Annotated in this window: 58 protein-coding genes (1 of these 58 cut by a window edge); 35 read left to right on the top strand and 23 right to left on the bottom strand. The window is 70.6% G+C overall.

Annotated features, from left to right (window positions below):
- Positions 1-611, bottom strand: partial view of a DUF1206 domain-containing protein gene (locus ACYVO6_RS38330; RefSeq protein ID WP_461069614.1) — the 5' portion only. 226 nt of this gene lie to the left of the window's left edge; the window shows 611 of its 837 coding nt (coding positions 1-611); the start codon lies at positions 609-611; the stop codon falls past the left edge of the window.
- A 179-nt stretch (positions 612-790) separates the two neighbouring features.
- Here ACYVO6_RS38330 and ACYVO6_RS38325 point away from each other — a divergent pair, with 179 nt between their 5' ends.
- The 5 genes from ACYVO6_RS38325 to ACYVO6_RS38305 all read left to right on the top strand — a co-directional run bounded on the left by ACYVO6_RS38325 (position 791) and on the right by ACYVO6_RS38305 (position 9,252).
- Positions 791-2,467, top strand: a complete 1,677-nt coding sequence (locus ACYVO6_RS38325; protein WP_461069612.1) for an NAD(P)/FAD-dependent oxidoreductase — start codon at positions 791-793, stop codon at positions 2,465-2,467.
- The gene (locus ACYVO6_RS38320; protein ID WP_461069610.1) at positions 2,464-3,963 is read left to right on the top strand and encodes an ATP-binding protein; all 1,500 of its coding nucleotides are present in this window, start codon (positions 2,464-2,466) and stop codon (positions 3,961-3,963) included. The genes ACYVO6_RS38325 and ACYVO6_RS38320 overlap by 4 nt, the downstream gene beginning before the upstream one ends.
- Positions 3,960-4,310: a UBP-type zinc finger domain-containing protein gene (locus tag ACYVO6_RS38315; protein WP_461069608.1), complete on the top strand. Its 351-nt coding sequence runs from the start codon at positions 3,960-3,962 to the stop codon at positions 4,308-4,310. The genes ACYVO6_RS38320 and ACYVO6_RS38315 overlap by 4 nt, the downstream gene beginning before the upstream one ends.
- 67 nt (positions 4,311-4,377) lie before the next feature.
- Entirely contained in the window at positions 4,378-6,222 is a 1,845-nt protein-coding gene (locus ACYVO6_RS38310; RefSeq protein WP_461069606.1) for a glycoside hydrolase family 15 protein, read from the top strand.
- A gap of 48 nt (positions 6,223-6,270) precedes the next feature.
- Positions 6,271-9,252, top strand: coding sequence for a helix-turn-helix transcriptional regulator (locus tag ACYVO6_RS38305; RefSeq protein ID WP_461069604.1), 2,982 nt, complete (start codon positions 6,271-6,273; stop codon positions 9,250-9,252).
- Positions 9,253-9,284: 32 nt separating this feature from the next.
- Here the strand turns inward: ACYVO6_RS38305 and ACYVO6_RS38300 are convergent, their stop codons facing one another.
- Complete coding sequence (locus ACYVO6_RS38300) at positions 9,285-9,887, bottom strand: DUF6624 domain-containing protein (protein ID WP_461069602.1); 603 nt, start codon at positions 9,885-9,887, stop codon at positions 9,285-9,287.
- Positions 9,884-10,468 carry an ATP-binding protein gene (locus tag ACYVO6_RS38295; RefSeq protein WP_461069600.1) on the bottom strand — a complete coding sequence of 195 codons (585 nt, stop codon included), beginning with the start codon at positions 10,466-10,468 and terminating at the stop codon, positions 9,884-9,886. The genes ACYVO6_RS38300 and ACYVO6_RS38295 overlap by 4 nt, the downstream gene beginning before the upstream one ends.
- A gap of 298 nt (positions 10,469-10,766) precedes the next feature.
- Between ACYVO6_RS38295 and ACYVO6_RS38290 the strand changes: the two genes are divergently transcribed.
- The 4 genes from ACYVO6_RS38290 to ACYVO6_RS38275 all read left to right on the top strand — a co-directional run bounded on the left by ACYVO6_RS38290 (position 10,767) and on the right by ACYVO6_RS38275 (position 13,345).
- Positions 10,767-11,594 carry a helix-turn-helix domain-containing protein gene (locus ACYVO6_RS38290; RefSeq protein ID WP_461069845.1) on the top strand — a complete coding sequence of 276 codons (828 nt, stop codon included), beginning with the start codon at positions 10,767-10,769 and terminating at the stop codon, positions 11,592-11,594.
- Positions 11,591-11,836 (top strand): DUF397 domain-containing protein, encoded by a 246-nt coding sequence (locus ACYVO6_RS38285; protein WP_461069598.1) that lies wholly within the window; start codon positions 11,591-11,593, stop codon positions 11,834-11,836. Before ACYVO6_RS38290 ends, ACYVO6_RS38285 begins: the two co-directional genes overlap by 4 nt.
- Positions 11,837-11,985: 149 nt before the next feature.
- On the top strand, positions 11,986-12,501 hold the full coding sequence (locus tag ACYVO6_RS38280; protein WP_461069596.1) for a hypothetical protein: 516 nt from the start codon (positions 11,986-11,988) through the stop codon (positions 12,499-12,501).
- A gap of 34 nt (positions 12,502-12,535) precedes the next feature.
- The gene (locus ACYVO6_RS38275) at positions 12,536-13,345 is read left to right on the top strand and encodes an SAM-dependent methyltransferase (protein WP_461069594.1); all 810 of its coding nucleotides are present in this window, start codon (positions 12,536-12,538) and stop codon (positions 13,343-13,345) included.
- A gap of 131 nt (positions 13,346-13,476) precedes the next feature.
- Here the strand turns inward: ACYVO6_RS38275 and ACYVO6_RS38270 are convergent, their stop codons facing one another.
- From ACYVO6_RS38270 to ACYVO6_RS38260, 3 genes are all read right to left on the bottom strand, one after another.
- Complete coding sequence (locus ACYVO6_RS38270; RefSeq protein WP_461069592.1) at positions 13,477-14,259, bottom strand: pectate lyase; 783 nt, start codon at positions 14,257-14,259, stop codon at positions 13,477-13,479.
- A gap of 97 nt (positions 14,260-14,356) precedes the next feature.
- Complete coding sequence (locus ACYVO6_RS38265) at positions 14,357-15,337, bottom strand: pectate lyase family protein (protein ID WP_461069590.1); 981 nt, start codon at positions 15,335-15,337, stop codon at positions 14,357-14,359.
- A gap of 278 nt (positions 15,338-15,615) precedes the next feature.
- A complete protein-coding gene (locus ACYVO6_RS38260) occupies positions 15,616-16,380 on the bottom strand; it encodes a peptidoglycan-binding domain-containing protein (protein ID WP_461069588.1) in 765 nt (254 codons plus the stop codon).
- 189 nt (positions 16,381-16,569) lie between these two features.
- On the opposite strand from ACYVO6_RS38260, the gene ACYVO6_RS38255 reads away from it, so the two are divergent.
- Positions 16,570-17,574: a zinc-binding alcohol dehydrogenase family protein gene (locus tag ACYVO6_RS38255; protein WP_461069843.1), complete on the top strand. Its 1,005-nt coding sequence runs from the start codon at positions 16,570-16,572 to the stop codon at positions 17,572-17,574.
- A gap of 23 nt (positions 17,575-17,597) precedes the next feature.
- On the opposite strand, the gene ACYVO6_RS38250 is transcribed toward ACYVO6_RS38255, so the two are convergent.
- Positions 17,598-18,032, bottom strand: a complete 435-nt coding sequence (locus tag ACYVO6_RS38250) for a VOC family protein (RefSeq protein ID WP_461069586.1) — start codon at positions 18,030-18,032, stop codon at positions 17,598-17,600.
- Positions 18,033-18,081: 49 nt separating this feature from the next.
- Positions 18,082-18,474 (bottom strand): PPOX class F420-dependent oxidoreductase, encoded by a 393-nt coding sequence (locus tag ACYVO6_RS38245; RefSeq protein ID WP_461069584.1) that lies wholly within the window; start codon positions 18,472-18,474, stop codon positions 18,082-18,084.
- Positions 18,475-18,684: 210 nt separating this feature from the next.
- Here ACYVO6_RS38245 and ACYVO6_RS38240 point away from each other — a divergent pair, with 210 nt between their 5' ends.
- Entirely contained in the window at positions 18,685-20,040 is a 1,356-nt protein-coding gene (locus tag ACYVO6_RS38240; RefSeq protein ID WP_461069582.1) for an MBL fold metallo-hydrolase, read from the top strand.
- 178 nt (positions 20,041-20,218) lie between these two features.
- Positions 20,219-20,971: a sulfite exporter TauE/SafE family protein gene (locus ACYVO6_RS38235; RefSeq protein WP_461069580.1), complete on the top strand. Its 753-nt coding sequence runs from the start codon at positions 20,219-20,221 to the stop codon at positions 20,969-20,971.
- An 81-nt stretch (positions 20,972-21,052) separates the two neighbouring features.
- Here the strand turns inward: ACYVO6_RS38235 and ACYVO6_RS38230 are convergent, their stop codons facing one another.
- The gene (locus ACYVO6_RS38230) at positions 21,053-21,334 is read right to left on the bottom strand and encodes a metal-sensitive transcriptional regulator (protein WP_461069578.1); all 282 of its coding nucleotides are present in this window, start codon (positions 21,332-21,334) and stop codon (positions 21,053-21,055) included.
- Positions 21,335-21,422: 88 nt separating this feature from the next.
- Here ACYVO6_RS38230 and ACYVO6_RS38225 point away from each other — a divergent pair, with 88 nt between their 5' ends.
- Positions 21,423-21,989 carry a rhodanese-like domain-containing protein gene (locus ACYVO6_RS38225; RefSeq protein ID WP_461069576.1) on the top strand — a complete coding sequence of 189 codons (567 nt, stop codon included), beginning with the start codon at positions 21,423-21,425 and terminating at the stop codon, positions 21,987-21,989.
- A gap of 115 nt (positions 21,990-22,104) precedes the next feature.
- Here the strand turns inward: ACYVO6_RS38225 and ACYVO6_RS38220 are convergent, their stop codons facing one another.
- The 3 genes from ACYVO6_RS38220 to ACYVO6_RS38210 form a co-directional block, all read right to left on the bottom strand.
- On the bottom strand, positions 22,105-22,299 hold the full coding sequence (locus ACYVO6_RS38220; RefSeq protein ID WP_461069574.1) for a 50S ribosomal protein L11 methyltransferase: 195 nt from the start codon (positions 22,297-22,299) through the stop codon (positions 22,105-22,107).
- 35 nt (positions 22,300-22,334) lie between these two features.
- Entirely contained in the window at positions 22,335-23,006 is a 672-nt protein-coding gene (locus ACYVO6_RS38215; protein WP_461069841.1) for a dienelactone hydrolase family protein, read from the bottom strand.
- Positions 23,007-23,140: 134 nt separating this feature from the next.
- Positions 23,141-24,262 (bottom strand): baeRF2 domain-containing protein, encoded by a 1,122-nt coding sequence (locus ACYVO6_RS38210; RefSeq protein ID WP_461069572.1) that lies wholly within the window; start codon positions 24,260-24,262, stop codon positions 23,141-23,143.
- Between the two features lie 174 nt (positions 24,263-24,436).
- Here ACYVO6_RS38210 and ACYVO6_RS38205 point away from each other — a divergent pair, with 174 nt between their 5' ends.
- Complete coding sequence (locus ACYVO6_RS38205; protein ID WP_461069570.1) at positions 24,437-27,559, top strand: FAD-binding and (Fe-S)-binding domain-containing protein; 3,123 nt, start codon at positions 24,437-24,439, stop codon at positions 27,557-27,559.
- A gap of 451 nt (positions 27,560-28,010) precedes the next feature.
- Here ACYVO6_RS38205 and ACYVO6_RS38200 read toward each other — a convergent pair whose 3' ends face one another.
- Entirely contained in the window at positions 28,011-28,640 is a 630-nt protein-coding gene (locus ACYVO6_RS38200) for an NADPH-dependent F420 reductase (RefSeq protein ID WP_461069568.1), read from the bottom strand.
- Positions 28,641-28,837: 197 nt separating this feature from the next.
- On the bottom strand, positions 28,838-30,499 hold the full coding sequence (locus ACYVO6_RS38195) for an IS200/IS605 family accessory protein TnpB-related protein (protein WP_461069566.1): 1,662 nt from the start codon (positions 30,497-30,499) through the stop codon (positions 28,838-28,840).
- A gap of 261 nt (positions 30,500-30,760) precedes the next feature.
- On the opposite strand from ACYVO6_RS38195, the gene ACYVO6_RS38190 reads away from it, so the two are divergent.
- Both ACYVO6_RS38190 and ACYVO6_RS38185 read left to right on the top strand, forming a co-directional pair.
- Positions 30,761-31,486, top strand: a complete 726-nt coding sequence (locus tag ACYVO6_RS38190; protein WP_461069564.1) for a DUF4142 domain-containing protein — start codon at positions 30,761-30,763, stop codon at positions 31,484-31,486.
- Positions 31,487-31,564: 78 nt separating this feature from the next.
- On the top strand, positions 31,565-32,317 hold the full coding sequence (locus tag ACYVO6_RS38185) for a YqjF family protein (protein WP_461069562.1): 753 nt from the start codon (positions 31,565-31,567) through the stop codon (positions 32,315-32,317).
- Between the two features lie 3 nt (positions 32,318-32,320).
- Here ACYVO6_RS38185 and ACYVO6_RS38180 read toward each other — a convergent pair whose 3' ends face one another.
- Positions 32,321-33,331, bottom strand: a complete 1,011-nt coding sequence (locus ACYVO6_RS38180; RefSeq protein ID WP_461069560.1) for an alpha/beta fold hydrolase — start codon at positions 33,329-33,331, stop codon at positions 32,321-32,323.
- Between the two features lie 268 nt (positions 33,332-33,599).
- On the opposite strand from ACYVO6_RS38180, the gene ACYVO6_RS38175 reads away from it, so the two are divergent.
- The 3 genes from ACYVO6_RS38175 to ACYVO6_RS38165 all read left to right on the top strand — a co-directional run bounded on the left by ACYVO6_RS38175 (position 33,600) and on the right by ACYVO6_RS38165 (position 37,132).
- On the top strand, positions 33,600-35,018 hold the full coding sequence (locus ACYVO6_RS38175; RefSeq protein WP_461069558.1) for a S1 family peptidase: 1,419 nt from the start codon (positions 33,600-33,602) through the stop codon (positions 35,016-35,018).
- A gap of 35 nt (positions 35,019-35,053) precedes the next feature.
- A complete protein-coding gene (locus tag ACYVO6_RS38170) occupies positions 35,054-36,238 on the top strand; it encodes a damage-control phosphatase ARMT1 family protein (protein ID WP_461069556.1) in 1,185 nt (394 codons plus the stop codon).
- Positions 36,239-36,367: 129 nt separating this feature from the next.
- A complete protein-coding gene (locus ACYVO6_RS38165; RefSeq protein WP_461069554.1) occupies positions 36,368-37,132 on the top strand; it encodes an ankyrin repeat domain-containing protein in 765 nt (254 codons plus the stop codon).
- Positions 37,133-37,144: 12 nt separating this feature from the next.
- On the opposite strand, the gene ACYVO6_RS38160 is transcribed toward ACYVO6_RS38165, so the two are convergent.
- A complete protein-coding gene (locus tag ACYVO6_RS38160; RefSeq protein ID WP_461069552.1) occupies positions 37,145-38,320 on the bottom strand; it encodes a helix-turn-helix domain-containing protein in 1,176 nt (391 codons plus the stop codon).
- Between the two features lie 153 nt (positions 38,321-38,473).
- On the opposite strand from ACYVO6_RS38160, the gene ACYVO6_RS38155 reads away from it, so the two are divergent.
- Positions 38,474-39,628, top strand: coding sequence for a helix-turn-helix domain-containing protein (locus ACYVO6_RS38155; RefSeq protein ID WP_461069550.1), 1,155 nt, complete (start codon positions 38,474-38,476; stop codon positions 39,626-39,628).
- A gap of 70 nt (positions 39,629-39,698) precedes the next feature.
- The gene (locus ACYVO6_RS38150) at positions 39,699-40,580 is read left to right on the top strand and encodes a poly(ethylene terephthalate) hydrolase family protein (RefSeq protein ID WP_461069548.1); all 882 of its coding nucleotides are present in this window, start codon (positions 39,699-39,701) and stop codon (positions 40,578-40,580) included.
- 4 nt (positions 40,581-40,584) lie between these two features.
- Here the strand turns inward: ACYVO6_RS38150 and ACYVO6_RS38145 are convergent, their stop codons facing one another.
- Positions 40,585-41,568, bottom strand: coding sequence for an endonuclease/exonuclease/phosphatase family protein (locus tag ACYVO6_RS38145; protein ID WP_461069546.1), 984 nt, complete (start codon positions 41,566-41,568; stop codon positions 40,585-40,587).
- A gap of 235 nt (positions 41,569-41,803) precedes the next feature.
- On the opposite strand from ACYVO6_RS38145, the gene ACYVO6_RS38140 reads away from it, so the two are divergent.
- On the top strand, positions 41,804-42,262 hold the full coding sequence (locus tag ACYVO6_RS38140; protein ID WP_461069544.1) for a hypothetical protein: 459 nt from the start codon (positions 41,804-41,806) through the stop codon (positions 42,260-42,262).
- Between the two features lie 52 nt (positions 42,263-42,314).
- On the opposite strand, the gene ACYVO6_RS38135 is transcribed toward ACYVO6_RS38140, so the two are convergent.
- Together ACYVO6_RS38135 and ACYVO6_RS38130 are read right to left on the bottom strand one after the other, a co-directional pair.
- Positions 42,315-42,509 carry an antitoxin gene (locus tag ACYVO6_RS38135; RefSeq protein ID WP_461069542.1) on the bottom strand — a complete coding sequence of 65 codons (195 nt, stop codon included), beginning with the start codon at positions 42,507-42,509 and terminating at the stop codon, positions 42,315-42,317.
- Positions 42,510-42,612: 103 nt separating this feature from the next.
- The gene (locus ACYVO6_RS38130) at positions 42,613-43,290 is read right to left on the bottom strand and encodes a ribonuclease H family protein (protein WP_461069540.1); all 678 of its coding nucleotides are present in this window, start codon (positions 43,288-43,290) and stop codon (positions 42,613-42,615) included.
- A gap of 278 nt (positions 43,291-43,568) precedes the next feature.
- Here ACYVO6_RS38130 and ACYVO6_RS38125 point away from each other — a divergent pair, with 278 nt between their 5' ends.
- From ACYVO6_RS38125 to ACYVO6_RS38100, 6 genes are all read left to right on the top strand, one after another.
- Positions 43,569-44,492, top strand: coding sequence for a MurR/RpiR family transcriptional regulator (locus ACYVO6_RS38125; protein WP_461069538.1), 924 nt, complete (start codon positions 43,569-43,571; stop codon positions 44,490-44,492).
- Positions 44,493-44,651: 159 nt separating this feature from the next.
- Positions 44,652-45,035, top strand: a complete 384-nt coding sequence (locus tag ACYVO6_RS38120) for a hypothetical protein (protein WP_461069839.1) — start codon at positions 44,652-44,654, stop codon at positions 45,033-45,035.
- A 116-nt stretch (positions 45,036-45,151) separates the two neighbouring features.
- Complete coding sequence (locus ACYVO6_RS38115; RefSeq protein WP_461069837.1) at positions 45,152-45,826, top strand: TetR family transcriptional regulator; 675 nt, start codon at positions 45,152-45,154, stop codon at positions 45,824-45,826.
- Between the two features lie 124 nt (positions 45,827-45,950).
- On the top strand, positions 45,951-46,358 hold the full coding sequence (locus ACYVO6_RS38110; RefSeq protein ID WP_461069536.1) for a Zn-ribbon domain-containing OB-fold protein: 408 nt from the start codon (positions 45,951-45,953) through the stop codon (positions 46,356-46,358).
- Positions 46,359-46,437: 79 nt separating this feature from the next.
- Positions 46,438-46,947: a mycothiol transferase gene (locus tag ACYVO6_RS38105; RefSeq protein WP_461069534.1), complete on the top strand. Its 510-nt coding sequence runs from the start codon at positions 46,438-46,440 to the stop codon at positions 46,945-46,947.
- Between the two features lie 102 nt (positions 46,948-47,049).
- A complete protein-coding gene (locus ACYVO6_RS38100) occupies positions 47,050-47,478 on the top strand; it encodes a DUF2267 domain-containing protein (RefSeq protein ID WP_461069532.1) in 429 nt (142 codons plus the stop codon).
- Here the strand turns inward: ACYVO6_RS38100 and ACYVO6_RS38095 are convergent.
- Positions 47,465-47,809 carry an STAS domain-containing protein gene (locus tag ACYVO6_RS38095; protein WP_461069530.1) on the bottom strand — a complete coding sequence of 115 codons (345 nt, stop codon included), beginning with the start codon at positions 47,807-47,809 and terminating at the stop codon, positions 47,465-47,467. The two genes, ACYVO6_RS38100 and ACYVO6_RS38095, sit on opposite strands and share 14 nt — an antisense overlap.
- A gap of 246 nt (positions 47,810-48,055) precedes the next feature.
- Between ACYVO6_RS38095 and ACYVO6_RS38090 the strand changes: the two genes are divergently transcribed.
- From ACYVO6_RS38090 to ACYVO6_RS38080, 3 genes are all read left to right on the top strand, one after another.
- Positions 48,056-48,700 (top strand): phosphoribosyltransferase, encoded by a 645-nt coding sequence (locus ACYVO6_RS38090; protein ID WP_461069528.1) that lies wholly within the window; start codon positions 48,056-48,058, stop codon positions 48,698-48,700.
- Entirely contained in the window at positions 48,697-49,623 is a 927-nt protein-coding gene (locus ACYVO6_RS38085; RefSeq protein WP_461069526.1) for a polysaccharide pyruvyl transferase family protein, read from the top strand. The genes ACYVO6_RS38090 and ACYVO6_RS38085 overlap by 4 nt, the downstream gene beginning before the upstream one ends.
- 64 nt (positions 49,624-49,687) lie before the next feature.
- A complete protein-coding gene (locus tag ACYVO6_RS38080) occupies positions 49,688-49,996 on the top strand; it encodes a DUF3040 domain-containing protein (RefSeq protein ID WP_461069524.1) in 309 nt (102 codons plus the stop codon).
- Between the two features lie 40 nt (positions 49,997-50,036).
- Here the strand turns inward: ACYVO6_RS38080 and ACYVO6_RS38075 are convergent, their stop codons facing one another.
- On the bottom strand, positions 50,037-50,489 hold the full coding sequence (locus ACYVO6_RS38075) for a YbhB/YbcL family Raf kinase inhibitor-like protein (protein WP_461069522.1): 453 nt from the start codon (positions 50,487-50,489) through the stop codon (positions 50,037-50,039).
- Between the two features lie 212 nt (positions 50,490-50,701).
- On the opposite strand from ACYVO6_RS38075, the gene ACYVO6_RS38070 reads away from it, so the two are divergent.
- From ACYVO6_RS38070 to ACYVO6_RS38055, 4 genes are all read left to right on the top strand, one after another.
- The gene (locus tag ACYVO6_RS38070) at positions 50,702-52,042 is read left to right on the top strand and encodes a hypothetical protein (protein ID WP_461069520.1); all 1,341 of its coding nucleotides are present in this window, start codon (positions 50,702-50,704) and stop codon (positions 52,040-52,042) included.
- A 37-nt stretch (positions 52,043-52,079) separates the two neighbouring features.
- A complete protein-coding gene (locus ACYVO6_RS38065; protein ID WP_461069518.1) occupies positions 52,080-52,865 on the top strand; it encodes an alpha/beta fold hydrolase in 786 nt (261 codons plus the stop codon).
- A 234-nt stretch (positions 52,866-53,099) separates the two neighbouring features.
- Positions 53,100-53,504 carry a DUF2267 domain-containing protein gene (locus ACYVO6_RS38060; RefSeq protein ID WP_461069516.1) on the top strand — a complete coding sequence of 135 codons (405 nt, stop codon included), beginning with the start codon at positions 53,100-53,102 and terminating at the stop codon, positions 53,502-53,504.
- 201 nt (positions 53,505-53,705) lie between these two features.
- Positions 53,706-53,906, top strand: coding sequence for a hypothetical protein (locus ACYVO6_RS38055; RefSeq protein WP_461069514.1), 201 nt, complete (start codon positions 53,706-53,708; stop codon positions 53,904-53,906).
- 76 nt (positions 53,907-53,982) lie between these two features.
- On the opposite strand, the gene ACYVO6_RS38050 is transcribed toward ACYVO6_RS38055, so the two are convergent.
- A complete protein-coding gene (locus ACYVO6_RS38050; protein WP_461069512.1) occupies positions 53,983-54,300 on the bottom strand; it encodes a DUF2795 domain-containing protein in 318 nt (105 codons plus the stop codon).
- A gap of 114 nt (positions 54,301-54,414) precedes the next feature.
- Entirely contained in the window at positions 54,415-55,311 is an 897-nt protein-coding gene (locus ACYVO6_RS38045; protein WP_461069510.1) for a glycosyltransferase family 2 protein, read from the bottom strand.
- Positions 55,312-55,426 lie beyond the last annotated feature (115 nt).

Below are 55,426 nucleotides of genomic sequence, written 5' to 3'. Positions count from 1 at the left end.
GCCACGTCGACCAACCGGCGCGTCCTCCACGGCATTCGCGCAAGCCTCAGGTGTTTGTGGTAGCTGCGGAGCACGGCCCGGCCGGCCATCCACAAACCCGCACACACGACCGTGCCACCGGCCACACCCATGAACCACTGCCCACCGGGCATGTCCAGGACCTTCGCCGTCACGTCCCGTGACCGTCCGTCGCTCGATCCGCCCCCGCTCCCGCGAGCGCCGGCGGCGAAGGAGAGAGCGGAGTAGGCGACGAATCCGTAGAACACGGCGCGTGCGGCCGACGACAGCCGCTTCTTCCAGGTACGGCCGTCCGGGCCCGCCGCGCCGAAGAGCGCTTCGGACAGCCGCCAGAGCGCCATGCCGACAAGGCCGACGCCCAGGGCCCAGAGCAGGACGGCCCCGAAGGGCTTCTCGGCGACCTCCGCGAGCGCTCCGCCCTGGTCCGCCTGCCGCCTGCTGTCCCCGAGGGCGAACTGCAGCGCGAGCATGCCGACCAGCAGGTAGATGACACCGCGCGCCGTGAATCCCGCCCGGGCGGCGCCCTCGGTCAGTGAGCCCGCCGCCCGGCGGGTCCTGAGCCCTTTGCCTCGCATCAACGTGCTCGTATCCATCGTCGCCTCCCTCGACCAGGTGCCCCGACTCCGCCGCATCACACTCAGGGCGGGCTCGACCAGGCAGTACCTCCCGGTCCCGCAGAGCGAAGCAGGGCGACCGAACGTATGATGGACAGCCGCTGGAGCGGCCCGGAGTGAGGCCGCTCCGGAACGCGACCGCTCGGGGTGGGGAACGTATGGCACAAGGCACCGACGCGGCACGAACCGTCATCCTGACCGTGGACGACGACCCCGGAGTGTCGCGTGCGGTGGCCCGCGACCTGCGGCGTCGTTATGGCGAGTCGTACCGGATCGTGCGCGCGGAGTCCGGGGAGAGCGCTCTGGACGCACTGCGTGAGCTGAAGCTGCGCGGTGATCTCGTGGCGGTGATCCTCGCGGACTACCGCATGCCGCAGATGAACGGGATCGAGTTCCTGGAGCAGGCGCTGGACGTGTACCCGGGCGCGCGCCGGGTGCTGCTGACCGCGTATGCGGACACGAACGCGGCCATCGACGCGATCAACGTCGTCGACCTCGACCACTATCTCCTCAAGCCCTGGGATCCGCCGGAGGAGAAGCTCTATCCCGTCCTGGACGATCTGCTGGAGGCCTGGCGGGCCACCGATCACCGGGCGGTTCCGATCACGAAAGTGGTCGGACACCGTTGGTCGGCGCGGTCGTCGGACGTACGGGAGTTCCTGGCCCGCAACCAGGTGCCGTACCGCTGGTACTCGTCGGACGAGCCCGAAGGCCGGCGGCTGCTGGCCTGCGCGGGGGCGGACGGGCAGCGGCTGCCGCTCGTGATCACCGCCGACGGGACGGCGCTCGTCGAGCCCGAGGATCCGGAGCTGGCCGCCCAGGTGGGTCTGGCCACGACACCGGCGGAGGACTTCTACGACCTCGTCGTCATCGGCGGCGGACCCGCGGGGCTCGGCGCCGCCGTCTATGGTGCCTCGGAGGGGCTGCGGACCGTGCTCGTCGAGCGCTCCGCCACGGGTGGGCAGGCGGGCCAGAGCTCACGGATCGAGAACTACCTCGGCTTCCCGGACGGCGTCTCCGGGGCGCAGCTCACCGACCGTGCGCGACGTCAGGCGTCCAAGTTCGGAGCCGAGATCCTGACCGCGCGCGAGGTGACCGGCCTCGAGGTCAACGGCGCGGCGCGCACCGTGCGGTTCTCGGACGGCTCCGCGATCGCCGCGCACTGCGTGATCCTGGCGACCGGCGTGTCGTACCGGCAGCTGGAGGCACCCGGCGCGGACGACCTGACCGGACGCGGGGTGTTCTACGGCTCGGCGCTGACCGAGGCGGCCGGGTGCCAGGGGCACGACGTGTACATCGTCGGCGGCGCGAACTCCGCCGGGCAGGCCGCGATGTATCTGGCCAGGGGCGCCAAATCGGTCACCCTCCTGGTGCGCGGCCAGTCCCTCTCCGCGTCGATGTCGCACTACCTGATCGAGCAGATCATGGACGCGCCCAACATCTCGGTGCGTACGGGGACGGTCGTCGAGGCGACGCACGGCTCCGACCACCTGGAGCAGCTCACCCTGCGCGATATCGAGAGCGGCCACACCGAACTCGTCGACGCACAATGGATGTTCGTCTTCATCGGCGCGGCCCCGCTGACCGACTGGCTGGACGGCACGGTGCTCAGGGACGAGCGCGGATTCATCATCGCCGGACCCGACCTGACCGCCGACGGGCAGCCGCCGCCGGGCTGGGAGCTGGACCGGCCGCCGTACCACCTGGAGACCAATGTGCCCGGGGTGTTCGTGGCGGGCGACGCGCGTGCCGAGTCCGCGAAGCGTGTCGCCTCCGCCGTCGGAGAGGGAGCCATGGCCGTGATGCTCGTACACCGGTATCTGGAGCAGTCGTGAGCGGGCAGCCGATGCCTTGCGACGTGGCGGAACTCGGCACGCTGTTCCTGTTCGAGAAGCTGGACGCGGATCAGCTGGCGCGACTGTGCCGCGAGGGCCGGGTGGAGAAGTTCGAGCCCGGTTACGTGTACCAGGAGGGCGAGCCGGCCACCTGCTTCTTCGTACTCCTCGAAGGCACGCTGGTGATGTCGCGCCGGGTCGGCGCCGACGACGTGGAGATCAGCCGCACCTCCCAGCGCGGGGTGTACGCGGGGGCCATGCAGGCCTATCTGGCCATGTCGGAGGAGGCCCGCTACAAGGGTTCGGTGCGGGTCACCGAGCCTTCGCGGTTCTTCGTCCTGCCCGCCGAGACGTTCGCCGCGGTCCTGCGGGACTGGTTCCCCATGGCCGTACATCTGCTGGAAGGGATGTTCTTCGGCAGCCAGAACACCCAGCGGACCATCAACCAGCGTGAGCGGCTGCTGGCGCTCGGCTCGCTGTCCGCGGGGCTGACGCATGAGCTCAACAATCCGGCGGCAGCGGCGGTGCGGGCCACCTCTTCGCTGCGGGACCGGGTCGCGCACATGCGGCACAAGCTCGGTGTCATCGCCGCGGGTCCGTACCACCGTGAGGCGTTGAAGACGCTGATAGACATTCAGGAGAGCACGGCCGAACGGGTCGCCAAGGCACCCGCCCTGAGCCCCCTCGAAGCCTCCGACCGCGAGGACGCGCTCTCCGACTGGCTCGACGATCATGGCATCGAGGGCGGCTGGCAGATCGCCCCGACGTTCGTGCAGGCCGGGCTCGACACCGACTGGCTGGAGCGGGTCGCGGCAGCCGTGGATCCGGAGATGCTGCAGGGGGCCGTGGGCTGGCTCAACTACACCGTCGAGACCGAGCTCCTCATGAGCGAGATCGAGGACTCCACGACTCGTGTCTCGAACCTCGTGAACGCGGCGAAGCAGTACTCCCAGCTCGACCGGGCGCCCTACCAGGTCTGCGACGTGCACGAACTCCTCGACAGCACGCTGCTGATGCTGTCCGGGAAGATCGGCTCAGGCATCAAGGTCGTCAAGGAGTACGACCGTACGCTGCCGAGGATTCCCACGTACCCCGGTGAGCTCAACCAGGTGTGGACGAACATCATCGACAACGCGGTCTCCGCGATGAACAGCACGGACGGCGAGGGCACATTGACTGTGCGGACGGCCCTGGAGCGGGAGCAGTTGCTCGTCGAGTTCCGCGATACGGGGCCCGGGGTGCCGGAGGAGATCCGCGGCCGTATCTTCGATCCGTTCTTCACGACGAAGCCCGTGGGTGAGGGCACCGGTCTCGGTCTGGACATCTCCTGGCGCATCGTGGTGAACAAGCACCATGGGCATCTTGAGGTGCACTCCGTGCCCGGCGACACCCGTTTCCGGGTCTTCCTCCCGCTCACGGCCGCGGATCCCGAGACCCCTGCCGTGGATCCCGAGGCCTCTGCCGCGGATTTCGAGACCTCTCAGGAGGCGTCATGACCACTGCGGCCAGAATCGACCCCCTCGTTCCGCCGAGCGGCACCGGATGCGTCGAGTGCGGTGAAGTCGGCGGCTGGTGGATCCACCTGCGACGGTGCGCCCAGTGCGGCCACATCGGCTGCTGCGACAGCTCCCCCGCGAAGCACGCCACGGCCCACTACCGGAGTACGGGCCATCCCATCATCCGCAGTTTCGAACCGGGTGAGAGCTGGTTCTGGAACTACGAGACCTCCGAGCTGTACGAGTCCGGCCCCGACCTCGCTCCCCCGGTCAGCCGCCCTCCGGACCAGCCAACGCCCGGGCCGGCGGGCCGGGTTCCGGCGAACTGGGCGGACACGCTGCGCTGACGTGGTCCGGCGTGCTGTGGGGCCGGCTCGGGTCAGTCCAGTAGAAAAGTGGAGGAAGACCGCAGCGATGATCGATACCTCGACGCACCCGGGCTCAGGCGGGTCCGCACCCTACCTGCCCATCGCCGAGCACGGACTGATCGGCGACCTGCGCACCGTCGCGCTGGTGGGCACCGACGGCACGATCGACTGGTACTGCTGTCCGTCCTTCGACGCTCCGAGTGTCTTCGGCTCGATTCTCGACGCGGACCGCGGCGGGTCCTTCGAGCTGGCTGCCGCCGTGCCGGCGACGACGAAGCAGTTCTACTTCCCGGACACCAACGTGCTCATCACCCGCTTCCTCACCGAGGACGGGGTGGGCGAGGTGCAGGACTTCATGCCGGTCGCCGATGAGACCGCCGCGGCGACCGAGGCCGACCGGCACCGGCTGATCCGGCGGGTGGTCTGCGTACGGGGATCCATCCCGTTCCGCGCCCGGATCGCGCCGAGGTTCGGCTACGGAACGCAGCCGCACACCCTGCGGCAGCTCGACGACGCGACGCTGTTCGAGTCCGCCGACCTCTCGCTCGCGCTGACCGCCACCGTTCCGGTCGAGTGCGACGACCTCGACGTGACCGCGGAGTTCAAGCTCGGCCAGGGCGAGTCCGCGGTGTTCGCGCTCGACCGGGTCGACGGCGACGTCGAGGCGCGCGGCTGCCCGCACATCGAGGCGGAGGAGCAGTTCGCCGCCACGGTGGCGTTCTGGCGGCAATGGCTGTCGGCCTCTCAGTACCGCGGCCGGTGGCGGGAGATGGTGCACCGTTCCGCGCTGACCCTCAAGCTGCTCACCTACGCCCCGACCGGCGCGATGGTGGCCGCCCCGACGACCAGCCTGCCCGAGCAGATCGGCGGCGAGCGCAACTGGGACTATCGCTACCTGTGGGTCCGGGACGCCGCCTTCTGCGTCTACGCACTGCTGCGGCTCGGCTTCACCAGCGAGGCCAAGGCGTTCACGGACTTCCTGTCCGAGCGCGTCGACCGGAACGGCGGTGGGCCCTCGGGCCCCCTGCAGATCATGTACGGCATCGACGGACGCACCGAGCTGCCCGAGCGCGAACTGGACCACTTGGAGGGACACCGGGGCTCCGCTCCGGTACGTGTCGGCAACGCCGCCGTCGACCAGTTGCAGCTCGACATCTACGGGGCCCTCATCGACTCGATCTACCTCTACGACAAGTGGGGGCAGCCCATCTCCAGCGACCACTGGGACGCGGTGTGTGCCCTGGTCGACTGGGTCTGCGAGCACTGGGACCAGCCTGACGAGGGCGTCTGGGAGACCCGCGGCGGGCGCAAGAACTTCCTGTACTCCCGGCTGATGTGCTGGGTTGCCATCGAACGCGCCATACGCATCGCCCGGCGCCGTGGCCTGCCCGCCGAGCTGGGCCGCTGGGGGCAGATCCGCGACACGATCTACCGGCGGATCATGGACAAGGGCTGGTCCACGACCCGGGAGGCGTTCGTCCAGCACGAGGAGGACCACGTGCTCGACGCCTCGGTACTGATGATGCCGCTGGCGAAGTTCATCTCCCCCCACGACCCGAAGTGGCTCTCCACCCTGGACGCGCTCACCGCCGACCTGGTGTCCGACTCGCTCGTCTACCGCTACGACCCTCTGGTCAGCCCGGACGGTCTGCGCGGGGAGGAGGGCACCTTCTCCATCTGCTCCTTCTGGTACGTCGAGGCACTCACCCGCTCCGGCCGGCTCGACGAGGCCCGGCTGACCTTCGAGAAGATGCTCACCTACGCCAATCACCTCGGCCTGTACGCGGAGGAGATCAGCCACACCGGCGAGCAGCAGGGCAACTTCCCGCAGGCCTTCACCCACCTGGCCCTGATCAGCGCCGCGTTCAACCTCGACCGGGCGCTGGGCTGAGCAGTTGGGGGCGGTGTCCGTGTCAGAGGCGCGTGCCAGGATGGTTCCGTGCCGACCACCGCTTTCACCGCGCCGTTCATCGGCCGCGAGGACGAACTCGCCCGTCTGACCCGGGTATTGGAGGGTGCCCGGGCAGGTGAGGCGCGTGCCGTGCTGGTGGCGGGGGACGCCGGTGTGGGCAAGACGCGCGTGCTGGCCGAGGCCGCCAGGCACGCCGTGGAGAAGGGCATGACCGTTCTCACGGGGCACTGTGTCGACCTCGGTGACGTCGGCCTGCCGTATCTGCCGTTCACCGAGATCCTCGGCGTGCTCGCCTCCGACGATCGGTTCTCCGCCATCCTGGCGGAGCATCCCGTGGTCGGCCGGCTGCTCGGCGACGGCGGCGGTGCCGTACGGGACGCGGGCAGCCGGTTGCAGCTGTTCGAGGACATGGCCGCTCTGCTGGCCGACCTCTCCGAGGTCACTGCCCTGCTGTTGGTGCTGGAGGACCTGCACTGGGCCGACCAGTCCTCCCGCGACCTGCTGCGCTTCCTGCTCAGCCGGGGCATTCTCCAGCGGTCTGCGGGCGGCACGCCCACTCACCGCCTGGCGGTCTTCGCGTCGTACCGGGCCGACGATCTGCACCGCCGTCACCCGTTGCGCCCCCTCCTGGCCGAGTTGGTGCGGCTGCCCGGCGTCGACCGCCTCGAGCTGCGGCCGATGCCCGATGCCGAGGTGGCCCGGCTGGTACGCGCCCAGCGGGCCGCTCCGCTGCCGGAGGCCACCGTCCGCCGTATCGTCGAGCGCGCCGAGGGCAACGCCTTCTACGCGGAGGAACTGCTCGCCGCCACCGCCGACACCGTGCCCGGCGGATCCACTCCGGCGTCCGCCGTGCCCAGTGGCCTCGCCGACGTCCTCCTCATCCGTTTCGAGCAGCTGTCCGCCACCGCCCAGCAGGTACTGCGCACGGCGGCCGTCGCCGGGCGCCGCGTCGAGCACGAGCTGCTGCGCGACGCCGTCGGCCTGCCCGAGCAGGAGCTGGAGTCGGCGCTGCGTGAGGCCGTCGGCCGACAGCTCCTCGTCCCCGGCGAGGAGGACACGTACTCCTTCCGGCACGCCCTCATCCGCGAAGCCGTCTACGCCGATCTGCTGCCGGGCGAGCGGGTGCGGCTGCACCGCGTGTTCGCCCGGCTGCTGGCCGGGCGGGGCCACAAGGCCGAGAGCGCGGCGGAGCGCGCCCACCACTCCCGCGAGAGCCACGACCTGGCCGACGCCCTCGCGGCCTCACTCGAGGCCGCCGACCACGCCGGGCGGATCGGCGCGCCCGCCGAGGAACTCCGCCACCTCGAAGCCGCCCTCGACCTGTGGCCGGCGGTGTCCCGTTCCGCACTGCCGGACGGCGTCCCCGACACGGTGGCGCTCACCCTGCGTGCCTCGGCCGCGGCCGCGCACGCCGGCGAGACCCACCGGGCGGTCGCGCTCACCCGTGCCGCGCTCGCCCGGGTCGGCTCGGACACGGACTCCGAACTGGCCGCGCGCGTCCGGTACACGCTCGCGGGCAATCTGATGCGGATCGACAGCCTGACAGCGGCGTTCACCTACAGCAGCGAGGCGCTCGCCATGATCTCCGCGGAGCCTCCGTCGCGTACGTGGGTGTGGGCCGCGGCCACCCACGTCATGGCGGCGAGATACGTGGGCGAGGACGAGACCGCCCGCCGCGTCGCCCTGCAGGCCCTGCGCGTCGCCGAGCAACTCGACGTGGGCGACGCCCGAGCCGATCTGCTGATCTCCCTGATCGGTCTCGAGGCGCACAACCGCCGCACCCTGGAAGGCCGGGCCCGGCTGCGGGAGGCGCGCGAGCTGGCCCGTCGCGCCGGCAACGTCCCCATCGAAATACGCGCGCTGTTCAATCTCGCCATCGGCTCCTACGAGGCCGGCGACCTGGACGAGTGCCTCAGCTGGCTCTCCGACGGCCTGGAGCGCGCGGACCGCGCGGGGCTGCTTTCCTCGCCCTATCCCCTGGAGATGCGCTACCTGCACTCCCTGGCGCTCTACACCCTGGGCCGCTGGGACGAATGCGTCCGGACAGCGGCCGCCGACGCCGAACGGCTGCCCGCGGCAGGGGCGTTCGCGATCGGTCCTGCGCTGTACGCGGCCCTGGCCCGCGGCGATCACACGGCCGCCGAGCGGGCCCGCGCCCTCCTCGACGGACCGTTCGACTGGATGGCCACTCTCGTCGCGGGCACCGTGCTCACCGACGCCGCCGCCCTGCGGGGCGAGCCCGAGGCGGCCGTGAAGCAGATGCGTACGACGCTCGCGGCGCTGACCGACGAATCCGTTGTGGAGCGCCCCGATGTCGCCGTACGGCTCGCGGCCCTCGCCCTGTCCGCCGTCGCGGACGCGGCCGTGGAGTCACGGCTGACCGGCGACGAAGCGGGGGCTCTCCGCTGGACGGACACGGCCACGGAGCTGGTGGAGCTGGCCCGGGTCACGGCCTCCAAGGGCGAGGACGGCGCCCAGCAGGGCCCCGAGGGACTGGCATGGCTGGCCCGCGCGGAGGCGGAATGGGCGCGCGCCACCAGCGGGCCGGATGTCGAAGCCTGGGAGAAGGCCCTCGCCGCGTTCGGCTACGGGGACGTCTATGAGCAGGCCCGCTGCCAACTCCGCCTGGCGCAGGCCCTGGTGACGGCAGAGCGCCGCGACGAGGCGGCCGAGCAAGCCCGCGTGGCGCGCGACACGGCCGTCCGGCTCGGTGCGGTGCCGCTGCGCGACAGCGTGGACCAACTGGTCCGCCGAGCCCGCCTTGCGGACATCTCACCCGCGGCAGGTGGCGCCCCGGCGCTGACCTCGCGCGAGAACGACGTCCTGCGGCTCCTCGCCCGCGGCCGCACCAACCGCCAGATCGGCGAGGAGCTGTTCATCAGCGGCAAAACAGCGAGCGTCCATGTCTCCAACATCCTCGCCAAGCTGGGCGCCGCCAGCCGCACCGAGGCCGTGGCCCTCGCCTACCGCGAAGGCCTGATCGAGCCCGGGACGACCGCGTCCGGCTGACAGCCCGGCTCAGGAACAGCCCGCCGACCGCCTCACCCTCCGTGACGCAGCATCCGCATCTGTTCCTCCAGCGGGGCCAGACCGACGTCGCGGCGGCGTTCGTCGAGGGTGTCGGGGCAGCGGGTCGGGTACGGGCGGAACGTCGACGGGTCGATGCGCGTGCCGTAGTACTGCGGCTGGCCCAGTTCGACGGCGCAGTGGTCGGCGATGTAGGCGTGGTGCAGGGCGGGGCAGCGGCCGTCCGCCGTGGCCTGGGCGATCAGGTCGCGGCAGCTGAGCTGGAAGTCGAGTTCCGGGGCGTGCAGCAGGATCATCAGGGCCGCCGTCGACGCCTGCGCGCCCACCAGGTCGGCGGTCGGCCAGGCGTGCCGGCGGACGATCGCCTTGAGCGCCTCGGCGTTGTCCTTGCGGCAGTCGAGGATGCGGCGTCGCAGGCCCGGCGTGCGGTTGCGCTGCGCCTGCCGCATGAGCAGTTGTTCCTCCTCGGCCCTGCGGACGAGTTCGCGGGCGAGGGCGGAGGCCAGCGCGGGAAGCACCGCTGTGCCGGTGTCCCGGGGTGCGTCGTGCGCCACGTCCGGGAGTTCCTCGGGGGGCGCGTCCTGGGTCAAGTGCCTTGAAGCACCGATGCCGTTCATGAGGGCTCCCGAAGCGTCAGCGTGAACCACACGCTCTTGCCCGTGCTGCCGGGGGCGGGCAGTGCGATGCCCCAGTCGTCGGACAGTGCGGCCACGAGGGTGAGTCCGCGTCCGGACTCCTCGGCCACGTCCGCCGCGCAGGGCCGCGGCATGGCCGGCGAGTGGTCGGCGACCGTCACGCGTACGTCGTCGCCGGTGCGCTCGACGGTGACGGTGATGGTGTCGCCAGAATCGGAACTCCCGTGTCTGACGGCGTTGGCGAACAACTCGCCCGTCGCGAGGACGGCGTTGTCGAGCTGCTCCGGCGTCAGTGGCAGGGAGGTGAGGTGTGCGGCGACGGCGCGCCGCACGGCGGAGGCGCGGGACGGCTGGGCGGGGACTTCGGTGCGCAGGAGGCCGGGCGGTTCGCTGACCACGACCGGGACGACCTCAGTGCGGGCGATGCCCTGACGGCGGCCCACTTCACCGACCTGGAACGCGAGTGACGCATACGAACAGCCGACGTCCTGCAGGGCGGCGGCCAGCACCTTGTCGGCCCCGGCGGGGCCCTGGGCCGGACTCCTTGATTGTCCGTCGGTCACGATGGCCATCCCGGTCTCGCATCACGGTGCGCGGCATCCCCGTACCTGCCGGGCGATCAACTCCCGTGCGACCGAGCACGGTTGACCGCCGTCGCCGCTGACTGTGCGACAGGTCACTCGATCACTATGACGGCCTGTACATGCAGCCCGCAACACGCGTTCTGATAATTTCAGAACTATCCGCATCACCCTGTCTCTGTCTGCGCCGGCGTGGCACACTGCTCGCTGTGACGGCCGTTCCGGGAGGGTGGACGTGAGCGACAACCGCTCTGGCGGCAACGCGCCGACGGTCCTGCGGATGGTTCTCGGCAAGCGGCTCAGGCAGCTGCGGGAACAGGCCGGGGTGTCGTTCGAGGACGCGGCACGGGCCATCGAGGTGACCCCTCTGACGGTCCGGCGGATCGAGAAGGCCGAGGTCGGTCTTCGTATCCCGTACGTAAAGGAGTTGCTGCTCACCTACGGAGTTCCGGCGGCGGAGATCGACGACTTCCTCGCCCTGGCCAGGGAGGCCAACCAGCCCGGCTGGTGGTACAAGTACCGCGACGTACTGCCCGAGTGGTTCAGCGCCTACGTGAGCCTGGAGAGCGAAGCCAGCGTCATCCGTCTCTACGAACCCCACTACGTCCCGGGCCTGTTGCAGACCCACGACTACGCCACCGCACTGATGCGGGTGGGGTTTCCCAACGAGTCGAAGGAGGACATAGAGCGCCGGGTCACGCTGCGCCTCAAGCGCCAGGACCTGCTCGCCAAGCCGGAGTCACCCGCCATCTGGGCCATCCTGGAGGAGTCGGTGCTGCGCCGCCCGGTGGGCGGACGCGAGGTGATGCGGGCTCAGATCGACCGGCTGAACGAGGCGTTGGACCTGCCGAAGGTCCGGATCCAGATCATCAGCCTCGCCACAGGAGCGCATCCCGGCGCATACGGCCCGTTCCACTACTTCCGTTTCGGTTTCTCCGAGCTTCCCGACGTCGTCTACACCGAAAGCCTCGCCGGCGCGGTCTATGTCGATCAGCCCGCCGACGTCGTCTCGTATCTCGAGGTAATGGACCGGATGTCCGTGCAGGCGGAACCGGTCGCTAGGACCAGGGCCATCCTGGGTGAACTGCGCAAGGAGTTGGAAGAATGAATGCCAAGGGCCCCATCTACAGCGGCATGCAGGCCACCGACCTGGGCACCGAGGGCTGGCACAAGCCCTGGAGCGGTACGAACGGCGGGAGCTGCGTCGAGGCCAAGCGGCTGCCCGACGGCAGCGTCGCCGTCCGCCAGTCCACGGACCCGGAGGGTCCCGCGCTGATCTACACCCGGGACGAGATGCTGACGTTCCTGGAGGGCGCGAAGTCCGGCAAGGCTGACTTCCTGATCGCCTGAGGCCTCGGACCCGTCGCCTCGTACCGCATCGCGTGTCCGCTTCGGACCGCACACCGATACGTCCGCACTACCGGAAAACCCGCACGCGGACTCCCCTCGTGCGGGTTGCCCGGCCACACTGAGGAAATCGGTCGTCCGGAGGGAGTGGTATGCACACGCTCCATCAGGCCATCGCGCAGTGCCGAACGCTGGTCCTCGAAGGCCCTGACGACATCGGCAGGAGCGGCCTGCTCACCGAACTCACCCGCCACGGATTCCTCATCAGACGCGCACAGGGACAGCTACAGCAGGTGGACCCGACCCGCCCGTACCGTGAACTCCTCGCCGCACCGGGCCTGTTGGCCGTCGACGGCAGCATCATCCACGAACTCGTCTACGGGCCGCTGCGCCGGGGACACTCCCGGGTGACCTGGATCCAGGCCCTCGACTTCGCCGAGGCGGTCGCCGAACGCGACGGCGCACTCGTGGATCTGACGACGCCTCAAAACCGGGACGCGGAAAGCGACGAGGCGGTCAGCGCGTACGAGCGGGCCTTCCGCACCCTCGCCCAGCACGTCCCCGTCGTCACTGTGGACGTCGACGGCCTCAGCCCTCCCATCCGTGGGTCTGCCTCGTCGTCCCCTTTTCAACTGGGGCATTGCGCAGGGAAGTTGACGGTAGGTTGAGTACAGACCCGTGACGCACGGCAGGAGAATTCTGATGGCAGAAGCCCAGTCCACCCCCGACCAGGACCCCCTGTCCAAGATCGACACCACGGTGCCGCATTCGGCCCGTATCTGGAACTACTGGATGGGCGGCAAGGACAACTACGAAGTCGACCGGGTGGCGGGCGACGCCTACCGCGAGACCGCGCCGAACATCGAGACGATGGCCCGCGCCTCCCGTGACTATCTGATCCGCACGGTGACCTTCGTGGCCGGTGAACTCGGCATCCGCCAGTTCCTCGACATCGGCACGGGCCTGCCCTCGTACGACAACACCCACGAGGTCGCCCAGCGCGTGGCGCCCGAGTCCCGCATCGTGTACGTGGACAACGACCCGCTGGTCCTCCGGCACGCCCAGGCCCTGCTGACCAGCACCCCCGAGGGCGTCACCAACTACATCGACGCGGACCTGCACGAGCCCGAGAAGATCCTCGCGCAGGTGGGCGAGATCCTGGACTTCAACAAGCCCGTCGCGCTGATGCTCATGGGCATCCTCGGCCACATCCAGGACTACGAGGAGGCCAAGTCGATCGTCCGCCGCCTCCAGGCCGCCCTCCCGTCGGGCAGCTACTTCGTGCACTACGACAGCACGGACACCGACGCGGCGCTCCAGGAAGCACAGCAGGGCTACGACGACACGGGCGCCATTCCGTACGTGCTGCGCAGCCCCGAGCAGATCGCCGCGTACTACGAGGGGCTCGAGCTGCTGGAGCCCGGCATCGTGTCCTGCCCCCTGTGGCGCCCGGAGCCCGGGACGTCACCCGAGCCCACGGACGTCTACGGGGGCGTGGCTCGTAAGCCGTAGCCGACTGTTGATCAGGGACGCGGTGCCGGCTCGATGTTCTGGTTGAGCCGGAACAGGTTCTGCGGCATGCCGGGGCGGCCGTACGAAGCGCCGTGCGGGGGTGCTTCGTACGGCCGCTGTCACCAGGGGGATTACCTGTAGGTGATGTCCGAGGTGCTGTACTTGCAGTTCGTGCTGTCGGGGCCCGTACCCACGGCGGTGTTGTTGTTGTACTTCTGGCAGGGGATGACCTTGCGGCCGGCGTCGTTGAGGATCGTGATGCCCCGCAGCGTCGCCACGTCATTGCGGTTGACGTTGATGCCGACCAGGCGCGCGGTGGATCCGGTGCCGGTCACCTCGATGTTGCTGAGGTTGACATTGCGCGTGTACTGCGTGGAGCAGTCGCCGCAGGAGCGGTACAGCGTCTTGAACTCGCTGACGGCGAAGTTGGAGATGTTCACCGTGCCGGGCCCGTTGTGCTGGAAGACCTTGTCGGCGGCCTTCTTGGCGCCACCGCCGATCACGTTGTAGGTGGAGCCGCCACGGAAGGTCGCAGCGTCCTCGCCGACATCCGCCCACCACACGTTCTGCAAGGTGCAGTTGCCCTCGCAGTGGATGCCGTCGGCGCCGGGCGCGCCGATGATGACGTTCTTCAGCGTCGCGCCGGCCGCGAGCTTGAAGATCGGGTCCTGGCCCTCCTCCTGGCCGTCGCCGGCCAGGTCCCCGGTGCCGTAGAACTGCTTCATGCCGTAGTCCTTGGTGCCGGACACGGAGATGGTGGAGGAGGTCCCCTGGCTGCCGTTGGGGGTCGGCCAGGTGGCGGCGTTCGCCGGGGAGGCACCGCTGGTCATGATCATGCCAACCGCTAAGCCGAATGCGGCCAGCGAGCCGGTCAGTGCGCGCCCGTGGGCGCGCGGTCGTGTCGCAGAAGTCATGTCCCGATTCCTTCTGTCGTGATGAGGGGTTGACGTGATACTTGGGTTGATGTGGTGCCTGGGTTGATGTGATGCGGGGTTGTTGCGGTGCGGAGCGTCAGAGCTTCCCCGCGCCCGCGCCGGACGTCACCGAGGTGACGACGGACGAGGCGGGCTCGGCGGTGTAGCTGTAGGGCGGGTTGGTGAAGCTGCCGACCTGCGAGACCTCGGTGGCGGCTCCACCCAGGTCGTTGCCGCGCAGGTTGGCGTATCCGTCGACGTCACTGCTGCGGTTCGTGGTGACCGCGATCTTCGTCGAGCGGAAGACGTTGTTCTCGACGAGCATCTGGGCGCCCATGCGCGAGTGGCAGGCGGTGTCGGCTCCGGACACGTAGTTGTTGTAGAAGTGACCGGTGCCGAAGCGCAGGCTGGGGATGCGCGAGAAGACGTTGCTGAAGTGGTTGTGGTGGTACGTCACCTTCAAGTGGCCGGTGTCTTCGGAGGCGTTGTTGTCGCTGTGGCCGACGAGTGAGCCCTTGAAGTGGTCCTTGAAGGTGTTCCAGGACACCGTCACATGGTCGGAGCCGTGGTTGATGTCCAGCAGACCGTCGTAGTAGTCCTTGTCGTGATCGCGGTCCGCCGAGAAGGAATTGTGGTCGATCCACACCTTCGTCGACTCCTGGACGGTGATCCCGTCCGAGGGCTTGAGCGGCTTGCTGATGTTGAGGTTCCGGACGACGACGTTGGTCGCCTCCTTGATCCGCAGCCCACCACCGGTGAACCCGGACGACGAACCGACGCCCAGCACCGTGGTGTTGGAGCCGATGTCGACCTGACCGCTCAGCGAGATCAGGCCGTTGACCCGGACCACCTTCGCCGATCCGCCCGTGACGGCCGTCTTGAAGGCGGCCAGGTTCGACACGGTCACCGCGGTCGCGTTGCCGCCACCGGTGGTGCCGGCGCCGAAGCCGATGGGGGCGGTCTCGGCGGCGCCGGCCGACTGGGGAAGGACGAGCACGGTGACGGTCGCGAGGGTGGCCGCGGCTGCCACGGCCAGGGTGGATCTGTGTGCTCGTGTGAGCGGGGGACGAGTACGCATGCGGGGTGCGTCCCTTCAGGAGAACCCGAGGATCCTGTATGTGACTGAAGTTCACTGATCTGATCGCTGTGCGCAGACCGAGGTACCCGATGCGAGGCGCATAGGGCTCTGGCGAGTGCAGTTCCGCAGGTGGTACGAACCAAGGCGCAGCTATCTCATATACGAGATACCTGACACCAGGTCACTGTTCTGAACGGACCGTAGAGGGTAAGCGCTTTCTGGTCAACGGTTCACACAGAACGTGTTCCAGTCATCTGGGAGCGTTCACAGATTGCGTGCTAGGAAGCGGTGCGGGATTCCAGGTCGCGGCGGGTGTCATTGCCGTACACGCCCGTCTCGTCGCCGCGGATGCCGTACCAGAGCTGGAACCGCGCAACGGCTTCGGTGAGCGTGGCGTCGTACTCGCCGCTGGTCGTGCCGTCCTGGTACACGTTCGGGATCTTCAGCAGCCGTTCCTGGAGCTCGCTCACCTCGGGGCCACTGTCGCCCTGGCGGAGGGTGCCGGGGCCGTCCGGGTCGGCCGCCGCGGGCGGCGGGGCGGCGGACGCGGAAGGGGCGGCGGGGGGCTTCGCCTGCGATTCACCGGCACCCCTGTCCCAGGTGAGCAGCAGCGCGGCGGCGAATCCCGCCAGGGCGATCGCCACTGCGGCGACGGCGAGCGCCGCGCGACGCAACCATGGCGTACGTCGGTACGCCGCCGGAGGTTCGAGCGGGCCCGGGCGTCCCTCGTCCGCGACGGGCGGCAGTTCCTGGGTGTCGTCCTCGGCCGTCCAGGGAAGCGCGTTCGCTCCGGGCGTCCAGGCAGGCGGGGTGGCTTCGGCGGTCGAGGGAGGCGGGGTGGCTTCGGCCGTCCAAGGAGGCGGGGTGGTCTCGGCCGCCGATACCGCGACGGCTTCGTACTCCTCGTCCCGCCGTTCGCGCTCCACAGCGTCGACCAGCCGCACGAGTTCCGACAGGGCCCCGGGTGGGCGGCGCCGCAGGACGTTGGTGGGCTCGAGCGCCGGGCGGCTCGGCTGCGGTTCGGGGTCGTACGGTGTCGACACGCTGCTCTCCCTACCGGTCGTACTGGAGATTGATACGCGTCACCGCGCCCGGGAGTTCAACGTGACGGAAACCCCGCCTCCACGGCAGCGGCCGTCACCGTCGTACGAGGCGCCCGTGCGACGAGAGCCACCAACTCCCGTCAGGGCGCCGAGTGGCTCCGTCGGCGGGAACATGTCGACATGACGACGATGCATGCCTGGGTGGTGGCCGAGCCGGGGCCGATCGAGCGGGAGCCTTTGCGGTTCGTCGAGAAGCCGGTTCCTGTGCCGGGGCCCGATGAACTGCTCGTCCAGGTGAGCGCCTGTGGGGTCTGCCGTACTGATCTGCATGTCAGCGAGGGCGATCTGCCGGTGCACCGGCCGCGGGTGACGCCCGGGCACGAGGTCGTGGGGCGGGTGGCGGGGATGGGTGAGGCCGTGACCGGGTACGCGGTCGGGGACCGGGTCGGGGTGGCCTGGCTGCGCCGTACCGACGGCAGTTGCGGGTACTGCGCGCGGGGGAACGAGAATCTGTGCCCGGACTCGGTCTACACCGGCTGGGACGCCGACGGCGGCTACGCGGAGTACACCACCGTGCCGGCCGCTTTCGCCTACCCGCTGCCCGGCGACCTCGACGACGTCGCCCTGGCCCCGCTGATGTGCGCGGGCATCATCGGCTACCGCGCGCTGCGCCGCGCCGCGCCGCCTCCCGGCGGGCGCCTCGGCCTGTACGGCTTCGGCGGCAGCGCCCACCTGTGCGCGCAGGTGGCGATCGCACAGGGTGCCACCGTCCACGTACGCACGCGCGATGTGGCCGCCCAGCGCCTGGCTCTCTCCCTGGGCGCGGCCTCGGCGGCCGGTGCGTACGATCCGCTGCCCGAGCCGCTGGACAGCGCGATCCTGTTCGCCCCGGTCGGCTCGCTGGTCCCCGTCGCGCTACGGGCCCTCGACCGCGGCGGCATCCTCTCGATCGCGGGAATCCACCTCAGCGAGGTCCCGCCGCTCGACTACGAGCGGGAGCTCTTCTACGAGAAGGAGGTACGCAGCGTCACCTCCAACACCCGTGAGGACGGCAGGGAGTTCCTGAGCCTGGTGGCCCGCTTCGGCGTGCGCGCCACCACCCACACGTACCCGCTGTCGCGGGCCCAACAGGCCCTGAAGGACCTGAAGTCGGGCCGCTTCGATGGGGCGGCGGTGCTGGTCAACGACAGCTGATGGGGACGCTCGGTCAGCAGTCGCTAGGACGTGCCGAAGTCGGGGAGGGTGAGCGAGCCGTCCTCGGCGAGGGGGAAGCCGGGGTTGTGTGCGATCTCCCAGGCGTGGCCGTCCGGGTCGGTGAAGGCGCCGGAGTAGAAGCCGATGGCATTGGTGGCGGCGGGCTTGGTGATGGTTGCCCCGGCTCGTTCCGCGGCGGTGAGGAGATCGTCGACTTCGGCGTCGGAGCGTACGTTGTGCGCCAGGGCGATCCCGCCGAAGCCGGCTGCGGCCCCGTCCGTCAGCCCGCAGTCCGCCGCGAGCTTCTCGCGGCCCCACAGGACCAGGGCCAGACCGCCCGCCTGGAAGAAGACGGTCTCTTCGACTTCCTGCCCTCGCCAGCCGAGGGCTTCGTAGAAGGTCCGGGAGCGCGCCACATCGGAGACTCCCAGCGTGACCAGACTGATGCGCTGTTCCATGCCAGGACATTAAAGGCCGTCGGAAGGGACGACAACGCAACAGTCGGGCTCACTCGGTCGGCGCCAGGGAGATCCGTATCCCCACCGTCCCCGTCTTCCCGCGCCGCAGTCGGCTGCCGAACAGGACGAGCCGGCCGACGATGCCGTACTTGCGGGCGATGAGCGCGCGGTAGCGAGCGGTGACGTCCTGGCCGCAGATCTCGGCGGTGGCGGGCACCTGTTCGCCGGTCGGGTTGCCGCGCGCGTCGCACGGCCCCACGAGGACGTCGGCGCGGTTGCGGATCCGCTTGACCTTCCAGGCGTCCGCGGCCGACCAGGCACCGAGCGCCTCGCCGTCGCGCACGACCCATACGGGGGTCGCGACCGCCGTACCGTTCTTCCGATAGCTCGTGATCAGCAGGTACTTGGCGGCACCGAGCCGCTCCAGCGCAGTCTTCTCCACGCCGGGAGTCTAGGCCGCAAGGGTGACCTCCAGCGGCAGCGCGGCTGAGTGGCGGACTGATTCCTCTCCGGCCCTCGGGTACTCGCTCAGCTGTGTACAAAGCCGCGGGCGGGGTCTCTTCACCTCGACTGAATACCTCCCTGGGTATTTCTGTTACGGTGAGGGCCAGATACCCCCCGGGGTAATACCGTCCTGTGAGGAGTCGTAGCCGTGTTCTTCGTCGACACCCTGGAATTCGAGGGGCTGGGCAACCGCAGTTACCTGGCCGGAGGCCCCCGAGCCGCCGTGGTGGTGGATCCGCCCCGCGACATCGATCAGGTCATCACCGCTGCCGCCCGGCGCGGGGTGCGGATCGCCTACGTGGCGGAGACCCACGTGCACAACGACTACGTGAGCGGCGGTCTGGAACTGGCCGGTGTCAGCGGCGCCCGTTACCTGGTGCCGGACGGGGCGTCCGTGTCCTTCGCCCGTACTCCTGTCGCCGATGGCGACACGGTCACCGTGGACGACGGCCTGGTGCTGCGCGCCGTGGCCACCCCCGGTCACACCCCGCACCACACCTCGTACGTACTGGAGGAGGACGGCCGGCCGGTGGCGGCGTTCACCGGTGGCTCGCTGCTGATCGGCACGGTGGGCCGGCCGGATCTCGTCGAGCCGCGGCTGACCGAGCGGCTGGCCCGCGCACAGCACGCCTCGGCGCATCGTCTGGCGGACGAGCTGGACGACGAAGTCGCGGTGCTGCCCACGCATGGTTTCGGCAGCTTCTGCTCCAGTGCGCAGGCCGAGGGGGACGCGACCACGATCGGCGCGGAGCGCAAGAGCAACGACGCGCTGACGAAGGATGTGGACACCTTCGTCGCTCAGCTGCTCGCGGGACTGGACGACATACCCGCGTACTACGCGCACATGGGCCCGGTCAACGCCGCCGGACCTGCGCCGGTCGACCTCACCCCGCCGCGGCCCGCGGACGCCGAGGAGATCGCCTCCCGGCTGGCGGCCGGGGAGTGGGTGGTGGACCTGCGCAGCCGCGTTGCGTTCGCGGAGGGCCATGTCGCCGGATCGTTCAACTTCGAGGGCGAGGGCAAACTCGCCACCTACCTGGCCTGGCTGATCCCCTGGGGCAAGCCCGTCACGCTGCTCGCCGACACCGCCGAGCGGATCGCCGACGCGCAGCGCGAGCTGGCCAGGGTGGGCATCGACCGCCCGGCCGCCGCCGCGAGCGGCGATCCCGCCGCGTGGATACGGGACGGGGAGCGGCTCGCCTCCTTCCCGCGCGCCCGCTTCGCCGACCTCGCCGGCGTACACGACGACGTGGTGGTCCTGGATGTGCGGCGCGACTCCGAACGGGCGGGCGGTTTCATCGAGGGTTCAGTGCACATCCCGATCCATCAACTGCCGGGCCGTGTCGGGGAGTTGCCGCCTGGCGTGGTCTGGGTGCACTGCGCGGGTGGGATGCGTGCGGCGATCGCCGCCTCGCTGCTCGATGCCGCCGGGCGGGAGGTGGTGGCTGTCGATGACGGTTTCGAGGCCGCCGCCGATGCGGGCCTCGCCCTGGGGGGCTGCTGATGGATCTCCGCGGCGTCGCGACGCCTGGCACGCACTCCCCCACTCTCGACTCCTCTCCCACTCCCGGCTTCGCTCGAGTGGGGGGACTCCCACAAGCGGGGGGACCCCCATGCGGCGGCATGGTCGCCTGGGCCTGCGCGGGTCTGCCCGTCACCGGCGCGGGCGGCGGTGTCACGGCGTGAGCACGCTGATCCTGGCCCTGGTCGCCGGAGGAGCGGTCGGACTGGCGCTCGGTGCGCTCGGCGGGGGTGGCAGCGTCCTGGCCGTGCCCGCGTTGATCTATCTGCTCGGCTTCTCACCGGCTGCCGCAACGACCGCCGGGCTCCTCATCGTCACCGCCACCTCCGCCACCGCCCTGTACGCGCATGCCCGGGCCGGCCATGTCCGGTGGAAGGCGGGCGCGTTGTTCGCCTCGGCCGGGCTTCTCCCGGCCGCGGCGGCGGGGGCAGCCGCGGCCCGTCTGCCACAGCCGCTGCTGACCGCCGCTTTCGGCGCCGTCGCCGCCGTCGCGGCCTTGCGGATGCTCCGGCCCGCCGACGGCACGGTCGTACGGGACGTGGCAGGGGTGCGGCCGGGCAGGGCTGCCGGGGCGGGGGCGGGTCTGGGGGCGCTGACCGGGCTGCTCGGGGTCGGCGGGGGCTTCCTCGCGGTTCCGGCGCTTGTCACCGTGCTGGCCTTCGAGATGCAGGCCGCCGTCGGTACCAGCCTGCTGGTCATCACGGCCAACTCCCTGGCCTCCCTGACCCTGCGCGGCGCCTCCGCCCCGGCTCTGGACTGGGCGGTGATCGCGCCGTTCACCGCGGGAGCGGTGCTGGGCGCCTGGGACGGCAAACGCCTGGCGGGCAAGGTTTCCGGCCCGCTGTTGCAGCGCGTCTTCGCGATGGTGCTGCTGGCCGTGGCCGCGCTCATGCTCGCGGACGCCTTGGCATGACCGGCCCTCGCCGCTCCCGGCAGCGCCCTGACCGCTTCGGACTTGACCGCTTCGGACTCGGGCGAGCGATCAGCCAAGCCATCAGGCGAGCGACAGGAAGAGCTTCTCCAGACGGGCGCGCATCTTCTCACGGTCACCGTCAACGGCCAGGTCCGAGTCGGCCAGGCAGTGCTGCAGACCGGTGGCGATGATCGCGAAGCCCGCTTTGTCCAGTGCCCGGGAGACCGCCGCGAGCTGGGTGATCACCTCCTCGCAGTCCCGGCCCTCCTCGATCATCCTGACCACACCGGCGATCTGGCCCTGCGCTCTGCGCAGTCGGTTGACCGCCGCCTTCAGTTCCTCGGCCGCCATCGCCAGTTCCACGAGCCGCTCCTTCGATACACACATTCTCCATACCCCTACGGGTATCCTACCCGCAGGCCGCCCCCTTAAAAGAAGAGGAAAGATCCACGTGACCACCACCGCCGTACTCGCCCCGGAACAGGCCCACGCCCGCCTGCACGAGTTGACCGTCATCGACGTCCGCACTCCCGGCGAGTACGCCTCCGGACATCTGCCCGGCGCCCACAACATCCCCCTCGACCACCTCGACCAGGCGCTGTTCGCCCTCAGGAGCGCCGCCGACCGCGGGGACCTCCTCGTCGTGTGCGCCTCCGGTGCCCGCTCTGCCCGGGCCTGCGAACGGCTCGCCGAGCACGGCATCACGGCGGCCACCCTCACCGGCGGCACCAGCGCCTGGACCCAGCTCGGTCACGACATCCACCGACCCGCCGGCGCCCGCGCCGTCTGGGCCATGGAACGGCAGGTCCGCCTGGCCGCCGGTTCACTCGTCCTGGCCGGGCTGGCGGCCGGGCGGCACTGGCCGCGCGCCCGCCTGCTGTCCGCGGGCATCGCCGGCGGCCTGGTCTTCTCCGCCCTCACGGACACCTGCGGCATGGCCCGCGTCCTCGCCAGACTCCCCCACAACCGCCCTCGCGCCACCGATCTGAACGCCACGCTCACCACTCTCACCGAGTGAGGCGTCCTCCGGCGGGCCTGGCGTCGGTTACGCACTGCGGGGCCGGGTACTCACACCGCTCCAGTCGTGCGCCGGCTGTTCCGAGGTGCCCCATGGACTCCAGCGTCGCGGCCCGTCAGCGCGCGTGGGAGTGAGCCCGTCGTCCCCGAGCCGCGCCCGCCCGCGCCGCGGCCAGGGCCAGCACGCCGGTCCCGGTGCCGATGTCCAGCACCCCGGCACCGGGCCGCATCGCCGCCAGCCGCAGGGCCCTCGCCAGCAGCCAGGTGTCGCCCCGAGGCGCGTAGACGTCGGGAGGTCGCAGCAGAAACACAGGGCACGGCACCTCGGCCGAGCCCTTGAAAACCGTTACCGCTGCTCTTCGGCCTCCCCTGCGGTCCGCAGCTGCTCGACGCACCACTCCTTGGCGGTCTGAGCGACCTGTTCCAGCGCGCCCGGCTCCTCGAAGAGATGGGTGGCACCCGGCACCACGTGCAGGGAATGCGGAGCCCGCAAACTGCTGGCCGCCTCTTCGTTGAGCCGCAGCACCTGCTGATCCTGACCGCCGACGATGAGCAGCACGGATGCTCGTACGCGTGGCAGGGCGTCACCCGCCAGATCGGGCCGTCCGCCTCGCGACACGACGGTCAGTACGCGGTCGGGCCGCTCGGCGGCGGCCACCAGGGCTGCCGCCGCCCCCGTACTGGCGCCGAACAGGGCGATCGGGAGCCCCCGCGCCTCGGGCTGTCCGTCCAGCCAGTCGATCGCGGCCACCAGGCGTCGCCCCAGCAGCGGGATGTCGAAGCGGTGCTCGGCGGTCAGGGCGTCCTGGATGTCCTCCCGCTCGCTGAGCAGATCCATGAGCAGGGTGCCGAGCCCGGCCGTACGCAACTCGGCTGCCACCATCCGGTTGCGCGGGCTGTGCCGGGAGCTGCCGCTGCCGTGCGCGAACAGCACCACGGCCCTGGCCTGCGTGGGGAGTATGAGATCGCCGGCCAGCGTCACCTCGTCGGCCGGCACCGCAACCAACTGGGAGATCATCGGGATCATCTTCTTCCTCGGGCCGCAGGGCCCGCGGCTCGACGTTCGACTTGTCCGGTTCTTGACCGGTTCCTCCCCACCGCGTACCCATGGTGGCCCCGGCGAACATCCGGCCCGTACGGCCAAGGAGCATGTCAATCCGCGGCCAGGTCACCCGGCTCGCGATAGCGCAGCAGCACACCCACCCCGTCGGTGGTCGGCCGGGCCCGGTCCTGGTCCACCACGATCAGCTCGGCTCCAGTGCGGGCGGTGGCGTACAGCAAGGCGGCGTCGGCCTGCTCCGCACGCACGGACGTCACCCCGTACGCCTCCAACTCCTTGGCGGACAGGGCGATATGGGACGGCTCCGCGCCCACCCACAGCCGCTCGGGCAGGTGTGGGGAGCGGGTGAGCAGGACGGCTCGGGCCCGGCCGCGTTGCAGAGCGGTGACGACGGCGGTGATGCCCTCGGACTTCTGGCGATGCCTGGCGCGTTGGGCGAGGAAGGTGTCCAGCTGGAGGCGATCCGGTGCGCTCAGCCGGCCGTCCAGCGTGCGGGCCACTTCCGTACCCGTCAGGGGAGGGCCGGAGGCGGTGTCGGCCGCCGTGTCGCGGCTGCTCTCGACGACGGTCACGCGGTTCTGGAGGTGGATGGGCAGGCGGTTGACCAGGACGCCCGACAGCCAGGGGTCGCCCTCGTCCCGGCGGAGCACGACGAGCTCGACCCGGTGACGGCCGGCGAGTTCGGCCAGTTCCTGAGCGACACGAGGCGCCGTGCGCGGCCACTCCTCGACCGGCACGAGACGGCTGAGCCGTGGCCCCGGCGCGACCCGGCTGACGGGCCATCGCCCGCTCTCGGCGACGACCGAGACGTACTCACCCTTCTCTTCGGAGACGCCTCGGGTGAGGGCGACGGTCAGGTACGGGATGTCCGGTGCGCGCTGCACCGCCAGCGGCAGGGTGTCGGGCAGGTCGCCGAAGCGGGCCGTGTCGCGTACGGGCGGGTCGGGCAGGTCCGCCACCAGGACGAGTTGACCGTGCGCGGCGAACAGGGCCTGCCCGTGCCGGCCGGGCAAGTCACGGCCGGTGCCCACCGCCGCGTCAAGGACGGAGACGGTGGCCGCGTCCGTCCCCTGGTCGCGCAGCGTGTCCCGCAGATGGCGCCACCGCAGATCGATCGCCTTGTCGGGTTCGTCGATGTCCCGTGAGGTGTCGAGGTAGGCGCTGGCCCACGGGCCGGGCCGGGAGTAGAGCGGGTCCAGGAACGAGAGCTTCACGGTGGCTCCCTGAGCGGTTCGGCCGTGCGGGGGTGAGGGGCGCGGAACCGGGTCGCGTATGGGTCTTCCGTGTACCCGCTCAGGCTTTCCGCCATGCGCGGGCGGCTGCTGGGTACTCGGCGGGCCCGTACGACATGGCCGGCGATCCGGCAGCCGATGCCAGGAGGAGGATTCATGGGCGTGCAGAGCCTGCCCGATCCCGTCATCAGCAGGGCACCTGCGCCGCGGATCGACCCGGCCGCGCTGGAGGCCGCGTTACGCGAGCGGGTCGACGGCGAGGTGCGGTTCGACGCGGGCAGCCGGGCCGCGTACGCCACCGACGCCTCGAACTTCCGGCAGACGCCGATCGGTGTCGTCGTGCCGCGTACGCCCGAGGCGGGAGCCGAAGCGGTGGCGGTGGCCCGGGAACACGGCGCTCCGGTGCTGTCGCGGGGCGGCGGCACCAGCCTGGCGGGCCAGTGCACCAACACGGCGGTGGTGCTGGACTGGTCGAAGTACTGCAACGTCCTCGAGTCCGTGGACACCGACGCCCGCACCTGTGTCGTACAACCGGGCATCGTGCTGGACGAGCTGAACCGGCAGCTCGCCGCGACCGGCCTGCGCTTCGGCCCGGAGCCCGCCACCCACGCGAACTGCACCATCGGCGGCATGATCGGCAACAACGCGTGCGGCGCCACCGCGCAGCAGCACGGCAAAGTCGTCGACAACATCGCACGCCTGGAGGTGCTGCTCTACGACGGCACCCGTTTCTGGTGCGGAGAGACCAGTGAGGAGGAGTACGCGGAGATCGAGCGGCGCGGCGACCTGCAGGCCACTCTGTACCGGCGGTTGCGGGCGCTGCGCGATACGTACGCGGACGAGATCCGCCGCCGCTTCCCCGACATCCCGCGCCGGGTGTCGGGCTACAACCTCGACTCGCTGCTGCCCGAGCACGGCTTCGATGTCGCGGGGCTGCTCGTGGGCAGCGAGTCGACGCTGGCCACCGTGTTGCGCGCCGAGCTGGAACTCGTGCCGGTGACGAAGGAGCGGACGCTGGTCGTGCTCGGATTCCCGAGCGTCGACAAGGCCGCTGACGCCGTGCCGGAGATCCTGCCGCACCGGCCGATGGCGCTGGAGGGCGTCGACTCACGGCTGATCCGCGACGAGCAGCTCAAGCACCTCAACCCGCAGGCGATCGCCGAACTGCCCGCGGGACGTGCCTTCTTGATGGTGCAGTTCGGCGGGGAGACGATCGAGGAGTCCGACGAACGGGCGCACCGGATGCTGAGCGCGCTCCACGAGAGCGAGCACGACGCGGAGGTGGCCTTCCTGGACGACCCGGCGCGCGAGGAGGAGCTGTGGCAGGTCCGTGAGGCCGGTCTCGGTGCCACCGCACACGTCCCGCACCGGCCCGACACCTTCGAAGGCTGGGAGGACTCGGCGGTGCCGCCCGAGCGGCTCGGCGAGTATCTGCGGCGGCTGCGCGGGCTGTTCGAGGAGTTCGGGTACCAGAGCGACACCGGGCCCAGTCTTTACGGGCACTTCGGTCATGGCTGCGTGCACACCCGCATCCCGTTCGACCTTTACAACGCCGACGGGGTGGCGGCGTACCGCAAGTTCATGGAGCGGGCTGCCGACCTGGTCGCGGAGTTCGGCGGGTCGTTCTCCGGGGAGCACGGTGACGGGCAGAGCCGCGGTGAGCTGTTGCCGCGGATGTTCGGCGACGGGCTGGTCGAAGCGTTCGGGCGGCTCAAGGCGGTGTTCGATCCGGACGACCGGATGAATCCCGGCAAGGTCGTGGCGCCGTACCGGCTGGACGAGAATCTGCGGCTGGGCGCCGACTGGGCTCCGTACGACCCGCAGGATCTGTACTTCCACTATCCGGACGACGGTGGGTCCTTCGCGGAGGCGGCCAACCGGTGCGTCGGTGTGGGCAAGTGCCGACAGCTGACGAACAAGGGTGGCGCGGTGATGTGCCCGTCGTACCAGGTCACGCGGGAGGAGGAGCACTCCACGCGGGGGCGGGCCCGGCTGCTGTTCGAGATGTTGGACAGTCACGGGGACAGTGCGGTACGGGACGGGTGGCGATCGGAGGCGGTACGGGACGCCCTCGATCTGTGTCTGGCCTGCAAGGGCTGCAAGTCCGACTGTCCGGCGGACGTGGACATGGCCACGTACAAGGCGGAGTTCCTGGCCCATCACTACGCCGGGCGGCCGTGGCGTCGGCCGCGCTCCGATCTGTCGATGGGCTGGTTGCCGGCCGCGGCCCAGGCCGTCGGGCGACTGCGGCTCGGGCCGGCCGTCAACGCGCTCACGCACGCGCCCCTGGTGTCGCGGGCTGCCGTCGCCGTCGCGGGGGTCGAGAAGCGCGAGATCCCGCTGTTCGCCGACGAGACTCTGCAACAGTGGTTCGCTCACGCTCGCCACGAGCCGCAGGGCGACAGGGCGCGCGGCACCGTCGTGCTGTGGCCGGACACTTTCACCAACTTCTTCCACCCGCGCATCGGGCAGGCCGCGGTACGGGTGATGGAGGACGCGGGCTGGCGGGTCGTCCTGCCCGCGGAGCCGCTGTGCTGCGGGCTGACCTGGATCTCCACCGGTCAGCTCGGCACCGCCAAGCGCGTACTGACCCGGACCGTGCGCCACCTGGCCGAACACCTCCACGGCGGCGGTCTTGTGGTCGGCCTGGAGCCGAGTTGTACGGCGGTCTTCCGGTCCGATGCCGGCGAGCTGTTCCCCGGCGACCGCGACGTACGCAGGTTGCGCCGGCAGACGGTGACCCTCGCCGAGCTGCTCACCGAGCACAGTCCCGGGTACGCCCCCGCGCAAGTGCCGGAACGCCAGGCGAAAGCGTTGGCCCAGGTGCACTGCCACCAGCATGCGGTTCTGGGCTGGGATGCCGACGCGGAGTTGCTGCGCCGGGCGGGAGTTGACGTCGAGCACCTGGAGTCCGGCTGCTGCGGGCTGGCCGGTAACTTCGGCTTCGAACGGGGCCACTTGGACGTCAGCCAGGCGTGCGCGGAGCGCGTTCTGCTGCCGCGGCTGCGCGAGGCTCCCGCGCGGACGGTGGTCCTGGCTGACGGCTTCAGCTGCCGCACCCAGATCCACGAGCTCGGCAGTACCGGCCACGAGGGAGTCCACCTGGCGGAGCTGCTCGCCTCCGGCCTGCCGGACGCGCCGGGCACCGCCTACGCCGACGCCCCGGGCGCCCGCCCGGCTCCTCCCGGCCGCGTGGCCGCCGGTACCGCACTCGGCGCCACGGGGCTCGCGGCCGCGGGTGCGGCCATGGGGCTGGCTCGGTGGGTGCGGCGGCGGTGAGAGGGGCGCGGGTTGCCTCCGGCGGTTGGGTTTGTTGTTGGGTGCGGGTTGGTTGTGGTTGCTCGCGCCGTTCCCCGCGCCCCTTAGGTGCGTGGTGGGTCGGGGCCGTGGGCCGGTGCGTCAGCCCGTCGCAGGCCGGGCATACGGCCCGGTGTTGGTACAGGGTCCTGGTTCTCCGAGACCGAACCTACGCGACGGGCATACGACGCACCGGCCCACGGCCCCTCCCGCCGGGGGGAGGCTGCGGGGTTCGTCGTGGCTAGTGAGCATGATGGTTGGCGGTTCCGGTCGCGCCCCGTCAGGGGCGCGGGGAACTGCGCGACCAGCCACGACGCACCCGCACCCGCGACACGGCGTGTCACCCCACCCCCTTGGGGGCCTGGGGGCGCAGCCCCAGTTTCGGGAAGGGGCGGGGCTGGGGAAAGAAACCCCCACACCAGCCGCACCGCCGTCAGACGGCGGCGTGTACCAAGGCGTCCAGTTCGGCGGCGGACAGTTCGGCGGTGAAGGCGGTGGTGCCGGGCTGGTGCCTGCGGCCGCCTCGGCCCAGGTAGCCGGCGTCCACTGGGTCGAAGCCGAGGCCGCGGATCAGGCCGGCGACCACTGCCTTGGCCTCCTCGTCGTCGCCGGACAAGGGGATGGCGAGCCGTGCGGGGTCGCCCTTGGGGCGGCCGCGGTCGCGCAGGTTCTGCCAGTGGATGGCGTTGAAGGCCTTGACGAGGTCGGCGCCGGTGAGGGCCCGTAGCTTCTCGCTGGAAGTGGTCCTGTCCTCGTCCAGCTCGGGGTCGTGGCCGTCCCGTTCCGGGAAGTAGTTGCAGGCGTCGACGACGACCTTGTCGCGCAGCTCCGCGATCGGCAGCTCGTTGATCCGCCCGTAGGGGATCGCGACGACGACCAGCTGCCCGAACCGGGCGGCCTCCTGAGCCGTGACGGCCCTGATCGGGCCGCTGATCTGCGCGACCAGGTCCTTCAGTGTCTCGGGGCCACGCGAGTTGGCGATGGCCACCTCGTGGCCGATGCCGGCCAGCCTCCTGGCGAGTGTGGAGCCGACGCGACCGGCTCCGATGATCCCGATGCGCATGGTGTTTCCCCTGCCGGTGTCTGCGGGCGGGCGCTGGAATCTCCCGCGATCTCCAGACGGAGTTTCCGGATAGGCGCTGACGAAACGACCGCCGAGAAAGGCCGCACGCCCGTTTGCACCACCCAAAGTGACGAATCAGTCACCTTGCGCGTGAATGGTCAGCATCAGCCCCTTGTGGGCGCACCACACAACCGTTCCTAAAGACTGAGTGGGAGTGAGTCCTGGTGCCAGAACCCGTGCTCAGCCGGGTGCCCCGAACGGTGTTGGGCACCCTGGTCGCCCGCTTTCGCTCCACCACCGGGCGGCGCGCATCCGATGCGCGGTCCGGGCAGGTGGGGGCGGGGTTCCTCACGCCTTCGGGTCTCCGGTCCGGCCTGGACGGTCCGATGCCCCGCAGCACCACTCCGGTGCTGCGGGGGCGGTGCCGTCCTCCCCCAGCTACCGCTGGGAGGTGCCCCCAGCCGGACCGGGTGCCCGAGGGCGCGTCGCCCGACCGCGATGCTGGCCGCATCGTGCCGGGAAATCTTGCGTCGTGGGGTGGTCAGCGGCTGCTGCCAGTGCTGGGCACCCCACTTGCTGGTGTAGGCCGGGTCGACCGCGACGACGGCCACGTCCTGCTCGGCGGCCATCGCAACCAGCCGGGCCTTGAGTCTGGCGGTGGGGAAGCGGGAGAGCAGGCGGCGGAAGCGTTTGTTGCGGCCGTGCTGCTCCCGGCCCTTCTCCGCCGCGAAGTCGAGATCCTCGAGGGCGATCGCGGCGGCCCCGCACCGGCGGGTGTAGTGCAGCAGCCGGGTCAGCGCGTGCCGGATCTGCGCATCCCGGTGCGCTGTGCTGCCCGAGAGGTCGCAGAAGAAGCGCCGCGGCTCGCCGACCGGGTTGCCGTGCCCGTCCAGGTGCCAGGCGGCCAGGTGGTCGTCGTTCATGTCCACCCCGACCACCCCCCGGGCCAGCGCCGCCTCCAGCGGCAGGACCGGGGCGGCGGCGCGCTGCCAGGACGCGGTGACATACCAGCGGCCGCGCGCCGTGTCGTGGTGGATGCGGTAGGCCACCGCCCGGTTGGCGGTGATCCGGTCGCGCCACTCCTCGCCCCGGTGCCGGAAGCGCACGGTCGCGTCCAGCAGGTACCGGCCGTGCGGCGCGTTAGCCAGGTGCGCCAACTCAGCCGGGAGCTTGATGAAGATGTGTCCGGTGTCGGTGACGCGGATGGTCTCATTGCCGAAGCGTCTACCGGACTCCCCGTCCGCGGCCAGGAACATCCGCTGCGCCTGCCACCGCTCCCGCCACTGCTGCTCGCTCAGCCCGGCCTCCTGAAGGTGGTGGCGGGCGAGGGAGAGGCGCTTGCCGCCGCGCACCACGTGCACCCGGCCCGCCTCCCAGTCCGCCTCCACCACCGCCAGCCGGTGCTCGAGGGCGTGCAGGCGGCGGGACTTGGCATGCCACTCGGCACGCGAGCCATAGCCGCGCACCAGACCTGCCCGCTTGTCCGCCTTGGCGCCCAGCGGGCGGGCCAGCCGCGCCTCGATCGAGGCGATCTGCCCGCGCAGCCAGGTCAGATGGGCCACCTGGCCACGCCGGGCCAGCGCCCACTGGTCGTGGGTGGCCTTGGTGATGCTGCCTGCCCAGCGCGCCGACGACCTGCCCGTCAACTCCCGCTTGCGCACCGCCCACGTGGCGGCATCGTGCCCCAGCCCCTGCCGGGACCGCTCCGCCAGATCACTACAGGCCAGCGAACCGAGGAACACCCCGACCTCACGCAGCACCGCCGCATCCGTCTCGCTCACCCGCAGCCGGTCCCGGATGGCCACCCCTGCGGAGCCGGGCACCACGAACGACGCCGCCAACTCCCGCAGCCCGCCCACCCGTTCACCCCCACCCGGTCGAAGATCCCGTCACGGCAGTCAACGAGCACCACCCGCAAAGGTCACCCATTCGACCCAAGAACCCGCGTTCCCCGGGAATCGGGGTCCAGAAACACACTCCATGGCAGTTCCCCAGTTTCGGCGGACCACTGGACCGCCACATCAGGCCCCGGCACTCACTAATGCTCGCCAAAAGACACTGCCGCTCAGTACACCAACAGCAGTTCCTGACCCCATACAGACGAGACGAACGGATGCACCATGCACGTGAAGCGCTGGGCTCCCGTGGCCCTCACCTTCCTCGCCCTGTCCGGGACGTCCGCCGCGCCCGCGATCGCCGACGAACGGCCCGAACTCCCCAGGCCCGACCGTTACTTCCTGCGCGCGGCACACCAGGGCAACCTCGCCGAGATCGCCGCCGGCTGGGACGCCCGGCGCCACGCCACCACCGACTGCGTGAAGAAGGCGGGCGCGACCCTGACGACCGACCACGCCCGGCTGGACGAGCACGGCAGGGCCCTGGCCGACAAGCTGGGCGTCCCCCTGCCCGGCATGCTCACCGCCGCCCAGCTGCAGGAACTCGCCACGGTCAAGGCCAGGGCCGGCACCGCCGAGTACGACGAGGCCTGGCTCAACTCCCGGCGGGCTGCGCACAAGACGACCCTGGCGCTCATCGACCGGCAGCTGGACTCGGGCTCGAACCCCGAGGTCAGGGCCGCGGCACGGGCCGCCCGCCCAGTGGTGGCCAGGCATCTGCGAATGATGCGCGCAGACACCTGCCGTACGGAGTCGGAGTCGGCTCCCGCAGCCATGCACGCGGATTCCGGCGCCCACTCGGCTGCCGACGCGGATACCAGCAGTCAGTCGGCCGCCGCCGACAACCGGGAGGCCATCCTGGGCGCCGCCGCACTCGGTAGCGGTGGTGTGCTCATGATCATCGGTTGGCGCATGGCCGTCGCACAGCGGCGTTCCACGGACGAGCACTGAGACGAAGCGCAGCGGGCACTGAGACGGGCACTGAACAGACGTGCCCGCCCTCGCCGGCCTCTCTGCCATCCTGGCCTCGTGCCGCAACCGAGCCCCGTCACCCCCGACGCCCCCACCCCGATACGCACTCCCCTCCTCACCCAGCAATGGCTCGACCTCGCCTTCATCCACTGGGCCGTCGAACCGGACGTCGTGGCGGGGCTGTTGCCGAGAGGAACCGTTCCCGACACGCATGACGGAGTGACGTACATCGGGCTCGTCGCCTTCCGGATGCACCGGGTCGGCTGGCTGCGTCTGCCCGGGGTGCCGTATCTCGGGACCTTCCCGGAGACCAATGTGCGCCTGTACTCGGTGGACGCGCATGGGCGCCGCGGTGTCGTCTTCCGCTCGATGGACGCCTCCCGGCTGATCCCGGTGGCGATGGGCCGCATCGGCTTCCGGCTGCCATATCTGTGGTCCCGGATGACCGTCCGCTCCACCGGCGACACCGTCACGTACACCAGCTCCCGCCGCTGGCCCGGCCCGCGCGGCGCGTACAGCCGGATCACCGTACGGACTGGTGAACGCATCGAGGAACCCACCGAGTTGGAGCACTTCCTCACCGCCCGCTGGGGCATGCACAACGCCTTCTTCGGCGGGGCCGCGTATCTCCCGAACGATCACCCGCGCTGGCCCCTCCACCGCGCCGAACTGCTCACCTGCGAGGAAAGCCTCATCACCGCGGCAGGCCTTCCCGCCCCGAGCGACCCCCCGGTCAGCGTCCTGTACTCCCCCGGCGTCCCGGTCCTCCTCGGCCGCCCGTCCCGCCCGGCGGGCATCCCGACTCCGTAATGATCATCGAACAGCGAGGCGGAGTGAACCCAGCCATGCGACCAGGAGCCGGCCCACTTCCCCGGGACGTTCCTGCTGCACCCAGTGGCCGCAGTCCTCGAGGACATGAGAGGAGACCAGGCCGGGGAGCGTCGTCGGGAAGGCCTCGACCGCGTCGGCCAGCCAGGCGAGGGAGGCGTCCTTTTCGCCGGCGAGGAAGAGGGACGGCTGAGTGATCGGGGCTCCGTCCCACTCGGCGAGGTCCTCCCAGTCCCGGTCGACGTTGCGGTAGCGATTGAGCGCTCCGGTGAGTCCGGTGCGCTCGAACTCGCCCGCGTAGTGGTCGAGTTCCGCGTCGGTGAGCCAGGACGGCCGGTCCTTCACGAACCGGTCGGAGAGCTGTCCGCCTTCGGGGACGAAGAAGACGCTGCCGTCCCCTGACGTGGGCATCGTGTCGGCCGACAGCGTGGCGTAGAAGCCCGCCAGCCAACCCCGTACGTCCGGCTCGATCTCCGCCTCCGCCCGGCCGGGCTCCTGGAAGTAGCCGACGTAGAACTCCTCGTCCCCGCCGATCATGGCGAAGGCGTCGGTCGGCCGGATCGCGTTCCGTGGTGCGTACGGGACGCCGAGCAGTCCCACGGCGGTGAAGACGTCCGGCCGGAGCAGGGCGGAGTCGGCCGCGATGGTCGAGCCCCAGTCGTGGCCCACGACCACGGCGGTCTCCTCGCCGAGGGCGCGTACGACCGCGACGTTGTCCTCGACGTGTGCCGTCATCCGGTACGCCGCCACGTCGTGCGGCTTGGAGGAACGCCCGTACCCGCGTACGTCGACGGCGACGGCACGGTAGCCCGCCGCCGCGAGCGTGGGAAGTTGGTGACGCCAGGAGTACCAGGACTCGGGGAAGCCGTGGACCAGGAGGACCAGCGGGCCTCTCCCCTGCTCGACCAGGTGAATACGGCCACCGGGGACGTCCACCAGCCGATGCCGCGCGTCCGCCGGTGTGTACGGGTCCGCGATCTCGGACACCTGCGACATACGTCCTCCTCGGGGTCGGGAATCCACTGATCTCGATCGTCGTAGGCGCGGTTGCGACGGCGCGACCGAAGTTGCTGTTCCGGCAATAACACGCCCTACTCACCGCCTCTTCAGCGCGCGCCCGACCGTCGGGATCCGGCCAGCTCCGAAGAGTGGGCGGGTCCGGTGAACCGGACGGTATGCCGGCACGTACTGAAGGAGGGCGTCCACCCTGCGTGGGCGCCCGCGCGGATGACGCTGTGTCAGGACAGGCGTACGGGAGCCATGGATGAGGCATGCACGACGGAACGTTCAGCGGTTCGCGCGGTTCGCCGCCATTGGCGGGCTGGTCTGCGGAGGGCTGATGGTCTCGCAGGCCATGGCGAGTGAGACGTCGACCGAGTCGGACCGGCCGGGCGCCGTGAGCCAGGCCGCCGACACGGGCCGGGGGCTCGTCTCCGAACTGGGCACCGAGCGTACGGCGGGTACCTGGATCGGTGCCGACGGGCGCCCGATGGTCGCGGTGACCGACGAGGAGGCGGCGGCCGACGTACGCAGGGCGGGCGCCGGGGCCAAGATGGTGGACCACAACATGCGCGAACTGCGGTCCGCCACCGCCACGTTGGAGGATTCGCCCCGCGTGTCCGGTACCTCGTGGTCGATGGACTACGCCAACAACCAGGTGGTCGTCCGCGCGGACAGCACCGTCTCCGCCGACGAATGGTCACGGCTGACCAAGGTCGCCGAGAGCATCGGGAAGTCCGTACGGATGGAACGCATCGACGGCACGTACACCACCCGTCTGAACGGCGCCGAGCCGCTCTTCGCCGGTGCGGGCCGCTGCTCGGCGGGCTTCAACGTGACCAACGGCCGGGCCGACTTCATTCTGACGGCGGGCCATTGCGGTCCCGAGGGCACCACCTGGTTCTCGGACCAGCAGGGCACCCAGCAGGTCGGGACGACCACCGACGTGGAGTTCCCCGGCAGTGGTGACTACTCCCTCGTTCGGTACGACACCGGCACCGTGCTCGAGGGACCCGATGTGGTGGCCGTCGGCAACGGCCAGGGCGTGCGGATCACCGGTGCGGCCGATCCGGCCGTCGGGCAGAAGGTCTTCCGCAGCGGGAGCACCACGGGGCTCCAGTCCGGCGAGGTGACCGGCCTGGACGCGACGGTGAACTACCCGCAGGGCACGGTCACCGGGCTGATCGAGACCACGGTGTGTGCCGAACCGGGCGACAGCGGCGGCCCGATGTTCGCCGACGGCACGGCGCTGGGCATCACCTCGGGTGGCAACGGGGACTGCGACAGCGGCGGTACGACGTTCTTCCAGCCGGTCACCAAGGCGCTGGACACCCTCGGCGTACAGCTGGCCGCCGATCCCGATTCGGCGGGCGGCCAGCAGGCGACGCCCTCGGCCCGCGACGACAACGCGGGCGCGGGCAACGACGCCGACAACGGGGCGGGCGCGGCCGTGCCGCCCGGCGGGGCCTCGACCGCACCCGGAGGCGTGGGGTCGGTGGAGACGGTGCCCGAGGGCGGGACGGACGACGCGTCGTCGCTGGTCGCGCGGATCGCGGAGTACCGGAATCTCGGGCCGGGGCTGCTGGTCATCGCGGGAAGCCTGATCGCGCTGGTGGCGATCCAGATCCGCATGGAGCGGGGACGCAGGCAGTACCGCAACGAGTACTCACAGAGCTGGGGCTGACATGAGCGCCGTACCGTGAACGGTTTACTGGAGGAATGACGCTTCCCGGCCCCACGCCTGACGACCACGACCGCGCCCCTGTCATTGCCGGCACCGCCGGCTCCTTCGCGCGGAGTGTGCTGGACGAGCGGCATCCGGCCCTCATCGAGCGGGTACGGCAGGCCACGCCGTATCCGCCCGAGCAGCAGCGTGCGCTGGACGCCCTCCTGGAGGAGATCACCGAGCGAGTGATCGAGCCGCTGGACGAGGCCGAACCGGGTGCCGAGCAGTGGCGGGACGAGCCGCACTACGGGCAGCGCTGGTCGGACGTCCCCTTCCTGTGGGCGGAGAGCTTCTTCTACCGCAAACTCCTGGCCTCCCTGGGCTACTTCACGCCGGGCCCGTGGCAGGGTGTCGACCCCTTCGCCCCGTTCAAGAACGCCGAACTCACCAGCTCCAAGGTCGACGACGAACTCTCCGCACTCGACCGCCTTCCCCAACTCCCCGCGGAGGAACAGGACCGCACGCTGCTGCACTCCTCCCTCTGGGGCAACCGTGCGGACCTGGGCTTCCAACTGTCCGCGGGCGCCGAGGGCTTGGGCGCACGCGTACCCGGACTCGTGGTGGACGACTCGGCCGCACTGTGGCAGACCCTGGCCGCCGCACAGCCCGGCAAGGTCTGCCTGGTCGCCGACAACGCCGGACCCGAACTCCTCCCCGACCTCGTACTCGCCGACCACCTGCTGACCACGCGCCGCGCGACCTCGGTCGTCCTGCACCTCAAGCCGTACCCGTACTACGTCTCCGACGCCACCACCGCCGACGCCCTCGCCTGCCTGGACCGCCTGACCACCGCGTCCGGTTACGCGGCGGACGTCGGCAAGCGGCTGCGGCAGGCGATCATGAGCGGCCGCCTGATCCTGCGTACCCACCCGTTCTCCTGTGCACCACTCCCCTACGCGCACATGCCGGCCGACCTCCGCGGCGACTTCGCGTCCGCCACGCTCACCCTCATGAAGGGCGACCTCAACTACCGCCGCCTCGTGGGCGACCACCACTGGCCCGCCACGATCCCCTTCACTGAGGTCACCGCGTACTTTCCGGCCCCAGTGGCGGCGCTGCGCACACTCAAGTCGGACGTCGCCACGGGCCTGGCGCCGCACACGCTCGAGCAACTGGACGCGACCGGGGAAGCCTGGCGGACGAGCGGAACGCACGCTCTGATCCAGGTGAGTGCCTGACCGTTCGCCGCGGCAGCCTGGAGACCGGCAGCGTGTCGGGCTCGTTGCGAGTCCGGCATCGTGGGCGTTCGTTTTCTGGCAGGCTCAGGTCATGCGTGCAGGGTTTCGGTGCTGGGCTGGAGGCTTGTGATGGAGACGCTCGACTCGCGGGATCCCCTGTCCGTCGCGGTGACCGAGGCGATCCGTGGTGGTGATGTGGGGGCGCTGCGGCAGTGTCTTGCCGAGCATCCCGGGCTTGCCGCCGTGCGGATCGTCGAGCACGGCTGTGGTGCCGGGAGCCGGACGCTGCTGCATATCGCCGCGGACTGGCCCGGTCATTTTCCGCACGGCCCCGCGGTGGTCGCCACGCTGGTGGCGGCGGGTGCGGATCCCAACGCCCGTTTCGACGGGGCCCATTCGGAGACGCCGCTGCACTGGGCGGCGAGCAACAACGACGTCCCCGTACTCGACGCGCTCCTCCAGGCGGGCGCCGACATAGAGGCCCCGGGTGCCGTGATCGGCGGCGGTACGCCGCTCGCCGACGCGCGCGGTTTCGGCCAGTGGCGGGCCGCGCGCCGGCTCGTCGAACTCGGGGCGCGTACGACGCTTCAGGACGCCGCGACGCTCGGCCTGCTGGACCGGGTGAAGGCCTTCGTGGAAGGCCCCGGACCTGCCGACGACAAGCCGGCGGAGCAGGAACCGGTCGACCACGACGCCCTCACCCGTGCCTTCTGGGGCGCCTGCCACGGCGGCCAACTGGCCACCGCCGAGTACCTGTTGGCGCACGGCGCCGACCGCGACTGGATCGGCTACGACGACCAGACCCCGCTCGACATCGCCCGTGCCGCGGACGCCGATGCCGTCGCCCACTGGCTGCGCGAGCAAGGGGCGAAATCGCGCGCCCAACTGCCATGAGCACCGGCGCGCTCAGCGGGCCTCCGGCGACAGCAGCCACGTGAGTACGAGCATGGTCTCCAGGTGGCGTTCGGGATCCGGGCAGGTGCCGTCCGTCAGCTGGGTGATCTGGCGCAGGCGGTAGCGGACGGTCTGCTCGTGGACGTGGAGGCGTTCGGCGGTGAGGACCGCGTTGTCTCCGCAGCGGAGGTAGACCAGCAGGGTTTCGAGGAGGGGTTCCCGGCGGCGGGGCGGGAGTTCGAGCAGTGGTCCGAGGAGGGTGGTCGCGGCGGCTTCGAGGAGGTCGCCCGACTGGAAGGCGGAGAGGACGGCCAGGTGGTCGACGCAGCGCAGCGGCGCGTCCGCGGACAGCACCCCGCGATCGACCAGGTCAAGTCCGCGCCGCGCCCAGCGCAACGACACCACGCCCGCGTCGACGGGCACCACGGGCCCGAGCGCCCCGCCCTTGGCCTTCGGCAGCCAACGCGGGCCGGGATCACGGGGGTTGGGCAGGATGAGGTACGGCGCGGCGGGGCTGCGGTCGGCGAGCACCTCGGGCGGCAGGACATGCATCTGCGGGTGATCTCCCGGCGGCAGCGCGAGCACGGCGAGGGTGCGCGGCAACTGCCAGCCGGCCGCCGCGGCCAGCTCGGCGAGCGGCCGCGGACCCTGCCCGGGCTCGGCGACCAGCGCGTCCCGCAGCCGGTCCCGCTGTACGTCGACCGGGTCACGGCCGCACACGCCGGCGTACCCGCGTGAGGCCGCCGCGATGGCCGTACTCATCAACTCGAAGGCGTCCTCGGTCATCGTCGCAAGGACGGATTCCGGCCAGCCCTCGCGATATGCGTCCTCGATGAGCCGGCGGCACGCCACCCGCCCTCCCAGGTCGAGCGCGTCTCTCAGCATGTCGAGGGGGTGGCCGAGGCGGCCGTGCTGGGCGCCGATGGCCTCATACAGGGTGATGAGCTCGGCGACGGCGGCGGGGCCGGGCCGGGTCACGTCGTGGAGCGAGACAAAACAGCTCACCGTCCGGTCGATGACCTGACGTACCGAAAAGCCGTCCGTGTCGTCGGCGATATGCGTGTAGTCCGGCAGCCCGGAGCGGACGGCCTTCTCCATCTCGTCGACGACGGCCGGGATCTGCCGCAGCAGCATCCGGCGCATCTCGCCCGGGAGCGGATCGGCGTCCTGTGCGTTCGCGAGGGTCAAGGTGCCTCCCGTGGATTCCCGTGGGGCTGAACAAGCCTGCGGGACTCCTGTGACGTACGCCAGATTTCGCGCGAGCGCACGGCGAAAGTGTCATCCCCCTTACACTCCACAACACGACGACTCACCCGCTCGTGCTAGCAAGGGAGTTGCCACGTGTCAGCTGCTGAGCCGTTCTTATCCAGGCGTCCGTGGCATGAACTGCCGCCGGCCCTCGCCCCGCGTCTGCGTACCCGGCTGCCGGAGCTCACCACGGAGATGGTGCAGGCGATCCGCCGGGAGGTACGCGGCTACCGGCAGCCGTTCGGCTCCGCCGTAGCCCGAGATGTCGCCGAGGCGGTGCGTCTGGCGGCCACCCAGTTCACCGAGTTGGTCGAGGAGCCGGACGCGCCACAGCACCACTATGTGCCGCACTTCAGAAGGCTGGGCAGGCTGGAGTACCTGAGCGGGCGCGGTATGGACGGGCTGCAGGCCGCGTACCGTATCGGCGCCCGGGTGGCGTGCCGCCGCTATGTGGACGTGGCGCGGGACGCGGCGCTGCCGGGAGAGATCGCCGTGCCGCTGAGCGAGGCCGTGCTCACGCATATCCACGCGATGGCCGGGGAGTCGGTGACGGGCTTCGAGGAGGCGCGGGCCGGTGCCGCCGACGACGTCCTGCGCAGCCGTCGGCTGCTCGTGGCACGGCTGTTGCAGCGCCGCCGCGATCCGCTCGCGGAACCGCTGCCGGACCTGGCCCGCAGGGCCGCCTGGCCGCTGCCGGAGCGGGTCCGCTGCGTGTTGCTGCCCGCCTCCGTCAAGGTGCCCGGCCTCGACGCCGATGTCCTCAGGGTGACCAGGGACGATGAGCTGCACCTGGTGGTGCCCGACGAACGGCTGTTGACGGTTTTTCAGGGCACCGGTGCGGCGGTGGGCCCGGCTGTCCCCCTGGAGGAGGCCTGGATCTCGCTGCACTGCGCCCGGCTGGCCCGGCGCCTGGGACGGACCAGCGCCCAGGACCACCTCGCGGAGCTGCACCTGCTGCACGGCTCCCCGATCGGAAGTCTGCTGGCCGACCAGGTACTTGAGCCATTACGAGCCCTCTCGCCGGGCAAGGCACAACGCCTCACGGAGACGCTCGACGCGCTGCTCGCCTCCACCGGGCGTACGGCCCCGGAGGTCGCCGCCGCGCTGGGCATCCATCCGCAGACGGCCCGCAACCGGCTGCGTCAGCTGGCCGCGCTGTACGGCGACCGGCTCGACGACCCGGCGTTCCGGTTCGACGCGCAGCTCGCGCTGCGCAGCAGGTCGGCAGGGCGTTCCTCGCTCCTCTGACAAACTTCCGTACAGAATTCAGCAGTTGAACGAGAAGCGGTACTGAACTTCTGTCAGCATGCTCAGCCGCATGAGACATGCGAGCACCCGCACCGTGAAACGACTCGGTCTGCTCTCCGGCGCCGCCGCCCTGGCGGTGACCGGTGCGAGCCTCCTCCCCCAGCAGGCGGAGGCCGGCCCCGCGGACTTCCAACGGGGTCCGGCGCCCACCGAGCAGTCCATCACCGCCGAGCGCGGCCCCTTCGCCACGGCCCAGACCACGGTCGACGGCCCGAACTTCAACAAGGGGACCGCCTACTACCCCACCGACACCAGCCAGGGCACCTTCGGAGCCGTGGCGATCAGCCCGGGGTTCGTGTCGCCGGAGGCCGTCATCAGCTGGTACGGCCCGCGCCTGGCGTCCCAGGGTTTCGTCGTACTGACCCTGGAGACCAACTCCGGTACCGACCAGCCCGACGACCGGGCGACCCAGTTGGTCAACGCGCTCGACTTCCTCGTCCAGAGCAGCTCCGTGAAGGACCGTATCGACCCCAACCGCCTTGCTGTGATGGGTCATTCGATGGGCGGGGGCGGCTCGCTCAAGGCCTCGGAGCTGCGGCCTTCGCTCAAGGCCGCCATCCCGCTCATGCCGTGGAACAACGACAAGACCTGGCAGGGCGACCGCGTGCCCACGATGATCATGGGCGCCCAGAACGACGCCATCGCGTCGCCGGCCTCGCACGCGAAGCCGTTCTACGACAGCCTCACCTCCGCACCGGAGAAGGCGTACCTGGAACTGAGGGGCGAGGGCCACCTGGTGGCGGTCTCCCCCAACGTGACGATCGCGAAGTACAGCATCGCCTGGCTGAAGCGGTTCGTCGACGAGGACGTGCGCTACGAGCAGTTCCTGTGCCCGGCTCCGACACCGAACCTGCAGATCAGCGAGTACCGGAACACCTGTCCCACGGGGTAGGGGGCTACCCGGACCGGCTCTGGTCTCCGGACCGGTCCGGGAGCGCGATCTCCGCCCAGAGGGAGTCGTGGTCGGAGTAGTCGCTGTGCTCGGTCTCGCTCCAGTACACGGTGGCGGACGGCGGGACGAAGAGGTAGTCGATCTTGTTCAGGCCGTAGGTCGCCTCACCGGCCCGGCACGGCACCGTCCAGTTGTTCATGTGGTTGCCGCAGGGACTGCCGGCCTCCTTGAACTCCCCCGTCGCCCCGTCCCCGTAGTCACGGTGGTAGAAGCTGTCAGTGGGCGCCTTTTCGGCGGTCGTGTTGATGTCGCCCAGAAGGAACTTCCGGTAGCCGCGGTAGGTGGTAGCCAGCAGCCGCTTCGCCTCGGCGGCCTCCTTCCGGCGGGCTTCCTGGAGTTCGGGAGCGGAACCGCTCGACATATGGATCGAGCACACCGCCAGGCGCTGTTTCTGCGAGCGTACGCAGAGCATTTCGCGCTGTTCGCGGCCGGCCGGTGAACCGAGGTCGTGTCCGCCTCCGGCCGGAGGGGTGAAGCCGAGGTCGTTGCGGAAGAGGATGGCGAGGCCGAACTCTGTGTCGTGCCAGCACTGCCCGGGGGTGCCGCGTTCCGACACCACGTTGTCGAACACCGCTGTATAGCCGGGCAGTTGGCTGTCGAGCCGCTCCGTCCAGTCGCGGCATCCCTCCTGGATGGTCACGAAGGCCGGCCGGCGTTCCTTGATGGTGCGTACGAAGTCGTCGGCGGCCTCCTCGCCCGCAGTCCCGTACTTCGGGTTGCCGCCCGCCATGTTGAAGGTGCCGATCCGGTACGGCGTCGTGGCCGGGCCCGCCTGTATGGGCGCCGTGCCCGGCGGTACTGGATCCGGGTTCGCTCGCAGGGGTGCCGCGCTGGGGGGCAGGCCGACGAGCAGCAGCAGGAGGGAAGCCGCCGCCATGACGGCCCGACGGCGGGACGAAGGCGGGGCGAGTTTTGTTGACGCTGCCATGAACGCAGTGCCCCCCTCTTGCTTCCGCTGCCCCACAACCATGGCACAGCGCCATCCTTCGCTGGAACAACAGGAGTTCTGGTCAGGTGATCCACAGAGCGGCCGAAAATTGCCGTTACCGCGGGCATAGTTGACCCGGGGCCCAACCGTGGAGGTGGGCGCGGAGGGGGACGTAACGGTGATCGGATACGTGCACCATCAGCTGAGGGGCGCTGCGACGGCAGCATGCGCCGTAGTGATCAGCGTGATCGTGGCCTACGGACTGCGCGATGCCTCGGAGGAGGACTGGAGCTTCTGGCAGGCCCTCGGCGGCATGCTCGCCCTGGGCGTTCTGGGTGGGCTCGTCTCCCTGTGCCCACTGAAGTGGGTGGGCGAGGTGGCGTCGTTCAAGTCGGCGCATCGTCTGGCCGACTCCGACACCGTGCCGCCCCGGAGGGTGGACCTGCGGCGCGAGCTCATCAGCGGCCGCCTGCTCACCCTCATCACCGTGCCGACGCTGATCGTCTCGTTCTGGATCGAGTGGTTCGCCCTGGCGCCGCTGGTGATGGCCGTCGACCGGCTGATGCAGGCGGGATACGCCGCCCGCTGGGAACGCAGGCACGGGGTGGTGCTGTGGTGGGGTCAGGTGAAGGGACAGCCCTTCACCGGCAACCAGCTTCAGTACTCGTCGTACTCGTCGCCGCCGCGGACATGAGGGGCCCCCGTCACCCCGGAGGTATCGCCCCCAGGGCCACGAGGGGCCGGGGTCAGGACTGCGGCGGGCGGTCCTGACGCTGCTCGCCGCCGAACTGGTCCTTGAGCTTGTCCTGGGCAGTGTCGACCTGGCCGCTGTACTTGCCCTGGGTCTTCTCGTCCACGAAGTCGCCGCCCTTGTCGACGCCTTTGGACGTCTGCTCCGGATGGCTCTTCAGCATGCTCTTGATCTTGTCCATCATGGACATGAGACATCCTCCTGATCAGCACACCCCCCACCCATCCAGGGTCACCGCAGGTGGGGGGTTTCGCATCCCAGGGAGGCGGGGGTCCAGCTGGGCCGCCGGAGGGCTACGCCTCCGTACGGCACTCGGGGTGGCCCCAGCCGTCAGGGTTCTTGGCGATGGTCGCGCCCGCCGCGTAGGGGCGGCCACAGCGGCAACGGCCCGGGAACTTGGCCTTGAGCGTGCGGGACGACGAGGCAGCAGAGGTGCGCTTCTTGGGAGACGCGGCCTTCTTGCCGCCGGACGACGGGGGCGGCTCCGGCGATCCCTGCTCGCTGCCCGCCGGTTCCTGGACGAACGCGGCCTGGCTCGCGGCCCGGTCGGCGAAGTCGTTGAGCGGGTCTCCACCGACTTGGTGCGCGGGTACGTAGCGGAAATCCACCTCGCGGCCCGCCAGCAGCTCGTCGATGCGTACGACGAGGTCCTGGTTGGCCACCGGCTTGCCCGCGGCCGTCTTCCAGCCGTTGCGCTTCCAACCGGGCAGCCAGCTCGTGACGGCCTTCATCGCGTACTGCGAGTCCATCCGGATCTCCAGCGGCACGCCCGGCTCGACCGCCGCCAACAGCCGCTCCAGCGCGGTGAGTTCGGCGACGTTGTTAGTCGCCGTACCCAGCGGTCCGGCCTCCCACGCGACGGGGGTCCCCGTCGCGTCGGCGATCACCCAGGCCCAGCCGGCGGGCCCTGGGTTTCCCTTCGACGCCCCGTCACACGCGGCGATAACGCGTTCAGCCATGCGTACGATCATGCCAGAGCGCTCCGCTGGGTTTGCCGTTCGAAGCTGCGGGTTCGTTGTGGCGGGTCGCTCCCCCACTCTCGGCTCCTCCCCCACTCTCGGCTTCGCTCGAGCGGGGGGACCCCCATGAGCGGGGGGACCCCCATCGCGGCGGAGCCGCATATGTCACAGCCCCGCGCCCCTGAGGAAGGCCTGCGGCCTCCTTAGGGCGCGTGCGCGAGCGGATCACCGTCCGTCCCTCAAGCCTCGCTGTATGTTGAACCACTGTGGGAGACGAAGGAGGCGCACCGGTGCCATCGCCGCAGCGGGCACGCGCGCAGGCGTCCGCGATCAGCTCGGGAAAGCCGGTCCCCGAGGCGGAGGCCGCCCCCTCCTCACGGTTGCGGGCGCTGTTCGACGGACCCCGGCTCTCCCCCGGCCAGCGGCGTATCGCCCAGTACCTGATCGAGCACATCACCGAGGCCGCGTTCCTGTCGATCACCGATCTCGCCGACCGGGTGGGTGTGAGCCAGCCCTCGGTGACGCGCTTCGCGACGGCGGTGGGTTTCAGTGGCTATCCCGCGCTGCGCGAGCGGCTTCAGTCGATCGCGCTCAGCACACTCGCGTCCGCGCCCGACGCCGCCGAGGAGGCCCGCCCGAACGAGCTCCAGGCGGCCGTCGACGCCGAGATCGACAACCTGGAGAACCTGCGGCGCGACTTCGCCGATCCCGAGCAGGTGATCGAGGTCGGCCGCGCGCTGTCGCAGTCGACGCCGCTCACGGTCCTGGGCCTGCGGATCTCCGGCTCGCTGGCCGAGTACTTCGCGTACGCCGCCCGCCGTATCCACCCGGACGTCCGGCTCGTGACACGGGGCGGCAGTGTCGCGTACGACGCACTGCTGCAGTCGCGCGAGGCGGGCGGGAGCTGGGTGCTGGCCTTCTCCATGCCCCGGCACGCGCACGAGACGCTCACGGCCCTGCGGGTCGCCCGGCGCGCGGGCCTGCGGGTCGCCCTGATCACCGACCTGGCGCTCGGCCCGCTGGCCGACGAGGCGGACGTGGTGTTCGCCTCCGGCACCGGCTCGCGCCTCGTCTTCGACTCCTACGCCGCGCCCGGCGTGATGTCCGCGGCCCTGCTCCAGGCGATGACCGACGCGGACCCCGAGCGCACACAGGCCCGCCTCGACGAGTACGAGCAGGGCGCGGAACAGCACGCGTTCTTCCTCAAGGATTGAAAGGACTGAGTGGTCGCCTTCCGCAGGGCATGATTCGGGCGTATTCAGCGGTACATCGACATGAATTTTTTCATGCGCTTGCGTACCCGACGGTATATATGAATACTTCTCGCTGATCGGGAGTCCCCCGAACCGCCCGCCGCCCCGGAAGCGATGACGATGTCCCTGACGTACTCACCGATCAGCACGGACTGGCCCCGCCAGGTGAAGACGCCCGGCAACCGGGACTGGGAACGATCGGCGGCCAAGTGGCTGCGCGAACTGGTGCCGTCCCGCTACGGCAGCTACCCGCTGCTGATCCGCGAGCCCGTTCTGCTCGCCCGCCACGCGCAGATTCAGCTCCAGCAGGAGATCCGGGTCGTCCGCACCGCGCTGCACAGCGCCCGGGCCGAGCTGCCCTCCATGGGGATGCCGGAGTCCGTCATCGAGCACACCATCAAGCTGTACGCCGCGGAACTCACGCAGCTGAACCACATCGCCCGCGGCGTACGCGTCGTCACCCAGGCCCTGGTGGACGGCAACAGCGGACGCACCGGACGCTGAGCCGACCAGGCGCCGCACTGCGGCACATGGCACTGAGTTCCCCGTGAACAGCGCACTGAGTGCCATTCCGCCTGGCCGATGCTAGGTTTCCGCACATGACCGTTCCCAAGCCGCCGATGCGGGACGCGCTCGTGGCGGCGGCGTTCCAGTTGTTTCTGGAGCGGGGGTACGAGCAGACCACCGTCGATGACATCGTGACGCTCGCCGGGGTCGGACGGCGGTCCTTCTTCCGGTACTTCCCGTCGAAGGAGGACGTGGTCTTCCCGGACCACGAGCGCTGTCTGGCCGATATGACCGAGTTCCTGGGCCGCGGCGGCGACGAGCACGATCCGGTGGTGCGGGTCTGCGACGCTGCGCGGCTGGTCCTGCGTATGTACGCGGAGAACCCGACGTTCTCGGTCCAGCGTTACCGTCTCACCAAGAAGGTCCCGGGACTGCGCACATACGAACTCTCGGTGGTCTGGCGGTACGAGCGGGCCCTCGCCGAATATCTGCGCCGACGCTTCGCGGGGCAGCCCGACGGGACACTGCGGGCCGATGTGATCGCCGCGGCCGTCGTCGCCGCGCACAACAACGGGCTGCGGTCGTGGCTGCGTTCGGACGGCGAGAGCGACGCGAGCGCGGAGGTCGACCATGCGCTCGCCCTTGTGCAGCGGACCTTCGCTCCGGGCGCCGGGCCCGAACCCGCGGAGGACGTCGAGGATGTCGTCGTGCTCGTCTCCCGGCGTGGGGCACCGATGTGGCGGGTGGTGCAAGAGATCGAGGCGACGCTGGAACGCCCTCCCGATTGACGAAACTGAGGGAACTGAGTGCCTTTACGCGTGGCACTCCGTGCCATACGCTGGATTCAATGCGGCGCACAGCAGTTGCGCGCGCATCACATCAGATTCCGGCCCAGCGCAGGGAGATGACATCGTGTTCCACCCGGGAAGCCGGACCACGGCGGGCGTACTCGACGCGGAGACGGCGACGACCACGAAACCGGCCGAAGAGGGGCTCTGCTACCAGCGTTGTCGCTGGTGCGGGACCGCCATGTTCCACCGGCTGCTCTGCCCGGTCTGCGCGGGCAGCGACCTGCGGACGGAGCGGAGCGCGGGCCTGGGCGTCGTACGCCACGCCACCATCGTCCAGCGCAACACCCCCGCCGCCCGCAATGTGTCCCTCGTCGAGCTGGCGGAGGGGTTCACGGTACGAGGGCGGGTGCAGGGTCCGCTCATCGCGATCCGTGTCGGTGACCGCGTACAGCTCACCACGGCCGCGGACCCGGTGCGCCACGAGCCCGTGTTCAAGCTCTGCGAAGAGCCTTACTCCGGCTGGTTCTGACCGGCTTCCGACGCGCGCGGGCGGGCTCGCGCGGGAACACTGTCAGGGTCAGCTGCCCGCGCGGAGCGTGGAGGAAGCCATGCAAGCCAAGGACGTTCTCGTCGACGCGTACAACCGTATCCAGGAGGAGGTCCACGCCGTCGTCGACGGACTCTCCGCGGACGAACTGAACGCCCGCATCGACGACGAGGCCAACTCGATCACCTGGCTCGTCTGGCATCTCACCCGCGTCCAGGACGACCACGTCGCCGATGCCTTTGGCCCCAAGCAGGTCTGGCTCGCGCAGGACTGGGCGGACCGCTTCGGCCTGGGGCTCCCTCGCAGGGACACGGGTTACGGTCACACCTCGTCGAAGGTCGCCAAGGTCCGCGTGGACTCGGGCGACCTGCTCCTCGGCTACCACGACGCCGTCCACGAGCAGACACTGACCTTCCTGCGCGACCTGGACGACGACGAGCTCGACCGCATCGTCGACGAGAACTGGTCGCCGCCCGTCACCCTGGGCGTCCGCCTGGTCAGCGTCCTCTCCGACGACCTGCAGCACGTCGGGCAGGCGGCGTTCGTACGGGGAGTCCTGCAAGCGCGTTGAGGGCCGTGTATTCGGCTGCTCCAGGGACACTCGCGTGAGGTACGGGTCCGCCGGCCATGCCGGAGGAACACGGGGCCCACGCACGCGGAGGAGTCGGGAACCATGCGGCACGACGAGCTGATCGGAAAAGTGCGGGAGCGGGCCGGACTGCCCGACCGGAGTTCCGCCGAGCAGGCCACGCGGGCGGTGCTGTCGACGCTGGCGGAGCGCATACCCGTCGGGCTTGCCGACCATCTGGCCGCCCAACTGCCCGCGCCGCTGGCCGAGTTGATGCGAGAGAAGGTGTCCTCGCCCGCCGGGAGCCCTGAGCGGCGCGGCTCCGGTGAGCGCTTCGACCTGACCGCGTTCGCGGGGCGGGTCGCCTGGCGCGCCGGTGTGCCCGAGGATGCCGCACTGCGGGAGGCGGTCGCGGTCTTCGAAGTCCTGGACGCGGCGATCGCACCCGACGAGATGGAGAAACTGGCGCGCGTCCTGCCCACGGACATCCGTACGCTGCTGCCGGTCGCCCGGGCCGACATCACTGAGGTGTAGGGGGCACGTCCGTGGAGATGTCGAACGTGTCCGAGAGACGGGTCAGCCGCAGGAGGCGTCTGTGGCGTGGGTCGTCGAGGACGAGGAGCAGCCGGCTCCGCTCGCCTCGTAGTCGATTGCGGATCCGGCACAGCAGTGACAGGCCGCTGCAGTCCAGGAACGTGACCTGCCGCAGATCGAGCACCAGCTGACTGGGTTGTGTGTCGCACACGGCGTCGAGGGAGGTCACCAGCTCGATCGTGGCCAGGAGATCCAGCTCTCCGGAGAGTTCGATGACCGTGCTGTCGCTCAGCGTCCGCTTCCGGAGGCCGTACGTCGGTTGCTGCACCATCGTCCCCACCCCCTTCGGGGTGTGCGCACATGCGTCGTCATGGCGTGCAGGGGCGAGTGGGGCAGCTCTCCCTTGGAGCCCTTGCGGTGCGGCTACCCCCTGTGGGCCACACCAATCGAGCCAGCCGTACGCGCGGAGGCCGAGCCTTCCGTTCCGCATGGCCGACGATCGCGGGGGTACTCGGCCTTCGCCCTGCCCCCTCATCACCAGGGAGAACGCATTCGGAGGGCGGAAGGAGTGGGACTCATGCGATTCCGTGACCGAAGGCAGGCCGGTGCGGCCCTGGCCGAACGGCTGCTCGTGCGGCGGGAGGAAGGGGCGCTGCCGGATCCGGTCGTGCTCGCCCTGCCGCGCGGTGGCGTCGTGGTGGCCGCTGAGGTGGCGCGAGTGCTCGACGCCCCGCTGGATGTGCTGGTCGCCCGCAAGATCGGAGCGCCGTTCCAGCCGGAGCTCGGCGTCGGCGCGATCGCCGGGGAGGATGAGCCGTTCTTCGACGAGCGGGCGCTGGACCGGCTCGGGCTGAGCAAGACGGCCCTCGAACCGATCGTGGAGCAGGAGCGGGACGAGCTGCACCGGCGCGAACAGCTCTACCGCAAAGGCAGAGCGATCCCCGAACTGACCGGCCACACCGCTGTCGTGGTGGACGACGGCGTGGCCACCGGAGTCACCGCGCTCGCCGCCCTGCGTTCCGTACGGCGCTACGATCCCGGCCGCGTCACGCTCGCCGTCCCGGTGTGCTCGCCGGAGGCGGCCCTGCTGGTGCGGGAGGAAGCGGACGAGCTGGTGTGTCTGCACGAGCCGGTGGCGTTCATGGCCGTCGGGCTCTGGTACGAGGAGTTCGACCAGGTCACGGACGACGAAGTGCTCGACGTCCTGCACGGATTGTCGTGACCGGACCGAAGATCCTGCTCACCGGGTGGTTCAGCTTCCTGGACGGGGAGGCCACGGCCGGTGACGTACTCGCTCTGCGGCGGGTGGAGCAGGCGCTGGCCCGCGAAGGGCTGTCGCACGACACGGTGTGGAGCCCCGGCTTCCGGCCCGAGGGCCTGCACCTGGCGGACGTACGGCCGGATGCGTACACCCATCTGGTGTTCGTGTGCGGTCCGCTGCATGGGCCCCAAGTCGCCCGGCTGCACCAGGAGTTCAGGACCTGCCGGCGTATCGCGGTAGGCGTCTCCGTGGTCGATCCCGACGATCCCGCCGTCACCGGATTCCACCTGGTGCTGCCGCGGGACGCCCCCGGTACGGATCCGGTGCCGGACCTGTCGGTGAGCGCCCCGGCCGGCCGGCCCACGCCCGTCATCGGGGTGATCCTCACGTACGGCCAGCAGGAGTACGGCCCTCGTCGGCGGCACGGCGATGTCGCCGACACGGTGACGCGGTGGCTCGTGGGCAAGGACTGTGCGCGGGTCGAGCTGGAGACGCGACTCGATACGCGGGACTGGCGGCTGAACTCGACACCCGAGCAACTCCAGTCCGTACTCGCCCGCTTGGACTGCGTCGTCACCGACCGACTGCACGGGCTGGTGCTCGCGCTGCGGACCGGGATCCCGGCGCTGGCGGTCGATCCGGTCGCCGGTGGCGCGAAGGTGACCGCTCAGGCGCGCGCCTGCGACTGGCCGGCCCTCGTTCCGGCGGAGCGGCTGGACGCCCGTCGGCTGGACCGTTGGTGGGAGTGGTGCCTCACGTCGGGGCGGTCTGCGGCTCGGCAGAGCCGGGACGAGTTCCTGCACGGCCCTTCCGGGGACGGCGTGCACGGGCTCGTCGAGGCGCTGTCGGCGCGGCCTCTCCGGTCGGGGCGACCCTCCGGTTAGTTAGTTCGCCGGAGCGCGGGGCACCCGTGGTCAGCGAACACCGCCCGTCGTAGAGGGAACGAAAATGGCGACAGGCCGACTCCCCGATCGCGAACAGCGCATTCTTGACGAGATGGAAGTGGACCTGCGACGCGACCGACGGCTGCGTCGCAGGCTGCGCACCCTACGGATCAAGCGACGGCTCAACCCCGCACGCGTCGCCGATTACCAGCCCCGCGTACCGACCGTCGTGCTCCTGCTGGCGGTGTCGGTGGTCCTGATGGTGGCGGGTATCCGTACCTCCGAGCCGGTCGTGATCTGGGCCTTCGCCGCGCTGTGGCCGCTGACGTTGTACGGGGTCTTCCGGCTGTTGTGCCGGTGGACGGAACCATGAGCCGGGGCTTGCCCCACACCCAGGAGCCGGGTTCCGCGCGTCAGCGCTGGTAGAGCCCAACCAGGGTGCCGCTGGCCAGTTGCTGACGGTCGAGGACGTTGCGCACGTCCTCGGCGGTGGCTTCGTCCGGGAGGGAGACGGGGCCCGGGAGGGCGTACAGGCGGAAGAAGTAGCGGTGCGCCTTGTCGCCGACCGGGGGCTGAGGGCCGCCCCATCCCGGTTCGCCGTAGCCGTTCCTGTGCTGGTGGCCGCCCGGAGGCTTCTCATCGGCGTCCAGGCCCTCGCTGCGTGGATCGATACCCGTCACCAGCCAGTGGATGAAGGTCCCGGACGGCGCGTCCGGATCTTCGCACACCAGAGCCAGTTCCACGGCCTCGTCGGGCACTGAGGACCAGGTCAGAGGCGGGGAGACGTTGTCGCCCTGCTTGGCGTAGCGGCCCGGGATCATGGCGTGATCATTGAATGCGGTGCTTTTGAGTTCGATTCCGGCCATGCGCGCCGCAGTACCCCGAAGGAGCGCGGGCACACCTGACGCGGCCGGAACGGTGTGGTTCGACCGCGGCGTTAGCGGCGCCCCGCACGGGGAACCCGGCATGCCACCCCCTCCGAACCGAGGAGGCCCCTGTGCGCAATCGTCGGCGGGTGAGCCGTACGCTCTGTGACTTTGACTCGTCGGTCGCGGCCGTCCGTGCGGTGAGCAGATTCATGCGCGGGCGCGACTTCCGCGCGCTGGGTGCGGGGCCCGCCTCCTCGCGTCTCGCGGCGCTCGCCTCGGCGCTGCCCCCCAGGGCGCAACGCCGGCTGTTCGTCACGGCGGGACGGTTCCAGAGTTCGCGCGCGTCCCGGGTGCGCGGGCTCACGAGTGAGGACCTGTCCTCCTGGACCGTCGGGGAGTACGGCCCCGGCCCGTATCCCGCCGTCTTCATCGGCTCCGTCAGCGGCGCCGCCGTACACCTCGCGGCCGCGATGGGTGCGCCGGTACTGCCGCAGACCTATCTGGTTCCGGTACGGGCCCGGGTGGACCCGGACCGCCCGCGGGACTCGCTCATGGCGGGCCTGGAACTGGGCCGCAGCATGGTGGCGGCCAACCCCGATCTCTCCCTGTGCCATATGCACGACCCGAGTCAGGACCGGGCCATGCTCGTCCGCTTCCTGTACTTCCGCGTCAAGCGGCTGCGGCTCGGGGCCACGCTGGAGCGGTTCCTCGAGGAGCGGCTGGCCCCCGGAGCGACGATCTTCATTGTGGACTGCACGCTGAGCTGGCCCGTCACCGTTCTCGGGGAGCGCCACAGCTTCCAGTTCGGCGCCCTGGGCGGCATGTCGCCCGACGAGTACATCACCGGAAGCGACCGGGTCGCCGAGCATCTCGCGCAGCAGCGGTCACCGGTACGCCGCTGGGACCCGCCGCCGGCGGACGAACGGCAGCCCGAGGCCGAGTGGGGATACGACGACGCTCTCACCAAGGACATCACCGAGGTGGCGGCCCGGCGCGGCTACCGGGTGCGGCGCATCACCCTTGAGGAACCCGAGCACTTGAGCCCGACGGTCGCGGAGTTGTACCGCTGGTGGCACCACCGGCGCGGACTGCCCGCCGAGCGGCTGCTGGTCGAGACGTACGACCAGTGGGAGCCGTACTGGACGCTGCGCCTGGGGGCGGTGCCGTTCTGGCTGCAGTTCACCGCCAGGTCCTCCGTCGAACTGTTGGAGCGCTACCTCCGCGGAGTCGAGCCGTACAAGCACATCGGGGTCAATCTCTTCTCCAACGGTCTGCGCTCGGTCGGCCAGGTTCCGGCTGCCGAGTGGGGCGAGGTGGCCGAGCGGTACGCGGTCGAGAGCGGCGGCACCCTCGGCGTGGACGAGCGTGCCTACCCGTGGGATTTCGGCGCCACGATGCGGCACCGGCCCGCGCTCGCGGCGCTGCCCGAGCGGTACCTGATGCCTCCCCCACTGCGCCTCGACGAAATGGACGAGTTCCTCACCCACTTCCCGGCCACCTCGGCCCCGTTGCCGCCAAGGGTCGAGAGCCTCGGCACGGCGGGCGGATGATGACCGTGGCCACCCGGCAGAGGAAGAACGACCGGCCATGAACACACGCGAGCAGCACACCCCGGCGTTCCCCGAGCACACCGAAATCACCTACTACGACGGCGACTTCGGGCGGATGCGCAGTCGTGCGGTCGGCCGCAGGCAGCCGTCGGTGCCCGAGGTCGTACTCGTCCAGGGCATGGGCGTGTCCGACTACCTGCTCCCGGGCCTTGCGGCGTTCGGTGAGTGGACCCGGGCCCATCTGGTGGAGCTGCCGGGATTCGCGGGCAGCGGGGATCCCCCGCATGAGATGGACGTACGGGAGTTCGGGAGCTGTGTCGCGGACTGGCTGCGCGAGCGGGACCTGGGGCAGGTGGTTCTCGTCGGGCACTCCAGCGGTACTCAGGTCGCCGCCCGGGCCGCCGTGGACCACCCGGACGTCGTGGGCGTCGTGCTGGCCAGCCCCACCGTCGACCCCATGGCCAGAAGCCTGCCGCGGCTGCTGCTCCGCTGGCGGCTGGACTCCCGCCACGAACCGTCCGGGCTCAGCGAGAACCATCGCCCGGAGTGGAAGCGGGCCGGAATCCGCAGGATGGTGCACATCGCGCTGGTGCACCGGGCCGACAGGCTGGAGGACTCCGTCGCCCGGCTGCGCGTTCCGCTGCTCGTGATCCGTGGCCGTGAGGACCGGATCAGTACGGCCCGCTGGGGCCGGGAACTCGTCGGCCTCGTGCCGGACGGCCGGTACCTCGAGGTGCCGGGGGCGCACACGTTTCCCTGGCTGGTTCCTGACGCGTGGTCGGGACCGGTGCGGGAGCTGGCAGCGGCGGCGGGGCGAGTCTGAGCCCGGGGGTGCGGTCACCCCGGGGCAGTGCTGCCCATGCCGGTGGGGGGACGTCCGGACCGTGCCAGATGTCTGCTTGCGCTCACATGCGACGAGTGCTCTTCGTACGACGGGCCAACCGCGGCGCGCGCTCAGCACAGATCGGCGCCATGCCGAGATACACCCCTCTTCCCGTTTCGGGCCAAAGGCGGGGGTAACCCGTTCTGCGTGAACGGCAACGAAGCGAGGTGAACCATGCAGCACGATGCCTTTATCGGTCAGGTTCAGGCCCGCGCCCGGCTGGACAGTCGCGGTGCGGCCGAGAGGGCTACCCGGGCCAGCCTGGAGACCCTCGCCGAACGCGTTCCGGCATCGGTCGCGGAGAAGGCCGCGGCCCAGCTGCCGCAGGAGGTCGGTGAGCATCTGCGCCGGGTGGCGTACACGCCGGGCGAGCCCTATACCGGCATCCGCATGGACCGGGAGGAGTTCTTCAACCGGGTGGCGCAGCGTGCCGGAACCAGCTACCCGAAGGCCCTGCACGAAGCCCGCTGCGTGATCGAGGTCGCGACCGAGGCCACCAACGGTGCTCTGGCCACGCAGATCCGCCCCGCACTCGACGACGACCTCGCCGAGGTCCTCTTCGCGGGCAGTACGGACTAGCGCACGGCGGCACACCAGGCCCACAAGTCCGCAGAAACGCCTGGTGCGCGCGGACAGACCACCGAGGAGACCCGCACCCTGCTGCACGACCTGGTCTCCGTACCCCGCCTGGTCACCGAGCTACAGGGGTCCGACACCCCGGACCAGGGACCGCGCTTCGAGACCAAGCCGCGGCTCTGAACCACTCAGGAAGTGATCGACATGCCCGAGCCCGGAAGCAAGAAGTACGACACCCGGCGTGCGCGGCTGCGCAAGGAGGCGGAGGCGGCCGGAACCCCCGATCAGCAGGCCAACGAAGAGGCCAACGAGACGTTGCAGGAGGACCCGGACTGGCGCAGCCGCGGGCCCCGCACGGAACGCGGTCGCGGCCCCAAGGGCGAACGCCCGGAGAGCGCGGACTGAACCGCTCGGTCCATGTCGCTCAACGGCCCGATCCGGTGATGAGGCCGGCCTCACGCGAGCGTGCGGCTTCGCCTCGTCACTGGTCCAGCTCGTCCTCCACCGGCGGCTTCTCCACGGCACGCAGCCGCTGCGCCTGTCCCGGCTTTCCGCCCTGACGCGCCTGCTGCGCCTGTTGAGAGGGGCTGAGGTCCAGGTCGGAGTCCGGATCCACGCGCACGGAGCGTGCGACGTCCTCCTTGTTCGTGTACTCCTCCGGCGGCACGGCGCGCAACGCCCGCACGACCTCGTCCGACGCTCCGGCGACCTGGGCCGCGCGCACCAGCTCGTCCTTGTCCGCGGGGAAGGTCACGCCCTTCAGAGCGTGCAGGACCTCCTGTACGTTCGTGTGAGCCATGGGACTCCCCTCACTCGGTCCTCCGGACCGGTCTCGTACGGCTTCCGCGAGTACCCCGGACGTTCGGTTCCCATGCGCGGGCGCATGATCGGCCAGGTGCGCGTCACCGCCCGCTCAGCCCGTGTACCTGCGGGCCGTCGAATGGCGCTGGGCGTGTTCCAGCAGTTTCAGCCGGGCCTCGACATGGGGCGGCAGCACGGTCCGCTCGCGCAGGACCCAGGGCAGTCCGGCGGCCGCCTCGCCGAAGGCCCGGAGGGAAGCCCGGTCGCGGGGGACCGTCCGCGCGAGATGCAGGGTCCGGCGCAGTGCGGCGGGGGCCGGGCGGCGTAGCCAGGTGAACCACAGGGTGTTGCGGATGCCGTGCGTGCGGCGTTGTGTGGAGTCCCGTACCGGCGACGGACTGTGATGGATCGTCAGTTCCTCGGCGTAGGCCAGCCACCAGCCGTCCGCCGCCAGGTCCGCGGCGAGCAGCTCCTCCTCGCCGCCGAGCCACAGCCGCGGACAGAAGCCGCCCGCGGCGCGGAACGCGTCGGTGCGCAGCACGGTGGCGGCGGCCAGGAAGGAGCCGAGGGCGGGGCCGGGCAGCCAGCGGGGGCCGGGGATCGGGGAGTTGCGCAGTTCTTCGACGATCGGGTCCTCGGTGCCGAACGGTTCCACGAGGATGCGTGCCGTGACGGCCGCGAGCCGGTCGCGGGGGTCCAGGAGGTCCGCGGCGCGGGACAGTGCTCCGGGCGCCCACCAGGAGTCGTCGTCACAGAAGGCCACATAGGGCGTACGCACGTGTCGTACGGCCAGGTTGCGGCCGACGGCGCCGAGGTTGCGGCCCGGACGCAGCAGCCGTACGCCCGGATGGCGGCGGGCGACCGCTTCGGCGGTGCCGTCCGTGGAGGCGTTGTCGGTGACGATCACCGGCGGGGCCTCGGGGAGTTCGGCGAGGTGGTCGAGAGTGCGCAGGAGTTCGGTCCGCCGGTTGTGCGTGATTACGACCACGGTCGTCCGGTCATCGCTCACGGGGCGCCTCCTCGACGCGACGCACGGCCCGCTCGATGTGCGGGGGCAGCGGCCTGCGGGCGCGCAGCGCGGCCGGCAGCCGCGCCAGCGCGGCGCGCAGGGCCCGCCGGGCCTC

The sequence above is a fragment of the Streptomyces pseudoechinosporeus genome (assembly GCF_054783935.1).
This window is presented reverse-complemented; position numbering and strand designations above follow the sequence as displayed.

Coding starts and splice junctions, on each gene's coding strand:
- ACYVO6_RS38055 (WP_461069514.1), top strand. CDS start 53,706: ATGCCCGAGCCCGGAAGCAAGAAGTACGACACCCGGCGTGCGCGGCTG.
- ACYVO6_RS38080 (WP_461069524.1), top strand. CDS start 49,688: ATGGCGACAGGCCGACTCCCCGATCGCGAACAGCGCATTCTTGACGAG.
- ACYVO6_RS38290 (WP_461069845.1), top strand. CDS start 10,767: ATGGTTCTCGGCAAGCGGCTCAGGCAGCTGCGGGAACAGGCCGGGGTG.
- ACYVO6_RS38070 (WP_461069520.1), top strand. CDS start 50,702: ATGCGCGGGCGCGACTTCCGCGCGCTGGGTGCGGGGCCCGCCTCCTCG.
- ACYVO6_RS38265 (WP_461069590.1), bottom strand. CDS start 15,337: ATGCGTACTCGTCCCCCGCTCACACGAGCACACAGATCCACCCTGGCC.
- ACYVO6_RS38100 (WP_461069532.1), top strand. CDS start 47,050: ATGCGGCACGACGAGCTGATCGGAAAAGTGCGGGAGCGGGCCGGACTG.
- ACYVO6_RS38300 (WP_461069602.1), bottom strand. CDS start 9,887: ATGAACGGCATCGGTGCTTCAAGGCACTTGACCCAGGACGCGCCCCCC.
- ACYVO6_RS38190 (WP_461069564.1), top strand. CDS start 30,761: ATGCACGTGAAGCGCTGGGCTCCCGTGGCCCTCACCTTCCTCGCCCTG.
- ACYVO6_RS38105 (WP_461069534.1), top strand. CDS start 46,438: ATGCAAGCCAAGGACGTTCTCGTCGACGCGTACAACCGTATCCAGGAG.
- ACYVO6_RS38135 (WP_461069542.1), bottom strand. CDS start 42,509: ATGTCCATGATGGACAAGATCAAGAGCATGCTGAAGAGCCATCCGGAG.
- ACYVO6_RS38285 (WP_461069598.1), top strand. CDS start 11,591: ATGAATGCCAAGGGCCCCATCTACAGCGGCATGCAGGCCACCGACCTG.
- ACYVO6_RS38065 (WP_461069518.1), top strand. CDS start 52,080: ATGAACACACGCGAGCAGCACACCCCGGCGTTCCCCGAGCACACCGAA.
- ACYVO6_RS38310 (WP_461069606.1), top strand. CDS start 4,378: ATGATCGATACCTCGACGCACCCGGGCTCAGGCGGGTCCGCACCCTAC.
- ACYVO6_RS38200 (WP_461069568.1), bottom strand. CDS start 28,640: ATGCGCATCGGGATCATCGGAGCCGGTCGCGTCGGCTCCACACTCGCC.
- ACYVO6_RS38095 (WP_461069530.1), bottom strand. CDS start 47,809: ATGGTGCAGCAACCGACGTACGGCCTCCGGAAGCGGACGCTGAGCGAC.
- ACYVO6_RS38170 (WP_461069556.1), top strand. CDS start 35,054: ATGACGCTTCCCGGCCCCACGCCTGACGACCACGACCGCGCCCCTGTC.
- ACYVO6_RS38150 (WP_461069548.1), top strand. CDS start 39,699: ATGAGACATGCGAGCACCCGCACCGTGAAACGACTCGGTCTGCTCTCC.
- ACYVO6_RS38115 (WP_461069837.1), top strand. CDS start 45,152: ATGCGGGACGCGCTCGTGGCGGCGGCGTTCCAGTTGTTTCTGGAGCGG.
- ACYVO6_RS38060 (WP_461069516.1), top strand. CDS start 53,100: ATGCAGCACGATGCCTTTATCGGTCAGGTTCAGGCCCGCGCCCGGCTG.
- ACYVO6_RS38280 (WP_461069596.1), top strand. CDS start 11,986: ATGCACACGCTCCATCAGGCCATCGCGCAGTGCCGAACGCTGGTCCTC.
- ACYVO6_RS38205 (WP_461069570.1), top strand. CDS start 24,437: ATGGGCGTGCAGAGCCTGCCCGATCCCGTCATCAGCAGGGCACCTGCG.
- ACYVO6_RS38250 (WP_461069586.1), bottom strand. CDS start 18,032: ATGGAACAGCGCATCAGTCTGGTCACGCTGGGAGTCTCCGATGTGGCG.
- ACYVO6_RS38315 (WP_461069608.1), top strand. CDS start 3,960: ATGACCACTGCGGCCAGAATCGACCCCCTCGTTCCGCCGAGCGGCACC.
- ACYVO6_RS38325 (WP_461069612.1), top strand. CDS start 791: ATGGCACAAGGCACCGACGCGGCACGAACCGTCATCCTGACCGTGGAC.
- ACYVO6_RS38120 (WP_461069839.1), top strand. CDS start 44,652: ATGTCCCTGACGTACTCACCGATCAGCACGGACTGGCCCCGCCAGGTG.
- ACYVO6_RS38090 (WP_461069528.1), top strand. CDS start 48,056: ATGCGATTCCGTGACCGAAGGCAGGCCGGTGCGGCCCTGGCCGAACGG.
- ACYVO6_RS38255 (WP_461069843.1), top strand. CDS start 16,570: ATGCATGCCTGGGTGGTGGCCGAGCCGGGGCCGATCGAGCGGGAGCCT.
- ACYVO6_RS38270 (WP_461069592.1), bottom strand. CDS start 14,259: ATGACTTCTGCGACACGACCGCGCGCCCACGGGCGCGCACTGACCGGC.
- ACYVO6_RS38165 (WP_461069554.1), top strand. CDS start 36,368: ATGGAGACGCTCGACTCGCGGGATCCCCTGTCCGTCGCGGTGACCGAG.
- ACYVO6_RS38145 (WP_461069546.1), bottom strand. CDS start 41,568: ATGGCAGCGTCAACAAAACTCGCCCCGCCTTCGTCCCGCCGTCGGGCC.
- ACYVO6_RS38050 (WP_461069512.1), bottom strand. CDS start 54,300: ATGGCTCACACGAACGTACAGGAGGTCCTGCACGCTCTGAAGGGCGTG.
- ACYVO6_RS38180 (WP_461069560.1), bottom strand. CDS start 33,331: ATGTCGCAGGTGTCCGAGATCGCGGACCCGTACACACCGGCGGACGCG.
- ACYVO6_RS38275 (WP_461069594.1), top strand. CDS start 12,536: ATGGCAGAAGCCCAGTCCACCCCCGACCAGGACCCCCTGTCCAAGATC.
- ACYVO6_RS38175 (WP_461069558.1), top strand. CDS start 33,600: ATGAGGCATGCACGACGGAACGTTCAGCGGTTCGCGCGGTTCGCCGCC.
- ACYVO6_RS38130 (WP_461069540.1), bottom strand. CDS start 43,290: ATGATCGTACGCATGGCTGAACGCGTTATCGCCGCGTGTGACGGGGCG.
- ACYVO6_RS38215 (WP_461069841.1), bottom strand. CDS start 23,006: ATGATCTCCCAGTTGGTTGCGGTGCCGGCCGACGAGGTGACGCTGGCC.
- ACYVO6_RS38075 (WP_461069522.1), bottom strand. CDS start 50,489: ATGGCCGGAATCGAACTCAAAAGCACCGCATTCAATGATCACGCCATG.